Origin of the sequence: Acinetobacter sp. YH12049 (assembly GCF_013419875.1) — a bacterium.
Taxonomy (GTDB): Bacteria; Pseudomonadota; Gammaproteobacteria; order Pseudomonadales; family Moraxellaceae; genus Acinetobacter; species Acinetobacter amyesii.
Genome location: NZ_VOZH01000003.1, coordinates 57,672 through 115,342, shown reverse-complemented (window position 1 = coordinate 115,342; position 57,671 = coordinate 57,672). Strand labels below are relative to the sequence as shown.

Below are 57,671 nucleotides of genomic sequence, written 5' to 3'. Positions count from 1 at the left end.
GCTTTGATCAATGGATAAGCATTGTTCAGCAAAATTGTTTGCGCTTTGGCATTCGGGTGGATCTGATCTTGTTGCATTAAGTTTTTATGTCCCGCAACCCCTTGCATAAAGAAAGGCAATAATTTGACTTTGTACTGTTGGCTCAACACTTGATAGTTATTTTCAAAAGCTTGGCTATATGCCTTGCCATAATTCGGTGGAATTTTCATTCCAAATAAAATGACTTTCGATTTGGCCTGTTGGCTTTTTTGAATCAGCTGCGCTAAATTTTTTTTAATTTGTGCAGGGGGCTGTCCGCGTAAACCATCATTACCACCTAACTCAATCACCACAAGGTCTGGACGATGAGTTTGCAACAGTTTAGGCAGTCGTGCCAAAGCACCACTGGTGGTTTCACCGCTGACACTTGCATTGACCACTTTATGTTGTTTCGGATACTGTTGGTCTAGACGTTTTTGTAATAAGTGGACCCAACCTTGCTGCACTGAAACACCATAACCTGCACTTAAGCTATCGCCCAAAATCATGATGGTTTTGGCAGAGAGCAGCATCGGGCAGAACATCAGTGCAATAGCCAGCAAGTAACTCAATAGACGATTATTTTGAATGCGATTTTGCATATAGGGAAGATATGACCCAACTCACGACAGATGTTGACATCATGCCACAGGCGATTATTTCTGCACAGCAATTGACACAAAAGATACAACTTCCACAAAAACAGTTATCGATCTTCGAACAACTCGATCTTGAAATCTTTGCAGGGGAACAAGTTGCGATTACTGGTCGTTCTGGTTCAGGTAAATCCACCTTGTTGGGTATTTTGGCGACCTTAGATCAGGCCAGTTCGGGACAATTACGGGTCTGTGGTCAAGACATTCATCTATTAAATGAAGAACAGCGTGCTCAAGTCCGTTTGGCTCATATTGGATTTGTCTTTCAGTCTTTCCAGTTGTTGCCACATTTAACGGCTCTGGAAAATGTCATGCTGCCGCTACGGCTACAAGCAAATTTTCAGGTCAAAGCCGCAGAAGAAAAAGCATTAAAACTGTTAGCAAAGGTCGGACTAGAACGCCAAGCGCATCAAGCTCCTAAAGTTTTATCCGGTGGTGAGCAGCAACGGGTTGCGATTGCCCGTGCTTTGGTGAGTGAACCCGATCTGATCTTTGCAGATGAACCGACAGGTAATTTAGACAGTGCAACGGCACAGGAAATTGAACAACTGTTATTTCAGTTAAATCGTGAAATGGGAACCACTTTGGTATTGGTGACGCATGATGCCGATTTGGCCCGTCAATGTCAGCGCCATTTTGAATTGGTCAATGGTCAATTGATTGAGCATCGAACAGGAGATGCTGCATGAATCTTTTGGCATTGTTTCGACCACTCTTACAACTGAGTTTTAAAACCACGGGTGTGTATTTATTATTGATCGCACTAACCTTGGCGATCAGTGCCACCACGGCTTTAAAGTTTAGTAATGTACAAATTCAAAATGCTGTAGCGCTACAAGCTGCTGAAATGTTGGCAGCAGATTTGGTGCTGACAGCCAATGAACCAATTCCACAAGAGTGGCAACAACAAGCCAAAGCACAGCAATTAAAACAATCGAATGTCACGCTATTTAGCAGTATGGCGCACACCGATCAGCAATTTGTCATGGTCAATGTCAAAGCCGTTGATGCTGCATTTCCATTAAGAGGTGAACTTGAAACAGAACCGAAACTAAACCGTTCCATACAAGCAGGTGAGGTTTGGTTAAGTCCGCGTGCCATGGATTTGTTGGGCGTAAAGGTTGGAGATCAGATCAATATTGCTGATGCTGCTTTTCAAGTCAGTGCCAAAATCATTCATGACACCAATCAGGAACTCGGTTTCAGTGGCTTTTCACCGACGGTTATGATTGCGCAGTCTGAAGTGGCGAGAACCAATGCCATCCAAGTCGGGAGTCGGATTGAATATCGTCTGTTAATGGCAGGAGATGCACAAAATACACAGCGATTTGAAAAACTGTATAAGCAGAAATTTGGCGATCAAAGCGAAGGCCGTTCCGCTAACTCAGATCATGCGCAGGTTCAAGATGCAGCTCAAAGCAGTTTAAAACTGAGAAATGCCAGTGAAGGCAATACCCGCTTGATGAAGCCGATTGCCAATCTTGAAACGTTTTTACAAATGGCCAATATTTTAACCATTTTACTTTGTGGCATCGCCATCGCATTAACCAGCCAGCGCTATGTACAACAAAATCAAGATGCTATTGCACTGATGCGCTGTATTGGATCGACCAAACAGCAAATATTAAGTGCTTATCTGGCTTTACTGTTGGTTGTACTCGGGCTTTCAATCCTGTTTGGAAGTTTGATTGGTCTGGGATTGGGCTATGGCTTATTGCAACTGATGCTACAGCTGATTCCAAATTTACAATTAGAGTTTTCAGCCCTGTCTATGCTGCTTGGCCCGCTTCCAATTGCAATATTCACCAGTACGATTGTGTTATTAGGATTTGTTCTTCCAAGTCTTTGGCAATTATTAGGGACACCGCCGGCACGAGTGATACGACAACAAGAGCGTTCTGTACGTTCCATGCTTTGGATGCTCAGTTTCGGCACACTCAGTTTGGTGGTGTTTTGTGTGGTTTTAACTGAAAATTTACAACTCACCCTGTGGCTGATTTGCGCAATCATCTTCCTGTGTATCGGCTTATATATGATGGTCTGGCTCAGTTTAAAGGCCTTGAAAAGTTGGGGGACGAAAATCTCAGCGTATATACGCACACCGTATCAAACGGCATTTCAAATTACCGCATTGGCATTGGGGCTAAGTTTGATCACGGTTTTAGCGGTATTGCGTACAGATTTACTGGAACGTTGGCAACAACAATTGCCACTAGGGACACCTAACCAATTTGTCTATGGATTACCGCCATTTGAGTTGCAGGATTTTAACCAACAACTCAAGCTGCATGGTTGGCAAGGGACGCCGATGTACCCGAATATTCGTGGGCGTTTAGTTGCCAAAAATGATCTCCCTTTTTCTGATGCCTTAATTAAAAGCAATAATTCATTACGCCGTGAATTGAATCTTACGCAGGCTGCAACTTTTCCGAAAGATAATCAAATTATCGCGGGCAGTCAGCACTTTCAACAGGTCAATGAAGTATCGGTAGAAGTGAAAACCGCACAAGAGCTGGGTATTCAAATTGGAGATCGACTGAGTTTTAGCCTACCTGAAGGGATTTTACAAGCCAAGGTAATTAACCTTCGCAGTGTGGAGTGGGAAAGCTTTAGTCCAAACTTCTTCTTTATTTTTTCTCCCCAAACCATGGATGAAAATGCTGGCAGTTACTTGGGGAGTTTCTATGTTCCACCGCAAGATAAAAATCAGTTAATTGGTCTGATTCAGCAGTTTTCGAATACCGTGTTTATTGATGTTAGTCTGATTTTGGATGAGATCAAACGCATCGTTAGTGTATTGGTTCAGATTATTACCATCTTGGCGCTGTTGGTGAGTATTTCAGGCATTTTAGTTTTGGTTGCATGTTTGAACTTATTTATGGATGAACGCAAAAAAGAAGTGGCATTACTGCGTTCCTTCGGCAGTTCCAAGCAAAAACTAAAGTCGATGCTCAGTTTGGAAGTAGGGCTAATGGGACTAATTTCAGGTGTTGTAGCATGTATTTTTGCCGAAGTGATCAGTGCGATTGTCAGTTATAAAATGGAACTGGTCATCCAGCTACATGCAGAAATTTGGTTGATCCTCCCACTGGTCATGACCTTAGTCTGTACATTGATCGGACGTTATCGCTTAAGTTATCTTTGCGACATCCCACCCTTAGAAAGCTTACGTGAACTAAATAGTTAAGGGGGGAGATGGTTAACAGCCGAGCAAGTTAAGAGTGGAGCAGGAACCCAGTGCGCAGTCCAGGTTTAGACATGATTTGATGTGTTTTCAACATATCTGTGTTGATAGCCACAGGGTTCATTCCACTGTTTAACGTGCTGCGAGAGATTGCTTCATCAGCAGGATAAAGTGTTCCCAAAGCGGTAAAATCGGTTGGATTAATTGTTGGCAATGCAGATAAAACAGGTAGCATCCGACAGCTGCGGCGATTAGACCGATCATTTGAATGATTAGGGATTGATGTAATTTTTGTCCCACATACCAAATGAAAGCCAAGGCAGCGCCCATCAACATGCCGCCAATATGCGCGGCATTATTAATCCCACTAATCATAAAGCCCATCGCGAGGTTAATCCCCATCACCATTAATAAGGTTTTTTTATCCAGATAAAATTGCTGTTTAGGTAACATAGGGAGCAGAGAAATAATCGTCAGCGCGGCACCCAGTCCCATCACTGCACCCGATGCACCTGCACCAATACTCGGGAAAAGCTGCTGATTGGCTGCACCTTCGGCCAATAATGCATAGCTGTCTTGAATGGTTAGATAACCACTCAATAAACTTCCCATCAGTCCTGCTAAAACATACAGGCCGAGGAAATAGAAACGACCTAACATTTGCTCGGCAACACTGCCAAAAATATACAAAGCCCACATATTCAACATCAGGTGAATCAGGCCAAAATGAAAAAACATACTGCTGAATAAGCGGATGGGTTCCTCTAAAAAGGTTAAAGGTGCATAATCAGCACCCCAACGCAAAGCATTCAGTGTGTCGGGTTGGCTAACGTTCATTCCATGCAACACTTGCCAGCCAAAGAGTCCAACATTGATGGTAATTAAGAGTGCCGTGATCCACCACAGTTGGATTTGCAGCTTACGGGTTGATACAGCAGGAGGGCTGAGTTCAGACATGCTATTCTTGTACTGTGTCAAAATATTTAAAAATAAGCTTAACATGAAAAAACAGAATTTCTGGAGTAACACACTGACATGAAAGCCTTTATTGTTCGTACATTGTTAATTCTTGTCAGTCTTGTGCTTTTGGTGCAGCTTTGGATCTTTGGTAGTCTAGTGTGGTGGCGTACGCATCCTGTGGAATCGACGATGATGATGCGTTTAGATTATTGGTCTGAGCCATCCAAACCGATTAAACACGAATGGCGTGATTACGACCAAATCAGTGATTATGTCAAACATGCTGTTGTTGCCGCTGAAGATGGCAAGTTTTTACAACATAAAGGTTTTGATTGGGAAGGCATGCAAAATGCTTTAGAACGCAATAAAGATAAAGGCAAAGTGGTTGCAGGCGGATCCACCATTTCTCAGCAATTGGCAAAGAACTTATTTTTATATAATAAGCGTTCATTTATCCGCAAAGGACAGGAAGCCGTTGCAACATGGATGATGGAGCGCATGTGGACGAAGCAACGCATTTTAGAGGTATATCTCAACTCGGTTGAGTTTGGGGACAACATCTATGGCGTAGAAGCTGCAACACAGCACTATTTTGGTAAAAGTTCACGGAGTTTAAGCCGAGAGCAAGCGGCATTTATTGCGGCTATTTTACCCAATCCAAAATATTATGATGAAAATCGACAAGATCGTAAGCTAAATTATCGTAAGCGCATGATCCAAAAATATATGCGTTATAGCCATATCCCAGATTAAGAACAATCGACACACCCGTCAAATGGCATGGCAGCGATTTGAATTACAACAAAAAGCTCATCTTTATGGGCTTTTTTTATGAAATTGTCACAAATTTGAAGCATACTAAACTGAGTACAGCACACATTTTTTAATATGGGTTTGAAATGAATACCGCAGCTGAAGTCGCGCAAGTACCAACTGAATATACTTATAATGATCGTTATATCAATCGAGAGTTATCGATTCTCGACTTTCATCTGCGTGTGCTCGAACAAGCGGTTGATCCGATACATCCATTACTTGAACGCATGAATTTCTTGCTGATCTTTTCACGTAACTTAGACGAATTTTTTGAAATTCGTGTTGCGGGAATGATGGAACAGTTAGACTTAGGTAATGAAAGCCGCAGTCCAGATGGCTTAACACCAAAACAAGTATTAGATGAAATTTCTGCGACAGCGCATGCGGCAATTGAGCGCCAGTATCGTATTTTAAATCAAGAAATTTTACCCAAACTGCGTGAAGAAGATATTTGCTTCTTACGCCGTGGGGAATTAACGCCTGCACAATCGGCTTGGGTAAAAAAGTATTTCCAAGAGCAAGTTGCTCCAGTCTTAACGCCAATTAGCTTAGATCCCGCACATCCATTCCCTCGCTTGGTCAACAAGTCGTTGAATTTTATTGTGACTTTAGAAGGGAAGGATGCGTTTGGCCGTCAGATTGACTTAGCCGTTGTACCTGCACCACGTTCGCTGCCACGTGTCGTTCGACTCCCTGATGAGTTAACCGGTGGCAAAGAGCATCATGTGATGCTATCGGCAATTATTCATGAACATGTCTCTGATTTGTTCCCCGGCATGACGGCGACGGGTTGCTACCAATTTCGCGTGACGCGTAATGCCGATTTGGCTTTAAATGAAGATGTTGAAGATTTGGCTAAAGCCCTCAAAGGTGAGTTGAATTCACGTCGTTTTGGTCGCGCCGTTCGCTTGGAAGTGACAGAAAATTGTCCGCAGCATATTTATGAATATTTGCTTGATGAATTCGATTTAGAAGAAGAGCAACTCTATAAAGTGGATGGGCCGGTTAACCTTGCACGTTTACTGTCAAACTTTAAACGTCCACATCTACGTTATGACGCGCATATTCCAGTTATTCCGAAAGTACTCAAAAAATCTGAAAACATTTTTAGTGCGATGCAAAAACAAGATATTTTGCTGCACCATCCCTTTGAATCATTCGCACCGGTAATTAATTTACTGCGTGAAGCTGCACGTGATCCACAAGTTTTGGCCATTAAACAAACGCTTTATCGAAGTGGCGCAGATTCGGAGATTGTGCAAGTTTTAGCGGAAGCAGCACGTAATGGCAAAGAAGTCACCGCTGTAATTGAGCTTCGAGCACGATTTGATGAAGAATCAAACATTGCTGTGGCTAATGTATTACAAGAAGCAGGCGCAGTTGTCGTGTATGGCATCGTGGGCTATAAAACTCATGCCAAAATGATTTTGGTGGTACGCCGCGAAAACAATAAATTGGTGCGATATGTGCATTTAGGTACGGGCAACTATCATGCGGGAAATGCGCGTATCTACACGGATTACGGTCTATTAACCACAGATAAAGAACTCTGTGAAGATGTACATCGTATTTTCCAAGAATTGACCGGTATGGGTAAAATGGCGAAGCTAAAAAAACTGCTGCATGCGCCATTTACCTTACATGCTCAACTGATTAATTATATTGATAATGAAATTAGCAATGCTAAAGCGGGTAAGTCTGCGCAAATTATAGTCAAGGTTAATGCATTAACAGAAGTTCAGTTGATCAATAAACTGTACGAAGCGTCACAAGCAGGTGTACAGATTGATTTAATTATTCGTTCTATTTGTTGTTTGCGTCCAGGTTTACCGGGGCTGTCTGAAAATATTCGCGTGCGCTCTATTGTTGGGCGCTTTTTAGAGCATACTCGAGTGTATTATTTCAGTAATAATGGTGATTCACGTATTTTTTGTTCAAGTGCAGACTGGATGGATCGTAATTTATTTAATCGCGTGGAAGCCTGTTTCCCAATTGAAGATCCAGCCTTGAAAAAGCGTATTTATCAATTAGGTTTAGTGAATTACCTAAAAGATAATCAGCAAGCTTGGTTGCTCCAAAGTGATGGGCGTTGGATTCGTACGCATGTTCAAGAGGGTGAGGAAGCACACAATTCACAGCATGTGCTTATAGAAGCATTTAAATAAATGCGTTAGAAAAGTAAAAGGGAGCAATACTCCCTTTTACTTTTTTAATTTATAAGTTTTTTGAATCATTTATCTGAACTAAATTTAGCTGTAGCTACTAATTTTTCGGTAGATATTTTTAACAAAACCATCAATTTGATACGTTGAAAGTTTTAACTCACGGACCATCTGCTCTTGAGTCGCACTATGGCTGACCATATCTAAAATTTGGTATTCAGCTGGATTTAGACTGAGCTGTTTCGGCGCTGCATTTTGCGGACTAAAAGTTTCACTCAATAAAAATTTTGCAAAACTTGGGTGCAGGGCAGCGCCACCTCTTAAAATGGTTTTCAGCTGGTTATAAGTGTCTTCAATTGGCTGTTGAATCAACATATAGGCAGTTGCACCTAACTGAATCGCATGTAAAGTTAAATCGGCAGACTGTTCATTGACTAAAATGATGAGATTACTCGAAGGATAGATTTTCTTAATTTTATGGATGAAAGAGATATCAGACTGTTGAGTGACCACTAAAAAGATTAAATTGGGCAATTGATTGAAAATTTGCTGTTCCGCATCTGCTAAATTTTCTGAAAATGTAATGAGGTCTTCAGGATAACCGAGGTCTCCTAAGATGTTAAACAGCACTGTTTTTGAAGTCATCGATTGATGATCAATAATCAAAACGGGTACTGGTAATAAAAATTCACTCATCATACATTTCGCTCATTTATTATTTTAATCAAATTGCATTTCCATAATTTGCACGAATGCGAATCATAAAAATATACCTAGAAGTTGGGATTTATACATCAAAATATAATTAAGTTATTGTGATTTAATAGAATTTAAATAGCGTATATTTTTGGTGTTTTTCATTATTTTGAATGAAAAGATTTATGGTTTTTTGTTTTTAATTTTAGATTTATTGGTTAAATAACAATTAAATTTGTATTCGGATTGAAAAAAATAATCGAAATGTGAATATCGTATTTTGACAACGGATAAATTGGACTGTTTCCGATATGAATTTATTTCTATCTATTGCTTAGTTATTTTAAATATAAAGCGTAGTAAATATTTAAAATAATGTGATTGATTTTTAGTCAACATTTATTCTATAGGACCTTATTTTCAATTCGCCTACTTTATCTAAAATACCTGAAACTAGTGATTTTAACGAAGGTTATATTTTAATAAGATGTATTTATCTTCTTACTTATCTGGCTAGTGTGAAGATATTATCGAGGCGATGAATTGAGATATACATCAAGTCATATATTACCTTATCAGGCTACCTATTTGGGTTAGCCTTTTCTTTTTTCTAGATGCTGTATTTCATTTTTTAACTGATGTTATATAGTAACATCAGAAGCGCGATTTGATTTAAATAAAAACCGATATGCGTAAGGCCATCCGCAAGTGTTTGAGACAGGATGACTTCTAATCAAAAATGTTTTTGCGATACTTTGAATAAGTAGACGCTAGTGAACGAGTTTTGCGGTGAGGAGCATTGCTCTGCAAGATGGTTTTCTTACGAAGCGCACTTCTCATTTTGCCGAATGAAGAAACAACGTTTCGTAAGAGTACCTCCAGCCGAAAACTAATCTCTTTATTCAATCCCTAGATGTAAGATTCCATCGAATAGATTTAAAAATGCGAAATTACTTTTACGTGAGTAACATCAGTTTTTAAATTAATATTAACTTCTGCCAAATAAAAAAAGAGAGCACAGGGCTCTCTTTAATTTTCACACTGATTAGTTAGTGCAGATTGTTAGTGATTTTCTGCAAGATTTGAAGCAATACATCAAATTCACTTTGAAGCGGCGTACTTTTACGCGTCACCAATGCTAATGTGCGTGTAGGGCTTGCTTCAATTTCTTTCACAGCCAAATCTTCATTGGCTTTGATCATATTGGTATGAACTGCAATTTCAGGCAATAAGGTAAAGCCTAAATCTGCGGAAACCATTTCAACCAAAGTTGGCAATGAGCTTGCTTTTAAACGATGGTCGTTTTTACGTTCACCAATCGGGCAAGCACTCAAAGCATGATCACGTAAGCAATGGCCTTCTTCAAGCAACATTAAACGAGATAAATCTAGGTCGTCTAAAGATTTCGCTTGAGCTGCATTTTGGTCAGCTTTGTTGTACACCAAGAACAATTTTTCTTTGTTTACTTCTGCAACTTTCAAGCTACGTGTATCGAAAGGAAGAGCAAGTAATACGATATCTAGATTACCGTGCTCGAGTTTCTCAACAATTTTTTCACTTTGTGCTTCATGTAAATGCAATTGAATTTTTGGTAGTTGCTTATGCACTTCTTCTAATAATGGTGCAAGTAAAAATGGCGCAATAGTAGGAATGACCCCTAGATGTAAATCACCCGTTAGAGGTTCGCTCATTTCACGACTTAAACGCATTAGGTCTTGCGCATCTGCCAATAGAACTCGAGCTCTTCCGACAACTTGTTCACCAAGAGGAGTTAAACGCACGTTTTGACGGTCGCGTTCTACCAATACGCCACCTAGTAAACGCTCAAGTTCCATGATCCCGCCAGACAAAGTAGACTGGGTGACAAAAGAACGACGCGCAGCTTCAGTAAAGTGTAGCGTTTCTGACAGTGTTACTAGATATGACAGCTGTCTTAAGGATGGTAATGCAGCCATAGTGTCCTAATTTATGATTTAAAGTGATCAGCAAACAAACCGCTAAGATATGGAATAAAATGCGGTGGGATATCATGCCCCATTCCATCAATTAATTCAAATTTAGCACCTGAAATAGCCTTTGCAACGGCCTTACCATGGCTTGGCGGCAGCAAACGGTCACGAGCTCCATGAACCACAATGGTTTTATGCTGAATTTGTTTATCCAACTGCAGCAGGGAACCTGTACATAATATTGCTAAAAACTGTTGAAGTACACCCGCTGGGTAATAACTCCGCTTATAGAGTTTACGTGCAGTTTGTATCACTTCAAGCTGATTAATATAGCCTGGAGAGCCTATAATATTAAAAACTTTCAGGCTATGGTTAATAATGCCATCTTCATCGTTAGATTCAGGTTTTTCAATTAGACTAAATAACTGCTTTGGAAATGGCGGTGGAAGTAAGGGTTGGATGTTACTGGTAAAAAGTAAGCTTAAGTTGTGAACTTTGTCTGGATAGCGTGCTGCCACGATTTGAGCAATCATGCCGCCCATCGAAGCGCCTAAAATATGGACTTTATCAAGTCCCATACGATCAATTAACAGTGCAACATCGTCTGCCATATCGTATAGATCATAGGGCGCACCTTGGTTTTCTAAACCTAAGACAAAACGTCCCATCAGTTTAAAGGTGTTGAGGCGTGGACCTGGGTTACGAATTTTACTCGATAGACCAATATCGCGATTATCAAAGCGAATAACTCGGTAACCTTGGTCTATTAGGGACTTACAAAAGAAATCGGGCCAATACAACATTTGTGCGCCGAGTCCCATAATCAGTAAGATTGCAGGATCTTCAGGATGACCACCCACCTCGACATGAAGTTCAATGCCATTGCCTAACTCTACGCGAGTTTCATACATAAAAGAGGCATAAGGTGAAATATTAAACTGAAGGGCACTATTCATTTTTATTTTCCTTTAAAAAGGACGTCTATTATTATCAGGACGTCCTTGTATTTAAACCTTAAACTGAAGCGGGAATCAAGTCCGGAACCTGCTTAGTCAAAGTTAAGCGTTGCTTCCCAGCAGTTGCACCGAGCAGTACAAATCCACGTAATACGCCATCTTGATCGATCGCACGGGCAATCATGCCATCTTCAAGCTCTTCTGTTTCCCATTGGGTTTCTACATCAATTGGCGCAGGAAGGACAGTTAAAGGTGCTGCAGGTGTTTTAACGGCTACAGGCATAGCTGGATAATGCACTGCGGTATGTTCGCCATTGAGGGTTTTTGCCAAAGCACGTGCTTGTTGCATGATCGGCATGACGTATGGAAGAAGGGTACCATTGACTTCAGCACAGTCACCGACAGCATAGATATCTGCCAAGTTGGTTTCTAAGCCTTTATTGGTTAATACGCCTCGACTGGTGTGAATGCCGGCTTGTTTTGCCAAGTTAATTTCAGGCTGTAGACCAATCGCAGACAACACAACATCTGCCACTAAACTTTGACCATTGGCAAGGCTCACTTGATAGTCACCATTTTCAATACGTGACACTTTGTCGACTGTCGTACCTAAAACGAATTGAATACCCGTTTCTTCTAAATTGCTTTGGAATTTAGCTGCAACATGAGACGGCAGTAGGCGACCCAAAGGTTGCGGAGCTAAATCGACCACCGATACTTTCGCCCCAGTATTTTGGAGGTCGTTGGCAAATTCACAGCCAATCAAGCCTGCCCCTAAAATCACCACACGTTTATCTTCACGTGCTGCAAGCTGTTTACGGAAAGCTTTGTAGTGATCTAAATTGTTGACGACGTGAATGTCTTCACTGCCATCACCCGAAATAGCTAAGCGAATTGGATTTGCGCCGACGGCTAAAACGAGTTTTGAATATAGTTGTGTTTGAGTTCCATTTTGGCTTTCAATAGTAAGCTCATGTTTTGCTGCATCAATGGATTTAACCCAACTCTTATTGATGATTTGCATATTGAGTTGAGCCGACATTTTTTCGGCATCCCCTAGAGGGATTTGCTCAGGAGCTTTATTACCAACGAGCGCATTGGATAATGTCGGTTTAGCGTAGTTAATGGCATCATCCGCACAGATCATAATAAGTTCTAGTTCAGTATTTAACTTTCGAAATTCACGTGCAACGGCATATCCCGCCATACCAGAACCAATAATGACAATAGGGTGCATACTCAACTCCAAACACATTTCATATTTTTTAAAGACAAAAAAAAGACCATAACGATGATGGCCTTAGATTCTATTTATTAGATTTCAACCATTTCAAAATCTACTTTTGAGACGCCACAGTCTGGGCAAGTCCAATCATCTGGGATATCTTCCCATTTCGTTCCTGCCACGATACCGTCTTGTGGCCAGCCTTCTGCTTCGTCATAAATCCATCCACAAACGATGCACTGATACTTTTTCATTCCATTCTCCAAAAACTGACATAAAATTAAGTCAGTAAATACTTCATAACTGTATAAGTTTATACCTTAAGGTTAATTAGCCTTATACAGTAGACTCTTATGTTAAATTTTTACGCAGTTCTGACTATAAAGTAAAGTGGCTAAGAGTTTAATGAGTGAAATTAAAAGCAGAATGGCAGTGAGGGACAATAAATATCATCAAAACCCCAGATCTGGGAAAAATTGTCTGACAATATTTATGCCTATTGAAAAGTATATTTGAATTCATTTCCGTGAATTGGGTTCTAAATACCGCTTTTTCTATATTCATAGACTAAAGTCTTGCAGAAAAAAACTCTAAAATCTTTTATTTTATGATTAGGAAAATATATATTTGATATTTTTTAAATAAATACAATATTAATAATCAGTAACTTATGTAAATTTGCTGTATCTTAAATATGCATTTTAGTCGGGGGTTAGCTGTTCTTTTCTCTCAAATCGCGTTAAAATTCACACATTCCTTCCTTAATTTATTTTCTCCTATTATGAGTAATTCTACTGCTGCGGCATTGTGGTCTAACATTCGTACTGTCCAAGATTTCCCAAAACCAGGAATTTGCTTCTTTGACCTTACGCCGTTATTTATGAATAACATCGAATCGTTAACTGATGCCCTAATTGCAAGTATTCCAGCTGAGCAATTGGCAGAAGTAGATAGCTTTATTGCAGTTGAAGCGCGTGGTTTTGTTTTGGCAAGCTTACTTGCTCAGCGTACAGGCAAAGGTTTGGTGTTGGTACGTAAAGCCGGAAAATTACCACCACCTGTTGTCGGTGTTGGTTATAGCCTTGAATACGGTTTAGATCGTCTTGAAATGTCAGCTGAAATCGAATCACAAAAAGTAATTATTGTGGATGACGTATTGGCGACGGGCGGTACGCTTCGTGCAGTGAAACAATTGGCTGAAAAATGTAAACACCAAGTTTTAGGCGCAAGCATTTTCTTAGATTTGCCTGACTTGCATAAAGATTTAGGACTAAATATTTGGTCTGTTTTAGATGATAAAACACGTCCTGAAGCAGATGCTGCCTAAGCGTCAGTTTTAAAATGTAAAAAGCCTTGTCTATGACAGGGCTTTTTTATGTCTGATAAAAAAGACGTTGCTACTTATGATTAATCTTATGATTTATTTTTTTAAATAGTTTAATTCGAGATGTTGGATTAAATCATTAATATTTTCAGGGCATTGTAGACGATGGTGTCCGCCATCCATCACTTGAACTTGCATATAGTCTTCGAGTTGTTGTTCTGCTTCATACATATCCAAGATTTCATCGCCACGTTCGATATAGGCAATTTGTGGAATATCGTGATCCAAATCCATTTCATTAATTGCAGGGTAGTCGTCACGAAAGTCTGGATGCAGACTCGGGTTAGCAATCACACAAGGAATGCGATGAAACAGCGACATTTTCAAAGCCCAGTATGCCCCGAGACTATGACCGACGATGATATCGGGCTTAATGGTTTCAATACTCTCGTGGTAAAAGTCCGCAACAGTTTGAAAATTTAAGTTGCGATAGTCCACTTCAATACAGAATTTTTGTTTTGCATTGATGGCATGGAACTTCGTAGATTCACGGGAAGAATCCAATCCATGTAAAAACAGAATTTTCGATAAGCAGGAAGTCATTGTTTTTCTACACACTGTTTTCAGACATTTTGGATGTGTTGAATATTTTATTTTTCAACAATTTTATGATTTCATTGTAGAGAGAATTGTCAAAAAGAGAATTTAGCTTTTGGTCTAATTTGTAGGCATTTAAAAGACTTTAGTCTTAAAGAAAATAGATTAAAAGGTTGAATTAAGCTATTAATATTTATTTTAATGTATTGATAGTTATAAGTATTTTTTAAAGCTTTTAGTTATCATTTGATATCGTTAAAATGTAGGTTTTCGAGCTTGAGTATTTAATTTTTTATCTACTGCACATCTGTAAGGTATGTTCTATGTCTACCTGAAGGTATAACGATTAAAACATCTTACTTCGATAAATTTCTACTTATTAAAAAAATGCGCGCATTGCTTACTGCTCAATTCAAAGGAAATCTGCTATGCTATGCAACTTCCGTTTTTTAACTATTTGAGACAGAGATGACGCAACATAACGCTCAATCGACTTCTGAACAAGCCATTTCCGAAAACGATTTAATTGCACAGCGTCATGCCAAGTTAGAGCACATCAAAGAGCACGCCAAGGAAACAGGTGTTAGCCCGTGGCCTAACACATTTAAGCGTGAACACTATGCACAAGACCTACAAGATCAATTCGCTGAAAAATCAAAAGAAGAAATTGAAGCAGGCGAAAAGGTTTATGTAAAAGTTGCTGGTCGTGTGATGTTGAACCGCGGTTCATTCATCGTAATCCAAGATATGACTGGTCGTATCCAGCTTTATGTACCACGTAAAGAGTTAGATGCTGACGTTCTTGCGACCATTAAAGCACTCGATTTGGGCGATATTATTGCCATTGAAGGTTATATTGGTCGTTCTGGTAAAGGTGACCTTTATGTTCATATTGAACATTTTGAGCTTTTAACCAAATCACTTCGTCCTCTTCCAGACAAATTCCATGGTTTGACAGATACTGAAGTTAAATACCGTAAACGTTATTTAGACCTCATCATGAACGAAGAAACACGTAAAACTTTTGAAATTCGTGCAAAAGTGGTGTCAGGTATTCGTTCATATTTGAGCAATGAGCGTTTCATGGAAGTTGAAACACCAATGATGCATGTGATTCCGGGTGGTGCGTCTGCGCGTCCATTCGAAACTCATCACAACGCTTTGGATATGCCTTTATTCTTACGTATTGCACCTGAGCTTTACTTAAAACGTTTGGTCGTTGGTGGTTTTGAGCGCGTGTTCGAAATTAACCGTAACTTCCGTAACGAGGGTGTATCAACACGTCATAATCCAGAATTCACCATGATTGAATTCTACCAAGCATATGCAGACTACAAAGACCTGATGGCTTTGACAGAAAATATGCTTGAAAAATTGGCCATTGACATCTTAGGTTCGACTGATGTGCCTTATGGTGATGAAGTGTATAGCTTCAAAGGTCCATTCAAGAAAATTTCGATGTTTGATGCGATTCTTGAACACAACCCAACGTTCACTGCTGAAAATGTATCTGATCGTGAGTTCCTTGCAAACTTTGTTAAAAATGAACTGAAAGAGCAAGTAAAACCTGGTTTTGGTTTAGGCAAACTTCAAACCATCGTCTTTGAAGAAACAGTTGAAACAGAACTTCGTCAACCGACATTCATCACAGAATACCCAGCGGAAACTTCACCATTGGCACGTCGTAATGATGAAAATCCACATATTACGGACCGTTTTGAATTCTTCATCGGTGGTCGTGAGTTGGCAAATGGTTTCTCAGAGTTAAATGATCCGATTGACCAAGCTGAACGTTTCCAAGCCCAAGTTGCCGAAAAAGATGCAGGTGATGATGAAGCAATGCATTACGATGCAGACTTCATTGAAGCATTGGAATACGGCTTACCTCCTACAGCGGGTGAGGGTATCGGTATTGACCGTTTGGTGATGTTGTTTGCGAATGCAGCAAGTATCCGTGAAGTGATCTTGTTCCCTCATATGCGTCATAAAAACTAATTTAGTTTTTGAAATAAAAAACCCGCTTAATGCGGGTTTTTTTATTGTTTCAATAGAGGATATTTAATTCTTCTTAGCCAATTTTCAGACAAAAAAATACGCAATGATTGGGGTGTTCATTGCGTATAACAACGAATCTGTTTCCACAGGTTCGGTAAAGGAGAAATGTTATGAATTTAGGTATTCCTAAAACATAAATAGATAATAGAGTGAACGGTCAGTCATTTCATTGGTGTTCACGTTAAGTGATGTTACCTAACGTTAAAACTAAGGAGATTTTGTGAATACTTTCACAAAAAGTGCCTATAAAAAAGCCTTTCACATTGGAAAGGCTTAATTTTATGGAATTTTTTAAATTTAGAAGTGGAATACACCCAGTCCAGATTTAATCTCATCCAACGTTTGTTGGGTAATATCACGGCATTTATCGGTACCGGTTTTTAAAATATCCATGATGTAGTCAGGATCTTTTTGCAATTCTAAACGGCGTTCACGGATCGGGCCGATGAGCTCTTTTAGCACACCTTCAAGACGCTTTTTCACCGTACCATCGCCTAGGCCACCACGACGATAGTGTTCTTTCAGTTCCGCAACAGCATCTTTATCTGGGTCGAATGCATCAAGGTAAGTAAATACCACGTTACCTTCCACTTGACCTGGATCTTCAATACGTAAATGATTTGGATCGGTATACATTGCGTTTACGGCTTTTTTGATATCTTTATCAGTCGCGTCAAGCACAATGGTATTGCCCAAAGATTTAGACATTTTTGCTTTACCATCAAAACCTGGTAAGCGGCCTACATTAGAGAGTAAAGCTTTACATTCAGGAAGTACGTCACGACCAATTTGACGGTTTAAACGACGAACAATTTCGTTGGTTTGTTCAATCATTGGAATTTGGTCTTCGCCCACTGGAACGACAGATGCTTTAAACGCTGTAATATCGGCAGCTTGAGCCACTGGATAGCATAAGAAACCTGCAGGAATATCACGCTCAAATCCACGCATTTGAATCTCAGATTTGATGGTGGGATTACGCTCTAAGCGAGAAACCGTCACAAAGTTCAAATACAACATGGTCAATTCATTCAATGCTGGTAAGCATGATTGAACGCAAATCGTGGTTTTGGTTGGGTCAATTCCTACAGCAAGATAATCGGTTGCGACTTCAATAATATTGCGACGAACTTTTTCGAAGTTATCGGCATTATCAGTTAAGGCTTGAGCATCAGCTAAAAGGAGATGTTGATGATGCGAATCTTGTAAACCTACACGTGAACGTAAAGAACCTACAAAATGACCTAAATGTAATTGTCCAGTCGGACGGTCGCCAGTCAAAATCACTGGACGATTATCTTGAGTACTCATTATCTGTTCCAAAGTGGTAGTCAAAGCTACGGCTGATTTTCAAAGAATGTCCCATTGTACGGCATTCTATTTTTGATTGTTACTGACACAGCACAATTGACTGAAAAATGGGTGAATATTTTGTTAATTATTAAAAAACTAAATACAATTTTAGCGTTAAATAGAATTAGAATATTAAAAAATGCCTAAAGGATAAAAATAATGGCGAGTAGCTTATTAATCTTACTTGATGATATTGCAACTGTGTTGGATGACGTTGCTGTCATGAGTAAGATGGCAGCCAAAAAAACAGCAGGTGTCCTTGGAGATGATTTAGCACTGAATGCGCAACAAGTCAGTGGTGTACGTTCGGATCGTGAACTTCCAGTTGTTTGGTCTGTGGCCAAAGGTTCTTTTGTTAATAAATTAATTTTGGTTCCGGCTGCTTTATTGATCAGTGTGGTTGCACCTTGGCTGATTACACCGCTTTTGATGATTGGTGGTTTGTTTTTGTGCTATGAGGGTGTGGAAAAAGTCCTGCATAGTTTGCATCATAAAAAATCCAAAACAGAAGAAGTTGCTCGTGAAGAGATGATCCATATTGAAACGGATTTGGTGACTTTTGAGAAAGAAAAAGTTAAAGGAGCCATCCGTACCGATTTTATTTTATCTGCTGAAATTGTGGTGATTTCATTGGGTACGGTTGCGACTGCGGCATTTGGGACCAAGGTCATGGTGCTTTCGGTGATTGCAATTATAATGACCGTTGGTGTTTATGGTTTTGTCGCGATGATTGTCAAAATTGATGACTTAGGACTTTATCTCACTCAACAAGCATCACAATTTAAAAAGACCGTTGGACAAGGTTTGTTAGCATTTGCACCTAAGTTGATGAAGACATTGACCATTGTTGGTACGATTGCCATGTTTTTAGTGGGTGGTGGCATCATTACCCATGGTGTGCCTTTGCTACACCATTTTATTGAAGGCTCTGTAGATTATGCAGAACATATTCCTACAGTTGGCAGTATTGTGGGTGCATTAACACCGACTTTAATTAATTTAGCGACAGGTTTTATTGCAGGTTTAATCGTGCTGTGCGTCGTATTTTTAGTTCAAAAAGTATGGCCAAAGTCGCAAAAGGATTAATCTGTAAACACACGGATATAAACTATTTTATATAAGGAAGATCACTATGCGCTGGAAAGGTCGAAGAGTTAGTTCAAACGTAGAAGACCGTCGCGGTGGTGGAGGTGCAAAAGCGGGTGGGATCAGTATTCTCGGTTTGGTTGTGGCATTTGTTGCGTGGAAATTTTTTGGTGTAGATCCGCAGCAAGCTTATCAGGCGACCAAACAAGTGACTTCACAGGGTCAAACGGCTGAAGTCAAAGGTCTGGATAATCCAACACCGGAACAACAAGAAGCGATGGATTTTGTTGGCACTGTTTTGGCCGATACGGAAGATACGTGGAATAAAGTCTTTCAAGAACAGTTAAATGCTCAGTATAAAGCGCCTAAGTTGGTTATGTTTAATGGTGTGGTCAACTCGGGTTGTGGTACAGCACAAGCTGCAATGGGGCCGTTTTATTGCCCAGCAGATCAGAAGGTCTATATTGATACCGCATTCTTTAAAGATATGCGTACGCAAATGGGCATTACGGGTGAACAAAATCAAACAGAATTGAGTCGCCAAGATCAGGCGGGTGATTTTGCGCAAGCCTATGTGGTTGCCCATGAAGTTGGACATCATATCCAAACGATTTTAGGCATTTCTGAGCAAGTCCAGCAGGCCCGTGCGCAAGCATCTAAAGCTGAGGGTAATCGTTATTCGGTCATGCAAGAACTACAAGCAGACTGCTTTGCGGGTATTTGGGCGCATCATAATCAACAGCGTACCCAATTTTTAGAGCAGGGTGATGTAGAAGAAGCGATGGACGCTGCACATAAGATTGGTGATGACTATTTACAGAAAAGTGCAACTGGGCAAGTGGTCCCAGATAGCTTCACGCACGGCACCAGTGAACAACGTATGAAATGGTTCCAGACAGGGTTGAAATCAGGCAATATCAATAGCTGTGATACCTTTAACCAAGCCATTTAAAACAAAAAAAGGAGGATGCAAACATCCTCTTTTTTTCATTGAAAAATAGATTGAAGCTTATTTGTTGAGAAATGATTTGAAGTTTCGAACAATACGATAGCTGACATACAATGCGGCAAATGCAAATAAAGCCACGCCAAAAACAGTATATTTAAGGCCTGAAATATCGTTTTGATAGAACTGTTTTAATTGGGCATCGCTATAGCGTAATTGTTTTTTTTGTCCAGTGCGGCTATTGGTGAAACTCACATTTTGGATATATTGAAATTGTCCGATTTTGAGTAAATCGAGGTGTTGAATTTGTCGGGTGTGTTGCTGATTAAATTCATCGAGACAAATATCTTGTGCATAGTTTTCACAATTCAGTTTGGCAAGATAACCATTATTCGCCAGCATGATAAAAATCGCACGATCGGGTGATTCATTATTGGAGACCAAAACCAATTGTTCTTTGGGTGTTGAATCCAGTGAAACCTTTTTTACCTGACTAAAATAGTGCTCAGCACGTAAAATTTCCTGTGTCTTGCTAAAACAAGTCAGGATCAGCGCTGCAGTAATGATAAAGATCACAGCAGCAAAAAAGAGTCGAAAAATAGTTTTAATGGTCTGATGCATAGGAGAAATAAATTAGAGGATAAAAATGCATAAAATCGATGCAGGCTTGCTATGTTAAATGATCTTGATAAAAGATGTGAAAAAAACTGAATTGATACACGTAATTTAGATAAAATTCGTTAGAATATTTTATTTCCAAATACTAAAAAATTTAGTATTTATTTTCAAAATACCTATATCTCACTCTGTAGGCGACACAGCACCAAAATTGGGAACGAAATGGGAAATTATTTTTTTCTACAGGTTTTTACCGTTATTTTTGCACTTTCGATTGCAACCACGATTTTTAATAAACGTATCTTGGGCTTTCCACAAGCCATAGGTGTTCCCATTGTTTCTGCAATTTTTGTCTTTATTTTGCAATGGGGCGCAAGTCTACTCAATGGCAATCAATTTGTGACGATTAATTTACACAATATTGAAGAGGCCGTTCGTCATATCGACTTTTATGACTTTTTAATTAATGGCGTGATTTGTTTCATTTTGACTTCATCAGCCTTGAAATTTAAAGTTTCAGATTTACGTCTGCATTGGAAGCCGATCAGTATTTTGGCCAGTATTGCCTTGGTACTTTGTGCGGTGTTTTTTGGTGTTGCCTTATATGGTTATCAGTTCTTAATTGGTCATCATGTTGATTTATTGGTGTTGTTGTTATTAGGTGCGGCTTTGGGCGCAACCGACCCGATTGGGGTGAAAGGTGTACTAAGTTCGGTGCGTGCGCCACATCACTTAATAGTCAAACTAGAAGGCGAATCCCTCTTTAATGATGCCATGTGTATTGCCGTATTTATGACCTTACTAAATGTCTTACAAGGTGAGCATTTTACCGTTATTGGCACGCTTGAAACGCTGTTGTATGAAATTGTTGTCGCCGTCATCATTGGCTGGGCATTCGGTTTAGGGATTTTACGATTACTCCGCGGTAAACATGAAATGGAATCCTTGATTTTAACGACAGCATTATTGGCATGTGGATCTTATCTCGTGGCACTCTTCGCACATGCATCAGCACCTATTGCATGTGTCATTGGCGGTTTGATTGTTGGGAATAAATGGAAAGAAATTTTACAAGATCGTGAAATTCGTGAAGTCAATCATTTTTGGCATACGGTGGAAGGGATCATCAACTCCTTCTTATTTACCCTGATCGGACTTGAGTTATTTATCTTAGATTTAAGTATCAGTTTGATTTTAGGTGGTATGGTGGCGTTTATCATTTTGCATGCATCGCGCTTTGCAGCAAACTATTTATCTTTTGCATTCTTCCCAAGTTTCCGCAAAAAAAGTTACAACGGTAGCCTTGCCATCTTATCGTGGGGTGGGGTTCGTGGCGGTATTTCATTGGCCTTAATCCTTGCTGTTGCCAATATTCCTGAACTCAGTGAATACAGCAGTATTTTGATTGGATATACATTTATTGCAGTCTTAATGTCGGGCCTCGTGTGTGGCCTCGGTTTACCCGCTGTGATGAATGCTTTTTATTACAACCCGAATGAAGAAACCAAAGGTTTCAAAGGTTGGTATCAAAGAATGTGCCATAAAATGAATAAAAAGGGTTTCCAATATATCGTGGGCGAAGATATACATGGTAATGAAACCATCACGGTATATAACCCAGAAGCATTAATAGATACCAAAGCGGATGATGGTGTTGCTGCTGTACATAATCCAGAGAAAGTGCAAGAAGTTCGTCGATTAGAAAATCCCGAAAACTTCTAAATTGCTTTGTTCGATTTAAAAAAAGGAAATGCTTGAGCATTTCCTTTTTTTATTTCTAGCTGTGTTCCATCATGAAACAGCAAAATGTGGGAAATTATGACTGGTCATTCAGCAGGAGATAAAAACATATTGATATTGCGATTAGCTATCAAAAAAGTTCTGATGGACTACATCTACTTGTTGTCTCTATAGGTTTGAAGTTATTAGCTGAAGGTGAATCGAAACCTAATAAACATCAGTCTGAAGGTCGACGACAATGGCGTAAACTTCGTATTGGTATAGATGCTGAAAACATTGCAAACATGGACAATTCAGCTCATGACAACAATGTCAGCAGTTCATAAGTACTAGAAAACTTACTTGCATAAATTTCACCTAGTGAGCCAATGAATTCTAGCTATACCGATGGCGCATATGACACAAAATGCTGTAGGCATATCATTTCAGATTTATAAGCACTCTAGTCATTCCTCAAAGAAAAAATGCGAAACCATGAAAAGACAAAAAACTGTGGCTTTGGGAAGAAATGAATTCTTAAAGACAGTCCGACGTGTAAGGTGTGCCGTCATGAAGCTTTTAGTCACATCATGATAAAGTTTATTTGAAGTTCTGCTTTAAATGACGCTGTCTTTTTGCATAAGAAATACGATATCTCGCCATGTTTTTAATTGCATAAATGCGCTCTCTACCAAGGGGCGATATTTATACAAATGGTTGTCATAGCCCAAATGTGTCGATAAAGTTGAATTACTCACTTTGAAAAATACCGATGTGACTTTACAAGATCTAATCGATCACAACCAATTACTGTACTAATCTGTCAAAATTAAGTATTAATCAAAGAGAACCTTCGGGTTCTCTTTTTTATGCGGCTCAAAGGAGATCAGATGAAGCAGAGTGATGAATTGGCAACGCAAATTTTGTCGGTCATTCAATTGATACCGCAGGCGAAGATTGCCACTTACGGACAAATTGCCAAATTAGCGGGTTTACCGAAACATGCACGACTGGTTGGCTATGTACTAAAGCATCTAGATACAACATCAACGATCCCATGGCATCGGGTGGTGAATGCTCAGGGAAAAATCAGCACGCAGCGTTGCAATGAAAAAGGTGAAAATATCCAGCAATTGAAATTGGCAGCTGAAAATGTCTTTGTGGTGAATGGACGCATCTCATTGAAACAATATCAATGGTTACCCTAAAAAATCCTTGCCTTAAACATAGAATTATAATTTTATAATTGATGAAGTAGTCAATAAAAAGCCCTCTAGGATCAGAAGGCTTTTTATTTCACGCTATAAATCTAATGGCTTATTTGCGTACAACCAAAACAGGAATGTCTGAAGCACCTAGTACGCTTTGAGCTACGCTGCCCAAGAAGAATTTTTTGATCCCTGTACGGCCATGTGAACCAATAATAATCAAGTCCGCATGTGTTTCTTCTGCAGCTTTAACCAGTTCAGTATGCACCACTTGACCTTCAAGTAAGCGAGTTTCAACAGTGACACCTTCAGTTGAAAATTTCGCTTTTGCTTCTTCAAGTGTATTTAAAATCGATGCACGAGCACGTTCAATTAAATCATTGGTTTGTGCTGCTGAAATATACTCTGCAGCAATATACGGATCGAGCGTCAGTACTTGAACCACAGTAATTTTACTGCCAAAAGTTTTTGCAAACTCGACAGCTTTAGCCACCGCAGCATAAGAAGTTTCTGAACCGTCCACTGGAACTAAAATATTATTTAAAGCCATCTTATTTCTCCTTATCTGATCAATTGAATTTGGATGGAAAAACCTGAAAAAAAGCGCTATTTACATTGATCATAGTTTCATCATACGCTTTTTTATTTAGGAATAAAACCAAGTAAATTCATAAGGATATTGCAAAATTCGCAATAAAAATATTGCAAAAATATGGACTTGTTTTCACCATGCTTAGCGATAGCAAAAATGCTCAATAATGTAAGCAGCTATGTCTAGATTGTAAGACAATTTGGTGCTGAAAAAATTGAGTCTAGATGCATGAACCCAACGGTGTGAATTGATTAATCACACTGTTTCTCTTGCTCTGTAAGGGTAATATGCAAAGCCTGTTGCTCAAGCAAGTTTAATTTATGTAAAGCGTCTTCTGGGAAGATCTGTTTTTGCAGTCGTTGAATTTGTCGCGCTGATAAATGCTGATTGGCACAATACATCGCAGCTTCATTGGTGCGGGCAACGCTGACTAATTTCTCCTGATCATTGAAGTCGAGACGAATGATTGGTTGCTGTGCTCGGCTAAGTTGAGCCATGCTGCGTTTTTGTTGCATGCTTAATAAGGGCTGTTTATTAATCCAAGTCGCCACATCACGTCGCACGCCATTGTAGTCAACAAAAATAGGCGAGACGATTTGGCAGCCCGTTAATGTCATGACAGCAAGGCTGAGGGTCAGACAGGCTTTTTTTATCGGATTGAATTGCATGATAAAACTCTAATTTTTAATCAAAAAATATAGTAATTAGGGCTAAAAATAGCATGATTTGCTTAAATAGTAACATCTTGAACTTTGCTTGTTTAAACTCTGAACAATTGCATACAAAAATGCTTGACGATAATGTGTGAAATCTAGATAATGCCACCACAGTTTACGGCTATGTAGCTCAGTTGGTTAGAGCACCGCACTCATAATGCGGGGGTCACAAGTTCAAGTCTCGTCATAGCCACCATTTTTATAGACCAAGCTCTCAGCTTGGTCTCTTTTTTTGTGCCTAGAAAAAGTCAAATAGATTGAAAATAATTACAGCACTAATAAAATGATCTGTTCACGATGTTTATGTGGAAATAAAAGAGAACTCAAATCCTTAACTGCATTATTTGATGACCTAACTTTTGAAATACACATCTCAATTACTTTTTATATTTACTGCTGTGTTTTTTGCGCCTATAAAAAAGCCCAGTTATAGAACTGGGCTTTTTGATTTGAATCGAGTAATTAGATACCCGGTTTCCAACCATTCACGATCGGATAGCGACGTTCACGGCTAAATGCACGTGAGCTGATACGTGGACCGATTGCGCCTTGGCGACGTTTGTATTCGTTTAGATCAACCAAACGGATGACTTTTTTCACAATTTCAGCATCAAAACCTTTAGCAATGATGTCATCTTGGCTCATGTCTTCTTCGATATACGCATACAAGATGGCATCCAATACTTCGTATTCAGGTAGAGAGTCTTGGTCTTTCTGATCTGGACGAAGTTCCGCAGAAGGTGGACGAGTAATTACACGTTCAGGGATCACTGGTGTTTCTGAAATGCTGTTACGGTATTTTGCTAGTTCAAATACAATCGTTTTATAAACGTCTTTAAGAACCGCAAAGCCACCGACCATGTCACCGTACAATGTGCAGTAGCCAACAGATAATTCAGACTTGTTCCCTGTAGAAAGGACTAAATTGCCGAACTTGTTCGATAAGGCCATTAACAATGTACCGCGAGAACGCGCTTGTAAGTTTTCTTCAGTCGCATCAGTCGGTGCATCGCCAAAGAAAGGGAACAAGGTTTGCATAAAGCCATTCACAATCGGGTTGATTTCGGCAATACCAAAAGTTACGCCCATATTCTTGGCTTGTTCAGCAGCATCTTCAACGCTGATTTGCGCGGTATAGGTATATGGCATCATGACCGCTTGAACTTTATCGGCGCCAATCGCATCGGCAGCAATCGCTAAAGTTAATGCTGAGTCAATACCACCAGATAGACCTAAAATCACGCCAGGGAAGCCTGAACGTTGTACGTAGTCACGGGTTGCGATTACAAGGCTTTGGTAGATTTCAGCCATGGTATTTAATACAGGCGTGATTGCACCTGTTTTAAAGGCTTTTTGTTCAGCATCGTATTCTGCGATATATAGATCTTCAACAAAACTCGGTGCTTGCAATGCAACTTCACCTGAATTGTTCATCACAAAGCTTGTGCCATCAAAGACAAGGTCATCTTGACCGCCCACTTGGTTACAGTAAACCAAATTGATGTTCAATTGTTTGGTCAATGCAGCCATGGTTTCAATGCGATGCTGTGGTTTACCAACTTCATAAGGTGAAGCATTTAAAACCAAAGCGGTTTCAACATTTAACTGAGCAAGCTGTTGAACAGTTGGTAATGCCCAAACATCTTCGCAAATCAACACACCAAACTTATGACCTAAATATTCAAAGACTAGGTGTTGATGACCTTCACTGAAATAACGTTTTTCATCAAAAACGCTATAGTTTGGAAGATTTTGTTTATTGTAAATCCCGAGAACTTGACCATTTTTCATGACAGCAGCAGAGTTATAGCGCTGACCATCTTCAGTTTGATTTACAAAACCAAAGACTAAAACGATGTCCTTAATGCTCGCTAATTGTTCAAAAGCTTGCTGTGTACGTTTATTTAAACTTGGACGTAATAATAAATCTTCAGCAGGATAACCAACTGTAGAAAGTTCCGGAAAAACAATAATATCTGCGTTCTGTTCTTTTGCAGCATTGACTTGTTTAAGCATTTTTGCTGCGTTAGATTCTAGGTTACCAATATGCGGAGAGAACTGAGCAAGTGCAATTTTAAAACTATTCATTCCAACTAAATCCTATTCCTATAGGTGAATACACTTAACACACTGATTTGTATTATTGTGATTATTCAGCGAGTGTATTTAGATACGAAAAATACTGCCGAAAGGCGAAAACAAAACACCATCATCGTATGATAATTCACTTGTTTTGATGCAAAGCAAAAAAATAAGGTGAGCCTATTTTATCTGAATTTAAGCGAGATACTAGAGGTATTCATAGCTTTTAAAAGCCTAGCTGAGATTATGTGCCATAAAGTAAATATTAATGCTGTTTTTTTGTACTTAAAATAGCGTCAATGGTCGAGCAATAGTGTGAAATAGAATGATCAGGCGATATTCAATTTTATCTAAAAATATTCGCTATAGAGCATGGAAGCTTTATAGCTCAATTTGATGAACAAGTTCTGGATATAAAATAATATTTTTAATTCGCTTTAAATAGATGTCACGAGCAATGTCGCCTTGTTGCTCAATGTTGTAGTCAAAAAATGCTTTGTGTGGTTTGAGGGTATAGCGGTAAGGGTTATATTTTTTAAAACTGAAGAAATACGCCATCTGTAAAATAGCACCCCGACCCAAAACATTGATCTGCTGCTGGTATTGATAAACATGGGCCATCTCATGAATAAACAGGGCACGATATCCTAAAGACGCTTTGGCATAGTCCGCTTTAAACAGTAAATTTCGTGCATGAATATACCCCTGCGGCGCCATGACCACATGTGCCGATTGCCAAGGCAAAAAAGGGTGATTCATCACTTTCACTTGTTCATATTGAATCAAATCCCCAAACACACTGCGACACATGGATATTTCACCTGCCGTAAGTGATCGATATTTAAAACCTTCAAGTTTTAGCAGCCGAATGAGTGTGTGAAAGAAAGGCAACATGATGAAAAGTGTTTATTGTTCCAAAGGGATGTGTAGTTTTACTATAACCTGAAAATACAATATCACGCTGTTGCGCTGTATTTAAAGAGCGATATTTTTGCATCTGCTACAGCGAAAAATCGGTTAGGGCGTTACAATTTAGTTTTCGGTCAAACAGATAGTCAGATGCAAGCACGGATCAATACTTTAATTTCTGAAATCAGCAAAAATATGTATGAACGTGAGCAGATTATTGCTTTGAGTTTATTGGCAGGTGTTGCGGGCATGAATACCTTTTTATATGGTTTGCCCGGTACAGCAAAAAGTTTGATTTCGCGTCGAATCGCCTCGGCTTTTGAAGTCCATGACTACTTTGAATATTTGATGAATCGTTTCAGTACGCCGGAAGAAATTTTTGGACCGGTATCAATTAAAGCCTTAAAAGAAGATCAATATATTCGTAAAACAGAACATTATTTACCACGGGCAGATTTTGCATTTTTAGATGAAATTTGGAAAGCCAGCCCTGCGATTTTAAATACTTTACTGACCTTGGTGAATGAGCGGAGTTTTAAAAATGGTGACATTGTCCAAAAAGTTCCATTGAATGTTTTGGTCAGTGCATCGAATGAAATTCCCGAACCAAATCAAGGTCTAGATGCCTTGTATGATCGTTTTATTTTGCGCTTAGAAGTGCCGCCGATTGCTGTTGCAGAAAACTTTCATGCACTATTACAGGCCAAGCCGAGTCAAGTCAGTGTTGAAGTCGATGCGACCTTAAAAATAAAAAAAGCCGAGTTGCAAGATTGGCGGGAACAGATTTATCAGGTAGATTTACCCGAATCGATTTTAAATCTATTTGATCAACTTAAAACACGACTCAATCATAACTTTGAAGATCACGTGGTCTATGTCTCTGACCGTCGTTGGCAACGTGTGGCTTATTTAGTCAAAGCCTGTGCATTTTTAAATGATCGTCCATCAGTGATTTTGAGTGATCTATTAATTTTAAAACATTGCTTATGGAATCAGCCTGAAGACATTGCTTTTGTTTCGCAGCAGATAGATGAAGTATTGGCTGAAAATGGCTTAAATTACGGTTTGCAATTCGAACAACATGTGGCAGAGAAGGATACACTTGAACAGCGGGTGCTCAATCATTTTTATTATACCGATGATGTGTATGAGAGTTATTTAATTCATGGCACTGACTACTTGCGTGCAGTGACCAATCTAGATCGACACTATAAAGATAAAGTGTTGTATCTCGAACTGGATAAAATGGATACGAAAAAGGACTTCTTTGCCTTAGATGATACCGGTGAAGAAGTGCGTGGCATCGTATGTAATTTTAATGGTTCAAGAGTGTGTACGTTAAAAGGTGGCTATTATGGCCTAGAAGAAGTGGTGACGCCGTATATAAAACATACCAAAGGCAGTCCACGTAGCGCACTTTCAGCACAAAGCCAATATGAGCTATTACACGAAGTTCAACAGATCAAAGCACATTTTCAAACAGAATTGGATCTGTTGACGGAACGCTTTAATAGCCAGAAGCATCAGTTCAATTCTGTCTTTGTCACTGAACAGGATATTCAACATTTATTTCAATCTATTGAGCAGCAATTGGCAAGATATCGATTGCAGTTGCAAGATTGTGAGCGCTTGGAACAGTTATGTCGCAATTAAAACCGACACGACAACAAACCCAATCGGCGCTCGATGAATTAAGTTCGCAGCTTTTGATGAATTAAAACAATCCAGCTTAAAACATTGGTTGAAAGATCATAAAGTTGCAAAAAAGCTCGATCAAAAAATTCAGGAATGGGCCTTTCAGGCAAAGTCGAGTTTAGATCAGCAGCATCCCTATGCAACGGCCCAGCAGCAATTGGAATATTGGCTTGCGTTAAAGCATTGGGAACAGGGTGATTTTGTTCAATTCCGTGCTGAATATGCCGCCTTTATGCAAACCTTAGGGATTCCAGAATTCACTGAAATGTGGCAACAGAGCCAACAGCCATTGCTGACCAAGCAGCAGCGTCAATTACAAATAGAGCTATTCAAAGGCAAATGGCAGCGCAAATTGACCGAAGCCATTGCACATTGGGAGTTTGAGCAGCTCCGTTTACAACGAGATGCCTTTTTAGATGAAATCAAAGATTTTCTCGCGACATTGTCGAAAATGGTCAAGCACCATGACAGTGTCGGGTTTGAAACTGGGATTTTTCTAGACTATTCCAAAGGACAATTAACAGAGCACGATGTACAGAACTTTGAGCAATGGGCGAATTATCTCGAGCAAGATCGGGCGCTTAAACGTCTATGTCAAATGATCGGAAGCGCACAGCCGAATATGCCACGTAAGCGGATTTCTGCTCAGTTAGAACAAGAACCACAGCAGCTTATTCACACCCCGATGGCGCAAGAGGAAATTACTGGAATTAAATTGGCACAAGAAATCAGTATGGCTTTACCTAGCGAGTTGGCGCTATTAGCCGATCCAGACTTGCAGGTTTTATTTGATTTGAAATATTTAGAATCTAACCTGATGAGTTTTAATCGAGAAGGGCAGCAACAGGGAAGGGTGATCGAAGACCCACGCCATACGCAGCGTCGAGTCGGACAAAAAGGCCCGATGATTGTCTGCTTAGATACCAGTGGCTCAATGAATGGGCAACCTGAACTGATTTCCAAAGCGATTTGTCTATATTTATCGATTCGAGCGCTAAAAGAAAAGCGAGCGATGTATTTGGTAAATTTCTCGACCAATTTAACCGCGCTGAATTTACAACATAATAGTGCTTTGGATGATGTCATTCACTTTTTAGGGCAGTCATTTCATGGGGGAACAGATATTATCCCTGCGATGAATCATGCCGTGGACATGCTGAAACAACCGAATTTTGTACATGCCGATGTGGTGGTGATTTCCGACTTTATAATGGGTCAACTGACTGAAGAACTCATGCAAGAGATCACACATTTGAAGCAGCAGGGCAATGGATTCTATGCTGTGGCTATCGGTAATTTTAAACTGGATCATTTAGACGAAAGCCTGTTTGATCATCAATGGGTGTATCAATCTGCGACTGGTGAAATGCAAAAAATCCAATAATCGTCCCTCACAAAAAATACGCCATGACCTTTAATGACAAGCTTTTGAGCCATGCAGCATTGATGTTTTAAAGATTGTCTGACAAAGAAAATATTTGAGCATTTTTGCAAATCGAGAGGTCGGTTTTGCTAATGGTCTAGTGATCTATCTCACTTAATTTGATCCTCAATCTATGTGTTTTTCCTTCAATCGACATGAAGTCAATGAAGGGGAAACACCCAAATTGAGAGCAAAATCATGAGCGCTTTTCAACCGATAAAAAAAACTTTAGCACGCGTATTTGCAGGCCCTGTCTTTAACCCAACAAAACAGTCTGCCGTTGTTCCTATTCGTCATATGAAATTTGATTTCGAACCAGAAAAAATTGATCCAAAATTTTATATGAATGCAGAATTGGCCAGTGCCTATTTTGCATCTTTATCTATTTTCTTAACCCGTGGCGAAGATTTGGTGATTGATACTGCTCGATATCATCGCGACTTTATTCAAGATCCTGTATTAAGACAACGTGTCACGTCGTTGATTGGGCAAGAGGCCATTCATTCACGTATGCATGAAGAAATGAATGAAGCGTATCGCGCAAGAAATCTGCCTGTGCAATTTTTTAGAAAGTTAGAACACTACGTCTTTGCCTATGGTTTTGAACGTATGCCACAGCCAATGAAGTTATCCTTAATGGCAGCAATTGAGCATTTCACCGCAGTGCTTGCGGAATACATGATGAATCATGAAGAAATCTTTTTTAATTCAATAGATGAAAAGCAGCGCGCTATTTGGATGTGGCATATGTTGGAAGAGTCTGAACACAAAGACATTGCCTATGATGTTTATCAAGAATTATCAGGTAATTATGCTTTACGTATTGCTGGCTTTTTCCCTGCATTAATTACCATTTTGGGTTTGATTTCAATTGGTGCATCGATTGTCCCTTTCTACAGAAAGCCATCAAATTTGATTAGCCTAAGCTACTGGAAAGATGTTCCGCGCAGTTTCCAACTGATTTTTGGGCTAAGAGATGGTGTTTATGGCAGCAGCCTCGGGCATATTTTTGACTATCTACGACCAAGTTTTCATCCGAATGATCATGACACTTCTGCATTTCTTGAATATTACAAAAAGCGTTTGCTGAACCCTGTTGATGGCGTGTTAACACCTTATTTTGTCAAAGAATTTACCCCAGCATTAAAACGATAAAAGGACACAACCATGGGTCTATTTGGAAAAAAGAATAAGCCAAGTGAAAACGCCTACGCGGTGGTTACTGGTGCAGGCAGTGGTATAGGAAGAAGCTTTGCTTTGGAGTTGGCACGTCGTGGTGGGACAGTGGTCTGTGCCGATATTCATCTAGAAGCAGCGCAAGAAACGGTGGATCAAATTCATTCTATGACCTCATCAAATGCTTATGCAGTGCAGTGTGATGTAGGTAAGGCTGAAGAAGTAAAAGCACTGTCAGAGCAAGCTGAGCAGTTGATGGGGCATGCTGTGACATTGGTGATCAACAATGCAGGCGTCGGGCTGGGTGGTAAATTTGATGAACTGAGTTTAGACGACTGGCAGTGGTGTATGCATGTCAATTTGTGGGGTGTGGTGCATGGCTGCCATTATTTTGTACCCAAGTTGAAACAAAATAAGCAGGGTGGCGCGATTATTAATGTTGCTTCTGCTGCGGCATATACTGCTGCACCAGAAATGACAGCATATAACGTGACGAAGTCGAGTGTGTTGGCTTTGTCTGAAACTTTATCGGCTGAGCTCAGATCGGCAAATATCCGTGTGAATGTGCTGTGCCCAACCTTGGTGCCAACCAATATTATGAAAAATGGTCGCTTGCCCAATCGATATTCAGGCTTGGCTGATCAACTGCTGATGAATCATGCATTTACGACGAGCCACGATGTCGTCGATTTGACATTGAATAATTTAGATGCAGGAAAGTTGTATACCATTCCGCAACCTGATGCCAAATTATTTTGGTGGTTAAAGCGTCTATCCCCGCAAACCTATACCCGCTTATTGGGGGTGGGTTATCCCTTATTTAACAACTATATTAAAAAGTCGGGAGCAAAAGCATGAACATGCCGACACAATTACATGACGAAGATGTAAAAGCATTACATCAAGAGAAAACTCAAACTAAAAAGGCAACAACGCAAACTAATGCACGTCGTCCTGTAACGTCTTCTGCCAAAGCAAAAAAAGCAGTACGAGATCAATCAGAGTCAGAACCTAGCCTAGAAAAACCTAGCGTAGAAAATCAAGTGCGTGTCTACGATACCATTGTGATTGGTGCGGGGATATCAGGTTTAGCTGCAGCTCATCAAATGAATGAACGAGGTTATACCGATTATGTGGTTTTGGAAAAAGCCAATCGCGTGGGAGGTACATGGCGCGACAACACCTATCCAGGCTGTGGATGTGATGTTCCTTCGGCTTTGTATTCTTTTTCATTTGCACCGAGTCATAAATGGAGTCATTTATTTGCCAAGCAACCTGAGATTCTGAACTATTTAGAAGATGTTGCGGAGCAGCATGCGCTGTATCGCAACATTCAGTTCAACTGTGAATTAATGGCAGCGGAATGGAATGAGGAATTAAAGCAATGGCAATTGGAGACGAGCAAAGGTAAGTATGCGGCGAGAACAGTGATCTTTTCCACTGGGCCGATTACTGAACCTCAAATTCCAAAAATTAAAGGTATTGAAAGCTTTGAAGGTGAAATGTTCCATTCTGCGCGATGGAACCATGCCTATGACTTAAAAGATAAACGTATTGCAGTGATTGGTACGGGGGCATCTACGATTCAGTTTATTCCTCAGATTCAACCTATTGCCAAAAATGTGGTGGTGTTTCAACGGACTGCGCCATGGGTATTACCAAAAGCAGATTTACCACTGAATGACCGTGCGAAAGGCATCATTACCCGTTTTCCGACTGTTCAAGAAACTTGGCGCAAAAGTGTGGCCGGTATATTAAATGGTATTAATTTAGGACTACGTAATCCTTCGCTTTTAGAGCCTGTGAATTATTTGGGTCGTCAGTTGTTAAAAACACAAATTCAAGATCCTGAATTACGTGAAAAAGTTACACCAAACTTTTCTATTGGTTGTAAGCGTCTTTTATTTGCCAATAACTATTATCCTGCTTTGCAGCAAGCCAATGTCGAACTTGTACCACATGGTTTAGTTGAAATAGAAGGTAATACTGTTATTGCTGCGAATGGTGAACGTCATGAAGTCGATGTCATTATTTGGGGCACAGGTTTTGAAGTTTCTCATCCGCCGATTGGGCAACGTGTAAAAAATGCCAAAGGGGAGTTATTGTCAGAACTTTGGAAAAACAGTTCTCCTGAAGCGTTTTTGGGTACCAGTATCGCGCAAGTACCTAATGCCTTCTTGGTGCTTGGGCCAAATATTTTGGTTTATGACTCATTTATTGGGATTGCAGAAGCACAGGTTGGGTATATCGTCGATGCCTTGGTAAAAATGAAACAAGAGAAGATACAGCGGCTTGAAATTAAGCCAAATGTATTGGCCTATCACAATGCAAAAGTACAGACACATTTACAGACTACAGTCTTTAATAGTGGCGGCTGTAAGAGCTATTACTTAGATGCCAATGGACGCAATTTTGCAGCTTGGCCGTGGTCACTGAAACAGTTAAAGCAGCGTCTTAAACAGGTGGACTTGACAGACTATGAGTCGGTTGCTTGGAGAAGGTTGCTTAATAAAAGTTACTTAACTTTATAAGCTAAAATAAAGCATCATCAATATTTAAACCTTTTGTTTACAGCCTAATTTCTACGTGGAATTAGGCTTTTTTATGACGATATCTGATGAAGCAGTGTGAGATTTTCTAGAAAATGGCGATTTAAAATACATTCAGCAATAAACAGCATACTTTATAACTTGTGAGGCATCGTTTTATCTAATGATTGAGTTGAAAAATCAGTCAGATGGGTCTGTTTTAAAGTGCAAAATAAATCTAGCTGCATAAAAAAACCGCCCCAAAGGGACGGTTTTTAGATTCGCACAATTCTTTCGAATTAACGACCTTGGATATCGCGTTGAGTTTCGCCAGTGTAAAGCTGACGAGGACGACCGATTTTGTAAGGTGCGCTGTGCATTTCTAACCAGTGGCTGATCCAACCAACAGTACGTGCAAGAGCGAAGATTACTGTAAACATTTCTGTTGGGATACCAATCGCTTTAAGGATGATACCTGAGTAGAAGTCTACGTTAGGGTATAGGTTACGTTTGATGAAGTATTCGTCAGAAAGCGCAATACGTTCAAGTTCCATAGCCAAAGCAAGTTGTGGATCGTTGATACCAAGTGCAGTTAACACTTCGTCACAAGTCTCTTTCATTACTTTCGCACGTGGATCGAAGTTTTTGTAAACTCGGTGACCAAAGCCCATAAGTTTAACTTCTTTAGTTTTCACTTTTTCCATGAACGGAGCAACGTTTTCTACAGTGCCGATTTCATCAAGCATCTTAAGAACAGCTTCGTTCGCGCCGCCGTGAGCAGGTCCCCATAGAGCCGCGATACCCGCAGCGATACATGCGTATGGGTTAGCGCCAGTAGAACCAGCAAGACGTACTGTAGAAGTAGACGCGTTTTGTTCGTGGTCAGCATGAAGCGTGAAGATACGGTCCATTGCTTTAGCAAGAATAGGGTCAACTTTGTAATCACGGTCTGCAGGAGTAGCAAACATCATGTACAAGAAGTTTTCTGCGTAGCTTAAATCGTTACGTGGGTAAACGAATGGTTGGCCTACAGTATATTTGTAAGTCCAAGCAGCTAAAGTAGGAACTTTAGCGATTAAGCGAATAGCAGTGATTTCGCGGTGGTCAATGTTTTCAACATCGAAACCGTTGTGATAGAACGCAGAAAGCGCACCAACAACACCACACATGATCGCCATAGGGTGAGCGTCACGACGGAAACCATTGAAGAAACGGCCAACTTGATCGTGAACCATAGTGTGGTTACGAACTTTAGCATCGAATTCTTGTTTTTGTTCAGCAGTAGGAAGCTCGCCGTTCAAAAGAAGGTAGCAAGTTTCTAAGTAGTCTGCTTTAGTAGCAAGCTGGTCGATTGGGTAGCCACGGTGTAGAAGAACACCTTTACCGCCGTCAATGAAAGTGATTTTAGATTCACAAGCAGCCGTTGAGACAAAACCAGGATCAAAAGTAAAGTGACCTGCGGCCAACACATCTTTAACGTCAATTACATCTGGGCCTAGAGTGCCACTGTAAATTGGTAAGTCAATTTCTTTGCCATCAAGCTGTAAAACGGCTTTTTTGCCAGTTGCTTCAGACATTCAATAGATCTCCTGTCCTGGTGAATGTTTTATCTGACTCAGTACTAATCTTTTAATGCGAGAATCAGACGGATCAAAAATTTGCTCTAAGATTAGAGGGAACTGAAATTTTGTCAATTATACTTATGGATATAAATTGAGGATCATTCATTGAAATGAAGCACAATTCATCCGCTTAAAAAATGAGTAAAATCACAGTGCCGACGCAGTATAATAAGTCAATTTGCAGGGGAGGTGCAGATTAAAAAAAGCCTATTGCCTTAATTGTAAGCAATTTTTAATTCTTAAAAACTCTGAAACAAATATGAATTACAAGACCGCTATTTCATTAAATTATTATAATTTTCGTAACTTACATACATCTGTGGCTCTAAATTGCTTTTTTCTTATTCATAATTAAAACGACTTAATCGTACTTAAAAAAAAGTTCGTTTGGTTAAAAAATAGTTAATTAAACGCCTTTAAAGGATCAATAAATGAGCATTTTTGTCATTGGAAAGGTAAAAAATGGCGTTTTATTAAACAGATTTGCTGTTGCTAAGATTTTTATGCACAGACTAAGTACTTATTTCGTTTCATGATCTTTGAATTTTATTATTTGAGAAAATGATGCACATTTATTTTTATGATTATGGCTTGGCGAATGTGCTGGAAGATTTTAAAATGTAGTGGGAAAAGAAAGATTTAGATTTGTTCATCTTTAGTCTAAAAGTTTAAATCGCCATATACACACAAAAACAATAAGTGAAATTTACATTTAACTGATTAAAACCAACAACATAGTATGATTTTCTTAGATAAATAAGGTATTTGTTTTTAGAAAAGTTATTGTTAATGATTCTTATTTAAGGATATTTTGCAAAATTCCTAATTGTCTTCGTTTGTGTTTTGAAAGTTCACGTTTTATAATTCCCTGTCGTTTATAAGATCAGACAGCTGCAGAGTTTATTATATTGTAATGTCTGACTATGCTAGCTTTCCTACGAATTAATTCCAACAAACTCCGGATGGAGTTTTTACTTACAGGATGCCCGCTGTGAAAAGCAACAGACCTGTCAATTTGTCCATGGGTCAAGTTTTAGACGTAAACTTAAAATCCCCTGTGGCTATTGCATCAATTTTACACCGTCTATCAGGTGTTATCGTATTTTTACTCGTACCGGTCCTTCTTTGGATTTTAGACAAATCTTTATCTTCACCTGAAGGTTTTGCGCAAGTTCAGGCTGTATTTGACAGCTTTATTGTGCGTTTTGTCGTATGGGTATTTGTAGCCGGCTTAATTTATCACCTTATCGGTGGTATCAAGCATCTATTTGCAGATCTTGGCGTTGCTGAAGAACTTCAAAGTGGTCGTATCGCAGCTACTATTTCATTGATCTTGTCTGCAATCGGTATTGTTGCAGCATTTGTATGGATTGTTCTCTAATGAAAAGTGCTACAGGTTTAACAGGATCAGGTTCGCGCGATTGGTTTATCCAACGTGTAAGTGCCGTTGTATTGGCTGTTTATACTATTGTTGTGCTGGGCTGGATCCTTTGCAATAGCGGATTCACTTTTGAGCAATGGTATGGCTTTATGATGACAACACCAATGAAGATTTTATCTTTATTGTCTGTCTTATCTCTTGTTGCGCATGCTTGGATTGGTATGTGGCAAGTATTCACTGACTATGTGACTACTCGTCAAATGGGTCCTTCAGCAAACGGTCTGCGTTTAGTGCTGACTTCTGCAGTGATTGTTGCAGTATTTGCATACGCGATCTGGGCGATCCAGATTTTTTGGGCAAATTGATAGGAAAATATCATGGGCGCTATAACCCCTAAAGAAGATTACACAAATATTCCACACCAAACTTTCGATGCAGTCATCGTTGGTGGTGGTGGTTCAGGTATGCGTGCTTCTTACCAACTTGCTCAAGCTGGTTTGAAAGTTGCTGTACTGACTAAAGTATTCCCAACTCGTTCGCACACTGTTGCAGCGCAGGGTGGTATTGGTGCATCTCTTGGTAATATGCAAGAAGATAACTGGCACTACCACTTCTACGACACAGTTAAAGGTTCTGACTGGTTAGGTGACCAAGACGCAATTGAGTTCATGACTCGTGAAGCGCCTCAAGTTGTATATGAACTTGAACACCTAGGTATGCCATTTGACCGTAATGCTGACGGTACAATTTACCAACGTCCGTTTGGTGGTCATGCTGCGAACTATGGTGAAAAACCAGTTCCACGTGCATGTGCTGCTGCCGATCGTACAGGTCACGCACTTCTTCACACGCTTTATCAAAGCAACGTGAAAATGGGTACTCAATTCTTCGTTGAATGGATCGCACTTGATTTGATCCGTAATGAAGAGGGTGATGTGCTTGGTGTGACAGCAATTGACCAAGAAACAGGTAAAATTGCAGTATTCCAAGGTAAAGCAACATTGTTCGCTACTGGTGGTGCTGGTCGTGTTTACCGTGCATCTACTAACGCTTATATCAATACTGGTGACGGTCTTGGTATGGCAGCTCGTGCAGGTATTCCATTGCAAGATATGGAATTCTGGCAATTCCACCCAACAGGTGTTGCGGGCGCAGGCGTATTGTTGACAGAAGGTTGTCGTGGTGAAGGTGCGATCCTTCGTAACGATGCTGGTGAGCCGTTCATGGAACGTTATGCTCCGACACTTAAAGACTTGGCACCTCGTGACTTCGTATCACGTTCAATGGACCAAGAAATTAAAGAAGGTCGTGGCTGTGGTCCTAAGAAAGACTACATCTTGCTTGATATGACGCATCTTGGTGCTGAAACAATCATGAAACGTCTTCCATCTGTATTTGAGATTGGTAAGAAATTCGCGAACGTTGACATCACTAAAGAGCCAATTCCTGTAGTACCTACAATCCATTACCAAATGGGTGGTATTCCTACAAATATTCATGGTCAAGTGGTTGTTCCTGTATCTCGTGAAACTGAAGCTTTGGTTGCGAACTACAATAAAGAAACTGGTGTGTACTCACACAATGCGGGTGACCGTGATTTCACTAAACCAGTGAAAGGTTTCTATGCAATTGGTGAATGTTCATGTGTATCTGTACACGGTGCTAACCGTCTAGGTACAAACTCATTGCTTGACTTGGTTGTATTTGGTAAAGCTGCTGGTGAACATATTGTTGACTATGTAACTAAACACCACGGTGATGAATATGCACCGCTTCCTACAACTGTTCTTGAAAAAACTTTGAATCGTGTTCGTCATCTTGATGAATCAACTTCTGGTGAAAATGCTCAAGAAGTTGCAGATGCAATCCGTGACATCGTTCAAGATCACGCTGGTGTATTCCGTACATCTGCACTTCTTGAAGAGGGTGTGAAACAGATTCTTGCGATCGAACCACGTGTACGTAACATTCACTTGAAAGACAAATCTAAAGTATTTAACACAGCGCGTGTTGAAGCTCTAGAAGTTGAAAACCTGTATGAAGTTGCGAAAGCGACACTGATTTCTGCGGCTGCACGTAAAGAATGTCGTGGTGCGCATACAGTGGTAGATTTTGAATTACCACCTGATCATGCTGACTACCCATACGGTCGTCGTGATGATGAGTGGATGAAACACACTTTATGGTTCTCTGTAGATAACCGTCTTGAGTACAAGCCAGTACGTTACAAGCCTTTATCTGTAGATGCTATTCCGCCTAAACCACGTACATTCTAATTGGGAGAAGTAAGATGAGTAGAGGTACTCGTACATTTAATATCTACCGCTACGATCCTGATAAGGATGCAGCTCCGTACATGCAAACTTTTAAACTAGAGTTGACTGACAAGCACCGTATGTTGCTTGATGCGCTTCTAGCATTAAAAGTACAAGACGAATCATTAACATTCCGTCGTTCATGTCGTGAAGGTATTTGTGGTTCTGATGGTGTAAACATCAATGGTAAAAATGGTTTAGCGTGTCTTTGGAACCTAAACGACTTACCAGAAGTGATTACAATTCGTCCACTTCCAGGTCTTCCAGTTATTAAAGACTTGGTTGTAGATATGAATCAGTTCTACGATCAGTACAATAAAATCCATCCGTTCCTAATCAACAATCAGCCTGCGCCTCCTAAAGAGCGTTTGCAGTCTCCTGAAGAGCGTGAACACTTAGATGGTTTGTACGAATGTATTCTTTGTGCATGTTGTTCAACTTCATGCCCATCATTCTGGTGGAACCCAGACAAGTTCTTGGGTCCATCAGCATTGTTGAACGCATATCGCTTCATCATTGACTCTCGTGATACAGCAACTCAAGAGCGTTTGGCTCGTCTTGACGACCCATTCTCATTGTTCCGTTGTAAAGGTATCATGAACTGTGTATCTGTATGTCCTAAGGGTCTTAACCCAACTAAAGCAATCGGTCACATCCGTAATATGCTTTTAGATCTAGGTTAATAGATTTAGCAGTTAAAAGAAGCGCACCATTGGGTGCGCTTTTTTTGTCATATATAAAAGTGATGATAGTGAAAGTTATTCACTGTCATTGCTGACTGCTTTAAATGGATTTAATAGAAACGTAGTGAATTAAAGGTATAAAGCGATAGATAAATGGTTATTTATTGATGAAACGCTCGTTCAAGTCTGTCAAAAGGATTAGAAGATGTTATTATGTAACGTAGTAAAAAGAGAGAGGATAGGAATGTCAGCTCTCTTTTGTTTTTGTATATGAGATGAGGGAAAAATCGAACGTAGACTTTTGTCTTAATTGAAAGATCATTTTATATGTAGCACCATATCATAGATGAAAATACAAACAGTGTATTTCGCTAATTTATGAGAGGTATGTGTCAAAAAAATCAATTGAAAATGCTCGAACGTGTTAGCATTTAAAGCATCACTATATGTAAAAAATGACTTTGAATTAGGTACATTTTTTCTACAATTTAAGCGCTGTAGACGGTATATAAATGTTAATAAAGTCGCTTTAGAAAAGATAATGGTGCAAATTTTATTTTTTCTAAGACGATTTGCAAAAATTGCCCGATTTATGTCGGGTATTTCTCAATGAGTAATGATGCCGCTGAGGGCGTTATTGTTCATTAATCACATTGGGTAATCCTAATGTAGTGATAACGCCTCAAGGCTTAAGCCTAATGGGGACTAATGTCATATTACCAATTTGACATTACTAATCATGGGTTCGCTTAAAAAGCATCCTGAAATGTTTTGCAATAGGAAATGGGTCCACAAATGCAAGAAGTTGCTGACGCACTGCGTCTTGACACTGAACTTAGCGCTGACAGTGCAGCGTATATTGAAGAACTTTATGAGCAGTATCTAACGGCTCCAGACTCAGTAGAGGCTGATTGGCGTGAATACTTCGATAAATTCCCGAAAGGTGATCAACCACACAGCAATGTACGTGAGCAATTCCTATTATTAGGCCGTAATTCAAGCCGTGTTCAGCCAGTAGTGCAAAGTGCAGTAAGTTCTGAGCATGAACGCCGTCAAATCGGTGTATTACAGTTGATCGCTGCATACCGTAACCGTGGTCATCAAAACGCAAAATTAGATCCACTAGGTCTTGCAAAACGTGAAATCGTACCTGATCTAGATCTTGCTGCGCACGGTTTAACTCAGTCTGACTTAGACACTGTATTTAATACAGGTAACCTTGCAATCGGTAAATCTGAAGCAACTCTTGGTGAAATGGTTCAAGCAATGGAAGCAACTTATACTGCTTCGATTGGTGTTGAATACATGCACATTGTTGATACCAAAGAAAAACGTTGGATTCAACAACGCCTTGAAGGTACTCGTGGTCAATTCGGCTACACTGCAGACCAAAAGAAACACGTCCTTGAACGTCTAACTGCAGCTGAAGGCCTAGAAAAATACCTTGGTAACAAATTCGTTGGTGCGAAACGTTTCGGTGTTGAAGGTGGTGAATCTTTCATTCCTATGGTGAATGAACTTATTCAACGCGCGGGTTCAGTAGGTTGTAAAGAAGTGGTTATCGGTATGCCTCACCGTGGCCGTTTAAACCTTCTTGTAAACATCATGGGTAAAAACCCAGCTGACCTATTTGGTGAGTTCGAAGGTAAATCTCTGCATAAAAAAGGCTCTGGTGACGTTAAATACCACCAAGGTTTCTCTTCAAACGTCATGACTCCGGGTGGCGAAGTTCACTTGGCATTAGCGTTTAACCCATCACACTTAGAAATCGTTGGACCTGTAGTAGAAGGTTCTGTACGCGCACGTCAAGTACGTCGTAAAGATATCGGTGGTGATGATGTATTACCAATCATTGTTCACGGTGATGCTGCATTTGCAGGTCAAGGTGTAAACCAAGAAACTTTCCAAATGTCACAAACTCGCGGTTATACCGTGGGTGGTACAGTTCATATCGTCGTGAACAACCAAGTTGGTTTTACAACGTCTGACCCACGTGATGCGCGTTCTACAGAATACTGTACTGACATCGCGAAAATGATCCAAGCACCGATCTTCCATGTGAACGGTGATGATCCTGAATCTGTATTATTTGTTTCTCAATTGGCACACGATTTCCGTCATACATTCCGTAAAGACGTTGTAATCGATATGTTCTGCTACCGTCGTCGTGGTCATAACGAAGCCGACGAGCCAGCTGCAACTCAGCCAATGATGTATCAAATCATCAATAAAAAAGCGACTACTCGTACGCTTTATGCTGACAAACTTGTACAAGAAGGCGTTCTTGATCGTGCTTCTGCTGATGCAATGGTTGAACAGTATCGTTCTGACCTTGAAGCAGGAAAACACGTTGCAAATGCGTTGGTACTTGAGCCAAATACAAAAATGTTTGTGGACTGGAAACCTTACCTAGGCCACGAATACACAGACAAATGGGATACGACTTTCCCAATCGAACGTCTAAAAGAGCTTGGTGCGAAAATGCGCGAGCTTCCTGAAGGCTTCGTGATGCAACGTCAGGTTGCTAAAGTGATTGATGACCGTCTGAAAATGCAGACTGGTGAAATGCCATTGAACTGGGGTGCTGCTGAAACATTAGCTTACGCGTCTCTTCTAGATGAAGGTTTCCTTGTTCGTTTAACAGGTGAAGACGTTGGTCGTGGTACATTCTCACACCGTCATGCAAAACTTCATAACCAAGTAGATGGTTCAACTTACATTCCATTATGTAACTTGAAAGAAAACCAACCGCGTACTGCAATTTATGACTCTTTATTGTCAGAAATGGCGGTTCTTGCATTCGAATACGGTTATGCAACGACTCTTCCGAAGAGCCTTGTCATTTGGGAAGCGCAATTTGGTGACTTCGCAAACTGTGCACAGGTTGTAATCGATCAGTTCATCGCGTCTGGCGAAACGAAATGGGAACGTGTATGCGGTCTGACTATGCTTCTTCCACACGGCTTTGAAGGTCAAGGTCCTGAGCATTCATCAGCTCGTTTAGAGCGTTTCTTACAGCTATGTGCTGAAGAAAACATGCAAGTGATCACACCGACTACACCAGCGCAGATTTACCATGCGATGCGTCGTCAAGCACTTCGTCCAATCCGTAAACCAATGATCGTGACTTCACCGAAGTCTCTTCTTCGTCACAAACTTGCAACCTCTACATTAGAAGAACTTGCAAATGGTTCATTCCAAACTGTGATTGATGAAATCGACAACATCAACAAATCAGACGTAACTCGTCTAGTGCTTTGTGGTGGTAAGGTTTACTACGACTTACTTGAAAAACGTCGTGAAAAAGAATTGAACAACACAGCAATCGTTCGTATTGAACAATTGTATCCGTACCCAGAAGCACGTCTTGCTGAAGTTCTTGCACAATATCCAAACGTTAAAGAATTGGTTTGGGCTCAAGAAGAACCGAAGAACCAAGGTGCATGGTTATTCATCGCTCCGCGTCTGTATGACGACGTGATGAAAGCGGGCAAACAAGTTCGTATTAGTTATGCAGGTCGTGAAGCTTCTGCTGCACCGGCTTGTGGTTCACCATATTTGCACGCAAAACAACAAGCTCAGCTCGTAAATGATGCTTTAGCTATCGTAGCTGAATAACAGGAGATTCTTAATAATGGCAACCGAAATTAAAGCACCGGTATTCCCAGAGTCAGTTGCTGACGGTACAGTTGCAACTTGGCACAAACAACCAGGTGAAGCAGTATCACGTGACGAAGTGATTTGTGATATTGAAACAGATAAAGTTGTTTTAGAAGTTGTAGCTCCTGCTGACGGTACGATTTCTGCAATCGTTAAAAACGAAGGCGATACAGTTTTATCGAACGAAGTGATTGCGACTTTTGAAGAAGGTGCTGCTTCTGGCGCTGCTCAAACTCAAGCTGTTCAATCAGAAGAGAAAGTAGAACAAGCTGCTGCGCAAACTCAAGCGGGCGCTGCTCCTGTTGTTGAACGTGCTCAACCTGTTGCTGATCAAGCTCCTGCAGTGCGTAAAGCATTGACTGAGTCTGGCATTGCTGCTGCTGACGTTGCTGGCACTGGCCGTGGCGGTCGCATCACTAAAGAAGATGTTGCAAACCATCAAGCTAAACCAGCTGCTCCTGCTGCTGCGCCATTAAGCGTTGCTGTTGGTGAACGTATCGAAAAACGTGTTCCTATGACTCGTCTTCGTAAGCGTGTTGCTGAACGTTTACTTGCTGCAACTCAAGAAACTGCAATGTTGACTACGTTCAACGAAGTAAACATGAAACCAATCATGGAAATGCGTGCGCAATACAAAGATGCTTTTGAAAAGCGTCATGGTGCACGTCTTGGCTTCATGTCATTCTTCGTTAAAGCGGCAACTGAAGCACTTAAACGCTACCCAGCTGTAAACGCTTCGATTGATGGCAATGACATCGTTTACCACGGTTTCTACGACATCGGTGTTGCTGTATCAAGCGACCGTGGTCTAGTGGTTCCAGTTCTTCGTGATACTGACCGCATGAACTATGCTGAAGTTGAAAACGGTATCCGTGCATACGCTGGTAAAGCGCGTGATGGTAAATTGGGTATTGAAGATATGACTGGCGGTACTTTCACTATTACTAATGGTGGTACTTTTGGTTCATTGCTTTCTACACCTATCCTAAATACGCCGCAAACTGCGATTTTGGGTATGCATAAAATCCAAGAACGTCCTATGGCTGTAAATGGTCAAGTTGAAATCTTGCCAATGATGTACTTAGCGCTTTCTTATGACCACCGTCTAATCGATGGTAAAGAAGCAGTCGGCTTCCTTGTAACAATCAAAGAATTGTTAGAAGAACCAGCTAAGCTAATCCTTGATCTTTAATACTTCAGAATAATGCAATGGGCTTAGAGCGATCCTCTAAGCCCATTTTTGGAGATACACATGTCTCAATTTGATTTAGTTGTTATTGGTGGCGGTCCTGGTGGTTATGAGGCTGCTATCCGCGCTGCTCAATTAGGCTTTAAAGTAGCTTGTATTGAAAAACGTATTCATAAAGGTAAACCATCTTTAGGTGGTACTTGCTTAAACGTGGGTTGTATCCCATCTAAAGCATTACTTGATTCATCGCACCGTTATGAAGATACCGTTCATCACTTAGATGACCACGGTATTACAACAGGTGAAGTGAAATTTGATCTTGCAAAACTGCTTGATCGTAAAGACAAAATTGTTAACCAATTGACGATGGGTATTGATGGCCTACTTAAAGGCAATGGTATCGAATGGTTAAAAGGTACAGGTAAATTACTTGCAGGTAAGAAAGTTGAGTTTGTATCTCACGAAGGTGAAACTCAAATTTTAGAACCTAAATATGTAATCCTTGCATCGGGTTCTGTACCGGTAAATATTCCTGTTGCTCCTGTAGACCAAGACATTATTGTTGACTCTACTGGTGCGCTTGAGTTCCCAGAAGTGCCTAAACGTCTTGGCGTAATTGGCGCGGGTGTCATTGGTCTAGAGCTTGGTTCTGTTTGGCGTCGTCTAGGTGCTGAAGTTGTTGTATTTGAAGCAATGGATGCATTCTTACCAATGGCTGATAAAGCTTTGGCAAAAGACTACCAAAAAGTATTGACTAAACAAGGTCTTGATATCCGTGTTGGCGCTAAAGTTGCTGGTACAGAAGTAAATGGCCGTGAAGTTACTGTTAAGTATACGCAAGGTGGCGAAGACAAAACTCAAACTTTCGATAAATTGATCGTTTGTGTTGGCCGTAAAGCATATGCAGAAGGTTTATTGGCTGAAGATTCAGGCATTAAACTCACTGAACGCGGTCTAGTTGAAGTAAACGATTGGTGTGCAACTTCGGTTGAAGGCGTATACGCAATTGGTGACTTGGTACGTGGTCCAATGCTTGCACATAAAGCAATGGAAGAAGGCGTAATGGCTGTTGAACGTATGCACGGTCACGCTGCTCAAGTGAACTACGACACAATCATCTCTGTAATCTACACACACCCAGAAGCGGCGTGGGTTGGTTTAACAGAAGAGCAAGCGAAAGAAAAAGGCCATGAAGTGAAGACTGGTCAATTTGGCTTTGCTGCGAATGGTCGTGCAATGGCTGCTGGTGAAAACGCAGGCTTTGTTAAGTTTGTTGCTGATGCGAAGACAGATCGTCTACTCGGTATGCACGTGATTGGACCTGCAGCGTCTGACATCGTACACCAAGGCATGATCGCACTTGAGTTCGTATCAAGTGTTGAAGACCTACAGTTAATGACTTTCGGTCACCCGACATTCTCTGAAGTCGTTCACGAAGCTGCACTTGCAGTCGATGGACGTGCAATTCACGCGATTCAGCGTAAACGTAAATAAGATGTAAAAAGAGCGGCTTAGGCCGCTCTTTTTTGTTTCAGATGGTTGTTTTAATTTGAATAATCATCTAAAAATAAAGATAAGAAATATTTTAAGATTTAAAAAGGTTAAAGCTGCTTTGACGGACGTCTGGGCTTTAATGGGTCATAACAAAGCGAAGAAAGAGTAAAAGGTTGTTCAATGAATCTACACGAATATCAAGCTAAAGCGTTATTAAAAAAATATGGTATGCCGGTGCAAGAAGGCGTATTTGTAACCACTACAGAAGAAGCAGTCAAAGCTTTTGAGCAGCTGGGCGGTAAATTTGCAGTGTTGAAAGCGCAAGTCCATGCTGGGGGCCGCGGTAAGGCAGGCGGTGTAAAAGTTGTTAAATCTGCGCAAGAAGCGACAGATTATGTGAATCAAATGGTCGGTTCACGCTTGGTGACTTATCAAACAGATGCATTAGGTCAACCCGTCAGCGGTATTTTGGTATCTGAAGATGTTTATCCAGTAGAGCGTGAATTGTACCTAAGTGCTGTCGTTGACCGTTCTAGCCGCCGTGTGACCTTTATGGCATCGACTGAAGGTGGTGTGGAAATTGAAAAAGTTGCAGAAGAAACCCCTGAAAAAATTATTAAAGTTGAAGTAGATCCTCTAGTAGGTTTATTACCATTTCAAGCGCGTGAAGTGGCATTTGCTTTAAACCTAAAAGATGGTCAAGTGAATCAATTTGTCAAAATCATGTCTGCTGCGTATCAAGCATTCATTGAAAATGACTTTGCCTTATTTGAAATTAACCCGTTATCCGTACGTGAAAATGGCGAGATTTTATGTGTGGATGCAAAAATTGGTATCGACTCAAATGCTTTATATCGCTTACCAGAAATCGCAGCACTACGCGATAAAACGCAAGAAAATGAGCGTGAGCTGAAAGCCTCTGAGTTTGATCTGAACTATGTTGCCTTAGAAGGCAATATTGGCTGTATGGTGAATGGTGCTGGTCTAGCGATGGCAACCATGGACATCATCAAGCTATATGGTGGTCAACCTGCAAACTTCCTAGATGTCGGCGGTGGCGCGACCAAAGAACGCGTAATTGAAGCCTTTAAAATCATTTTGGCGGATAGTTCTGTGCAGGGTGTATTAATTAATATTTTTGGTGGGATTGTACGTTGTGACATGATTGCTGAAGCAATTATTGCAGCGGTTCAAGAAGTAAATGTGACTGTACCTGTGGTTGTTCGTTTAGAAGGGAACAATGCAGAGTTGGGTGCAAAATTACTTGATGAATCAGGTTTGAAATTGATTTCTGCAAATGGCTTGGCTGATGCTGCAGAAAAAATTGTTGCTGCGGTAAAAGGCTAAGGGAGTAGAGATCATGAGCGTATTAGTTAATAAAGACACTAAAGTATTGGTACAAGGTTTTACCGGTAAAAACGGCACATTTCATTCAGAACAATCTATTGCTTACGGCACAAAAGTGGTCGGTGGTGTGACGCCGGGTAAAGGCGGTACACAACATTTGAATCTGCCCGTATTCAATACCATGAAAGAAGCGGTACGTGAAACGGGTGCAACGGCAACCTCGATTTATGTACCGGCACCATTTGTCCTAGATTCAATTATTGAATCGATTGATTCAGGTGTTGAGCTGATCGTTGTGATTACGGAAGGTGTGCCTACACTCGATATGCTAAAAGCTAAACGTTACCTAGAAACCTATGGTAATAATGCACGTCTAATTGGTCCGAACTGTCCAGGGATTATTACTCCGGGTGAATGTAAGATCGGTATTATGCCGGGGCATATTCATCAGCCGGGTAAAATCGGCATTATCTCGCGATCAGGGACTCTGACCTATGAAGCTGTAGCGCAAACCACCAAGCTGGGTCTAGGTCAGTCGACGTGTATCGGTATTGGGGGAGATCCAATTCCGGGTATGAACCAAATTGATTGCTTAAAGCTGTTCCAAGACGACCCGCAAACTGAAGCGATCATCATGATTGGTGAGATTGGTGGTACAGCAGAAGAAGAAGCAGCTGAATATATCCAGTCGAATGTTACAAAGCCTGTTGTTGGTTATATCGCGGGTGTAACTGCACCTAAAGGTAAACGTATGGGGCATGCAGGGGCAATCATTTCGGGCGGTAAAGGCACAGCTGAAGAGAAATTCGCTGCCTTTGAAAAAGCGGGTATGGCTTATACCCGTAGTCCTGCTGAATTAGGTTCGACCATGTACGAAGTGCTGAAAGGCAAAGGTTTGGTTTAATCGCCATACTTAAACATCAAAAGAGAATCTTCGGATTCTCTTTTTTTTACGCAAAAAAAAGCGTATTTCAGCCGCTATGCAAAAGCCATAAGGGCATGGCTATGTGTTCTGCTTTGGGGTGCAGTGACGCTGCATAAACGGATGGAATATTGGTTGTTCAATAACTATGAAATGTAAAGAACACATAATAATCCGAATATGTGATGATTGCGGGGATGGTCATAGGTTTATGATTTTTAAAAATAATTTCGTATAGCGTGCAGTATATTGATTTTAGGGAAAATAACTAATTTAATTGAGATTTTTAATGGATCTTTATCATTAAAGAGCTTTTTTACTTGGATGAAGCCTAATATTTTCAATAGAAATTATTTTATTTGTAATTTTCTCAAGCCTTATACAAAGGATGGTAGATCAGGAATATGAGAAGGGGGAGCTTTAAAATTGGTGAAATTTGCTATCTCAGTGATGAAATTTTTTTAAGAAAATCTACATGAGCATATACATCTATAGTCAGCTATTATTTTTTAGTTGATGGTTTGAAGTGCAAATACCTTGTTAGGCCCTATTTTCAATTTAATAAGCAATTTCCAAGTTTTATAAAAACAATAGATAGAACAAAATGTTATCGAGCTGAATATATAGAAGTAAATATCTTATTCTGTAAGATGAGAAGGATATATCAATTAATTGATTTTAAATATTTTGTTTCATAATTTTATGCTGTTTGCTCTATAGCTTCTAAATGAGTATTTTTATGAAATACGCCATTTGTTCATTGATTTAACATCAGGCTGTGATGCGAAATATAAATGTCAGAAACCATTAAAAGCGCTCTGATAAGACAGAAAATGTTGTTCATTTCTTTGGGAGATTGTATGCCCATAAGTACAAGTATCTAAGCCATAAAAAAAGCAGTGCGGACACTGCTTTTTTAATTCATTTAGAATGTGTTGCTCAAGCAATCACTTCTGAATAAAGAGATTTGATGGAGCCCTATCTCAATCAAAAACTTAGTTTTTGCTGGTTTTTAAGCTCTGAGTTAAACCGTTAATATCGCCACCTTGGATACCAAGCTCACTCATCAAGCTATCAATCAGTGGGGCCTGGCTGCGGTAGCGTAGGGCACTATTCACCACTTGGTCTGACAAGGCAACATTGCCACTGCCTTCGTGGTGAGCATCACCTTGGCAAGAACCTGCATGACCACCATTTAGACCATTTACTTGCAAAATCTTAATGTCATCAATGTTTTCCATTGGTTTCACACTTTCGCGAATGATTTCAGGTAAGTATTTCAGCATCGCTAAACGAATTTGCATTTCAACCTGTTCAGATGACAATACGTTGTTTGCTTCGTTCACTGCACGTGTACCTTCAGCATCAACTTGGTATTGTTTTTCCATCGCCTGAGCCAACAGAACTTTTGCGTCAGCTTCACCTTTGGCTTTTAAGCGAACTTTTTCAGCTTCGGCTTCAGCTGCAATACGGATAGCTTCTGCATCATCTGCTGCTGCTTGTTTACCTGCTTCTGCCGCGACAGTAATGGCAATCGCATCTTTCTCCGCTTTTTCTTTCGCAGAGACCAATTCAACAGCTTTTTGACGTTCAGCTTGTTGGATTTGACGAACGGTAATGACTTCTTCTTCGGCTTTTACCGCTTGAGCACGGGCTTGATCGGCATGCGCTTTAGCTTCAGATTCAGCACGAGATTTTTCTGCAATAGCAATGGCACGGTCTTGCTCAGCCAACTCAATGGTTTTCTTTTGTTCCACTTGGGCTTGCTGAATAATTTGTGACTTTTGAATATTTTGATTTTCAACGTCACGTGCAGCAGTAATACGCTTTAAGTCAACTTCACGTTCAGCAGCAATACGCGCTTCTTCGGCTTCACGTTTTTTCGAAGCTTCTTGTGATGCAATTTCTGCAAGCTGTTCTGCACGACGAACTGAAATTTCACGTTCTTGTTGCAGTTTTGCATATTCTTCTTCACGCAAAATTTGTAGACGTGCTTGTTCTGCTTCTAAGTTCTTGGTCTTGATTGCAAGATCTGCATCTTGCTCAATCGCATTACGTTTACGACGACGGTCTTCAATGGTTTCTGTCAGTTTAGTTAAACCTTCAGCATCGAACGCATTTTGTGGGTTGAAGTATTTAAAGCCTGTTTGGTCTAAGCCAGTTAATGAAACGGTTTCAAGTTCCAAACCGTTTTTATGTAAATCTTCAGACACCACTTGCTGAACTTTTTGAACGAAGTCGACACGTTTTTCATGCAATTCTTCCATCGCCATTTCTGCGGCAACTGCACGTAGAGAGTCAACGAATTTACCTTCGACCAAATTTTTAAGCTCATTTGGTGACATGGTCTTTTGACCTAACGTTTGTGCTGCGGTAGCAATCGAATCTGCGGTTGGTTTCACACGGACATAGAACTCCGCCATCACATCGACACGCATACGGTCACGTGTAATCAGCGCTTGGTCATCTGCACGGCGTACTTCAAGACGTAGGGTGTTCATATTGACTGGAATAATTTCATGCAGCACAGGAAGCACAATAGCACCGCCACCTAAAATTACGATAATGTCATATTGAATTGTTAATAAATTTGTTAATATATTGAATATGAATGTTTTTTTATATATTTCTATTATTAACAATTTTCTTAACACTTTTTAGAAAAAAATGTCTATTTATATTTTTTACAAATATTAAAAAATTGCGTGAAATAACATGACCTTTGAGAACTACCCACAAATGAATGGTAGCTAATACTATTTTAAGTAAAAATTTGTTTTAATTAGGGGGTTAATTTGAGGAATGTATTCAGTGGCTAAAAAACCTACCAAATCAAAAGTCAAAAGTTTTGAAGAATCTTTATGGGATAGTGCCAATAAATTACGTGGTAGTGTTGAACCTTCGGAATATAAACATATTGTTTTATCACTTATTTTCTTGAAATTCGTGAGTGATACCTTTGAAGCTCAACGTAAAAAAATTGCTGAAAAGCATGGTGCTAATGCTGAAAAATTCTTAGAAATTGAAGCTTTTTATCATCAAGATAATGTCTTTTATCTAACGGAAGAGTCTCGTTGGAGCTACCTCATTGCAAATGCTAAGCAAGAAGATATTGCTCTGAAGATTGATACAGCCCTTCATAACATTGAGAAGAAAAATAAAGCACTTCAAGGCGCACTTCCAGATAACTACTTCTCTCGTATTGATTTAGAAGTAAGTAAACTTGCTGCATTACTTGACGAGATTAATAACATTCAAACAATCTCTAATCAGCATGAAGATGTTGTTGGTCGAGTTTATGAATATTTCTTAGGTAACTTTGCTTTAGCAGAAGGTAAAGGTAAAGGAGAATTCTATACACCTAAAAGTATTGTTAAGCTGATTGCATCACTGATTGAGCCATACAAAGGTCGTGTTTATGACCCTGCGTGCGGTTCTGGTGGTATGTTTGTTCAATCTATGAAATTTGTGGAAAACCATAAAGGGAATAGAAAAGACATTTCGATTTTTGGGCAAGAACAAACGACTGCTACTTATAAGCTTGCTAAGATGAACTTGGCAATTCGTGGTATTAGTGCAGATCTTGGTGCAGCAGCCAGAGATACTTTTGCGAAGGATCAACATCCTGATCAAAAGTTTGACTTCATTATGGCGAATCCGCCCTTTAACCAAAAGGATTGGCGTGGAGCAGATGAGTTAACTAAAGATTCTCGTTGGGATGGGTATGAAGTTCCTCCTACAGGGAATGCTAACTATGGTTGGATTCTCCACATGGTTTCGAAACTTTCTCAAAATGGTGTTGCAGGCTTCATTCTAGCGAATGGTGCTTTATCAGGTGATGGTACAGAAAAAGAGATTCGGAAGAAGCTGATTGACAACAAATTGGTTGAAGCTATTCTTATTTTGCCTCGCAATATGTTTTATACCACTGATATTAGTGTAACGCTATGGATTTTAAATAGAAATAAAAAATCTAGAGTTGTTAAAAATGCAGATGTAACAAGAAAATATCGTGATAGAGAAAATGAAATTCTCTTTATGGATTTACGTCAAGTAGGCGAACCTTTTGAAAAAAAATTCATTCAATTTTCTGACTTAGATATTGAAAAAATAAGTTCTTTATTTCATGTTTGGCAAGAAGAGGCGCACTCTACTGAATATAAAAACATTCCTGAATTTTGTTATTCAGCTACTATCGAGGAAATCGAAAATAAGGATTATTCACTCATACCAAGTAAATACATAGAATTTGTTAATAGAGATGAAAAAATAGATTTTGATAAGAAAATGCTTATTTTTAGCAAGGAAATTCAATCATTATTAATTAATGAGAAGAAATCAAATGAAGCTTTAGTAACTTTATTTAAGGAACTTGGTTATGAAATTAAATTATAAAAAACTAGGTCCTTATATCAGAGAAGTAGTTAAAAAAAATACTAATCTTCAAGTTGAAAAGCTATTAGGAGTAAGTATTTCTAAGAGGTTTATTCCATCAATTGCCAATATTATTGGTACAGATATGTCTAATTATAAAATAGTACAGACTAATCAATTTGCATATGGACCTGTTACTTCAAGAAATGGCGATAAAATATCAATTGCACTTTTAAATGAAGATGATTGTATTGTTTCTACAAGCTACACAGTATTTGAAATTATTGATACAAATTTTTTAAATCCTGAATATTTAATGATGTGGTTTGGCCGACCAGAATTTGATAGATATGCACGATATATGTCACATGGAAGTGTCCGTGAAATTTTTGGATGGGAAGAACTTTGTAATACAGAGTTACCTATCCCAAGCATTTCAAAACAGTTAGAAATTGTAGCTTCCTATAATTTATTAAAAAATAAGATTAGCCAAAAGAAAGCTTTAATTGATAATTTGGAAAATTTGCAAAGAATGATCTATAAACAATGGTTTATAGAAAACAATCCTCAACCTTTAAATTGTAAGATTAGTGAATTTCCTGAATTTGTTGATTTGAGACATTTTGTTAAAGGTTCTTTAGGTGGTGATTGGGGTAAAGATGAAGCAATTGGAAATTATAATGAAAAAGTTTTATGCATAAGAGGAACTGATATTCCTTTTGCTAAATTAGGTATGAAAAAAAATATTCCAACACGATTTATTTTAAATAAAAACTTATCTAGTAGAAAATTAAAACAAGGTGATATTGTTCTTGAAATATCAGGTGGAAGTCCTGTACAGAGTACCGGACGTCCTTTGTTGATTACGGATAAATTACTATCAATTTTTGAAAGTGATTGTATATGTTCTAACTTTTGTCGCGCAATCAGCTTAAAAGATTCTCAATATTTTTACTACTTTTATAGTCACTTAGTATACCTTTATGACATCGGAAAAATGTTTAGTCATGAAAATAGTACAACTGGTGTGAAAAATTTTGATTTAGAAGGTTTTCTCGATCAAGAAAAAATTATGTTACCTAGCTTGGATGTTTTGGTTAAATATAATGAGTATTATGAAAGCATTTATCAAAAAGTTTATCATTTAGGTGTTTTTGTTGAAGCTATGGAAAATTATTTAGACATATTTGTTTCTAAGCTTGTTTTAGGTGGGGAAAAATGAGTTTTAATGAGTCTAGTCTAGAAATTTCAATTAGAAATTTATTAGAGAAGCAAGGGTATTCTCATTATGATTGGAAACATAATTTTCCGAATGATGATTTATTGATTTTTGAGGATTTTTCAAATTTTTTAATAAATAAATATAGGGATTATAGTTTAGAACCTGAAGAAATAAGCTTTCTATTTAATCAATTTGATAAATTGAGTTCTGTAGATCTTTATTCTTCTAATAGATCTGTTTTAGGTTTGATTTCAAATGGATTTCTATTAAAAAGAAAAAATAAAGATAAAAAGGATATTTATTTAAATTTTGTAGACTATTTAACTATTGATAATAATATTGTCAAATTTATTACTCAAAAGCAAATTAAAGGTAATGAATTAAGAATTCCAGATGGTATTCTTTATATTAATGGTATCCCATTAGTTATTTTCGAGTTTAAAAGTGCCATACGAGATGATGCTACCATTTATGATGCCTATCAGCAGTTAACTGTACGCTATAAGCGTGACATCCCTGAACTCATGAAGTATAACGCTCTATGCGTTATCAGTGATGGTGTAAATACAAAGATGGGATCTTTGTTTGCACCTTATGAGTTTTTTTATGCATGGCGCAAAATTACAGGTGATGAAACACTAGAAAAAAATGGTATTGACTCATTACATACGATGATCGAAGGCTTATTTGACCCTAAACGGTTAGTAGATGTCATTCGTAACTTTATTTATTTTCCTGACACGACTAAGCGAGATGACAAGATCGTTTGTCGTTACCCTCAGTATTATGCAGCCAACAAGCTATTTGAAAATATCAAAAAGCATCGTAAACCATTAGGTGATGGTAAAGGCGGTACATATTTTGGAGCAACGGGATGTGGCAAAAGCTTCACGATGCTCTTTTTATCACGCTTAATCATGAAAAGTGTGGAGTTTGAAAGTCCAACGATTGTTGTTATCACAGACCGAACGGATTTGGATGATCAGCTTTCTGCTCAATTTACCAATGCGAAAGGCTTTATTGGTGATGAAACGATTATAAGTGTTGAAAGCAGACAGCATCTTAGAGAGTTACTCCAAGGTCGAAAAAGTGGTGGTGTGTTCTTAACCACAATTCATAAATTTACCGAAGATATTGAAGTATTAACAGATCGCACAAACGTCATCTGTATCTCAGATGAAGCTCACCGTAGTCAAATCAATTTAGATCAGAAAATCCGTGTCACAGAAAATGGTGTTAAGAAAACCTACGGATTTGCCAAATACCTCCATGATTCCTTGCCCAATGCAACCTACGTTGGTTTTACTGGTACACCAGTTGATGCGACATTAGATGTATTCGGTGACGTAGTTGATTCTTATACGATGAATGAATCAGTACAAGATGAGATTACAGTTCGACTCGTATATGAAGGTCGTGCTGCGAAAGTATTGCTAGACAATAAAAAGCTTCAAGAAATTGAAGACTACTATAAAAAGTGTCAAGAAAATGATGGTGCTTCAACTTATGCCGTTGAAGAAAGCAAAAAGGCTATGGCAAATATGCGGTTAATTTTGGGCAATCCTGACCGAATTAAAGCGATAGCTGAAGACTTTATAAACCATTATGAAACCCGTGTGAGTGAAGGTTCTACAATCATGGGGAAAGCAATGTTTGTCTGTGCATCGAGACAAATTGCTTTTAGCCTCTATCAAGAAATCATTGCACTTCGACCTGAATGGGCTGAAGTCAAAGAAGCTGACGATGGTATTGCTTTAACTGAGCAAGAAAGAAAAGAAATCAAACCAAATGCGAAAATCAAGCTAATTGCTACAAGACATAAAGATGATGAGAAAGAACTTTATGATCTGTGTGGTACTAAAGATGATCGTAAAGAACATGACAGACAATTTAAAAATCCGAAATCCAACTTCAAAATTGCGATTGTTGTCGATATGTGGCTGACAGGTTTTGATGTTCCATTCCTAGACACGATTTATATTGATAAACCAATTCAACAACATAACTTAATTCAAACGATTTCTCGTGTGAATCGAAAATTTGAGGGAAAAGAGAAAGGATTAGTCGTCGATTACATTGGTATTAAAAACCAAATGAAATTGGCTTTAGCTCATTACAATAAATCTGATGCAAAAAACTTTGAAGATGTTGAGCAATCCATCATCGTTGTCAAAGATCATTTAGAATTATTGAAGGATCTATTTAATAAATTCGATACCTCGCCTTATTTCTCAGGAGAGCCGTTAAAACAGCTTCAGTGCTTAAATAAGGCATCTGAGTATGTTCAGCTTACCAAGGAGCTAGAGCATCGTTTTATGCAGCTTGTGAAGCGTTTAAAAGCCGCTTATGACGTTTGCAATGGCTCAGAAAAGATTAATCAAGATGAACGAGATCTTATTCATTTCTATCTAGCTGTACGCTCTATCGTCTTCAAGCTAACAAGAGGTGATGCTCCTGATACTGCTCAAATGAATCTTCAAGTCCAGAAGATGATTGCTGATGCATTAGAAGCTGATGGAGTTGATGATATTCTGAAGATTGGTGAGGAAGAATCTAACGAGGTAGATATCTTTGGAGATGAGTACTTAGCCCAACTTGAAAAAATTAAACTACCAAATACTAAAATTAAGCTTTTACAAAAACTTTTAGCAAAAGCTATTGGCAAGTTTAAACAAGTGAATAGAACGAAATCCATTGATTTCTCTAAACGCTTTAAGGCTTTGGTTGATAGTTATAATGAACGCAAAGAAGACAGTATTTTAGTCAGTGGTGTTCTTGAAGACTTCTCAAATGAAATTATGAAGTTATTGCAA

The 57,671-nt window shown here is 39.5% G+C and carries 44 protein-coding genes, 1 tRNA gene and 1 pseudogene (2 of these 46 cut by a window edge); 29 read left to right on the top strand and 17 right to left on the bottom strand.

What is annotated here, in order from left to right; genetic code table 11:
- Positions 1-620: the 5' portion of an arylesterase gene (locus FTU05_RS02195; RefSeq protein WP_180164100.1), read on the bottom strand. Its footprint begins 10 nt before the window's first position; 620 of the gene's 630 nt are visible here — the first part of the coding sequence; its start codon is at positions 618-620; its stop codon lies beyond the left edge, outside the window.
- Positions 621-631: 11 nt separating this feature from the next.
- Here FTU05_RS02195 and FTU05_RS02190 point away from each other — a divergent pair, with 11 nt between their 5' ends.
- Positions 632-1,363: an ABC transporter ATP-binding protein gene (locus FTU05_RS02190; protein ID WP_111884437.1), complete on the top strand. Its 732-nt coding sequence runs from the start codon at positions 632-634 to the stop codon at positions 1,361-1,363.
- Complete coding sequence (locus FTU05_RS02185) at positions 1,360-3,861, top strand: ABC transporter permease (RefSeq protein ID WP_180164098.1); 2,502 nt, start codon at positions 1,360-1,362, stop codon at positions 3,859-3,861. The genes FTU05_RS02190 and FTU05_RS02185 overlap by 4 nt, the downstream gene beginning before the upstream one ends.
- Positions 3,862-3,990: 129 nt before the next feature.
- Here FTU05_RS02185 and FTU05_RS02180 read toward each other — a convergent pair whose 3' ends face one another.
- Entirely contained in the window at positions 3,991-4,815 is an 825-nt protein-coding gene (locus FTU05_RS02180) for a rhomboid family intramembrane serine protease (RefSeq protein WP_180164096.1), read from the bottom strand.
- 78 nt (positions 4,816-4,893) lie between these two features.
- On the opposite strand from FTU05_RS02180, the gene mtgA reads away from it, so the two are divergent.
- Positions 4,894-5,571 carry a monofunctional biosynthetic peptidoglycan transglycosylase gene (mtgA, locus tag FTU05_RS02175; RefSeq protein ID WP_078193019.1) on the top strand — a complete coding sequence of 226 codons (678 nt, stop codon included), beginning with the start codon at positions 4,894-4,896 and terminating at the stop codon, positions 5,569-5,571.
- Positions 5,572-5,717: 146 nt separating this feature from the next.
- Positions 5,718-7,799 (top strand): polyphosphate kinase 1, encoded by a 2,082-nt coding sequence (gene ppk1, locus FTU05_RS02170; protein WP_180164095.1) that lies wholly within the window; start codon positions 5,718-5,720, stop codon positions 7,797-7,799.
- Positions 7,800-7,883: 84 nt separating this feature from the next.
- Here the strand turns inward: ppk1 and FTU05_RS02165 are convergent, their stop codons facing one another.
- The 5 genes from FTU05_RS02165 to rubA form a co-directional block, all read right to left on the bottom strand.
- Entirely contained in the window at positions 7,884-8,495 is a 612-nt protein-coding gene (locus FTU05_RS02165; RefSeq protein ID WP_180113885.1) for a response regulator transcription factor, read from the bottom strand.
- Between the two features lie 1,046 nt (positions 8,496-9,541).
- The gene (oxyR, locus tag FTU05_RS02160) at positions 9,542-10,447 is read right to left on the bottom strand and encodes a LysR family transcriptional regulator OxyR (RefSeq protein WP_180007453.1); all 906 of its coding nucleotides are present in this window, start codon (positions 10,445-10,447) and stop codon (positions 9,542-9,544) included.
- 11 nt (positions 10,448-10,458) lie between these two features.
- Positions 10,459-11,397 (bottom strand): alpha/beta fold hydrolase, encoded by a 939-nt coding sequence (locus FTU05_RS02155; RefSeq protein WP_218950222.1) that lies wholly within the window; start codon positions 11,395-11,397, stop codon positions 10,459-10,461.
- 58 nt (positions 11,398-11,455) lie between these two features.
- The gene (locus FTU05_RS02150; RefSeq protein WP_180092197.1) at positions 11,456-12,634 is read right to left on the bottom strand and encodes an NAD(P)/FAD-dependent oxidoreductase; all 1,179 of its coding nucleotides are present in this window, start codon (positions 12,632-12,634) and stop codon (positions 11,456-11,458) included.
- Positions 12,635-12,711: 77 nt separating this feature from the next.
- On the bottom strand, positions 12,712-12,876 hold the full coding sequence (rubA, locus tag FTU05_RS02145) for a rubredoxin RubA (protein WP_005179369.1): 165 nt from the start codon (positions 12,874-12,876) through the stop codon (positions 12,712-12,714).
- Between the two features lie 527 nt (positions 12,877-13,403).
- Here rubA and FTU05_RS02140 point away from each other — a divergent pair.
- Positions 13,404-13,949, top strand: coding sequence for an adenine phosphoribosyltransferase (locus tag FTU05_RS02140; RefSeq protein WP_078189930.1), 546 nt, complete (start codon positions 13,404-13,406; stop codon positions 13,947-13,949).
- A 93-nt stretch (positions 13,950-14,042) separates the two neighbouring features.
- On the opposite strand, the gene FTU05_RS02135 is transcribed toward FTU05_RS02140, so the two are convergent.
- On the bottom strand, positions 14,043-14,549 hold the full coding sequence (locus FTU05_RS02135) for a YqiA/YcfP family alpha/beta fold hydrolase (protein WP_078193013.1): 507 nt from the start codon (positions 14,547-14,549) through the stop codon (positions 14,043-14,045).
- Between the two features lie 462 nt (positions 14,550-15,011).
- Here FTU05_RS02135 and lysS point away from each other — a divergent pair, with 462 nt between their 5' ends.
- On the top strand, positions 15,012-16,538 hold the full coding sequence (lysS, locus tag FTU05_RS02130) for a lysine--tRNA ligase (protein WP_078193012.1): 1,527 nt from the start codon (positions 15,012-15,014) through the stop codon (positions 16,536-16,538).
- 357 nt (positions 16,539-16,895) lie between these two features.
- On the opposite strand, the gene trpS is transcribed toward lysS, so the two are convergent.
- Positions 16,896-17,909: a tryptophan--tRNA ligase gene (gene trpS / locus FTU05_RS02125; RefSeq protein WP_180007457.1), complete on the bottom strand. Its 1,014-nt coding sequence runs from the start codon at positions 17,907-17,909 to the stop codon at positions 16,896-16,898.
- Between the two features lie 201 nt (positions 17,910-18,110).
- On the opposite strand from trpS, the gene FTU05_RS02120 reads away from it, so the two are divergent.
- Together FTU05_RS02120 and FTU05_RS02115 are read left to right on the top strand one after the other, a co-directional pair.
- Positions 18,111-19,037, top strand: a complete 927-nt coding sequence (locus tag FTU05_RS02120) for a DUF808 domain-containing protein (RefSeq protein WP_180164093.1) — start codon at positions 18,111-18,113, stop codon at positions 19,035-19,037.
- A gap of 46 nt (positions 19,038-19,083) precedes the next feature.
- Positions 19,084-19,989 (top strand): neutral zinc metallopeptidase, encoded by a 906-nt coding sequence (locus FTU05_RS02115; RefSeq protein ID WP_078193008.1) that lies wholly within the window; start codon positions 19,084-19,086, stop codon positions 19,987-19,989.
- A 57-nt stretch (positions 19,990-20,046) separates the two neighbouring features.
- On the opposite strand, the gene FTU05_RS02110 is transcribed toward FTU05_RS02115, so the two are convergent.
- On the bottom strand, positions 20,047-20,604 hold the full coding sequence (locus tag FTU05_RS02110) for a hypothetical protein (protein WP_180164091.1): 558 nt from the start codon (positions 20,602-20,604) through the stop codon (positions 20,047-20,049).
- 219 nt (positions 20,605-20,823) lie between these two features.
- On the opposite strand from FTU05_RS02110, the gene FTU05_RS02105 reads away from it, so the two are divergent.
- Positions 20,824-22,323, top strand: coding sequence for a sodium:proton antiporter (locus FTU05_RS02105; protein ID WP_180020652.1), 1,500 nt, complete (start codon positions 20,824-20,826; stop codon positions 22,321-22,323).
- A 122-nt stretch (positions 22,324-22,445) separates the two neighbouring features.
- Positions 22,446-22,878 (top strand): annotated as a pseudogene (locus FTU05_RS17825) (transposase); the annotation flags it as partial.
- Positions 22,879-22,937: 59 nt separating this feature from the next.
- On the opposite strand, the gene FTU05_RS02095 reads toward FTU05_RS17825, so the two are convergent.
- Entirely contained in the window at positions 22,938-23,078 is a 141-nt protein-coding gene (locus tag FTU05_RS02095; RefSeq protein WP_180026472.1) for a hypothetical protein, read from the bottom strand.
- Between the two features lie 132 nt (positions 23,079-23,210).
- On the opposite strand from FTU05_RS02095, the gene FTU05_RS02090 reads away from it, so the two are divergent.
- Positions 23,211-23,528 (top strand): MGMT family protein, encoded by a 318-nt coding sequence (locus FTU05_RS02090; protein WP_180011029.1) that lies wholly within the window; start codon positions 23,211-23,213, stop codon positions 23,526-23,528.
- 109 nt (positions 23,529-23,637) lie between these two features.
- Here FTU05_RS02090 and FTU05_RS02085 read toward each other — a convergent pair whose 3' ends face one another.
- Entirely contained in the window at positions 23,638-24,078 is a 441-nt protein-coding gene (locus FTU05_RS02085) for a universal stress protein (protein WP_078189919.1), read from the bottom strand.
- Positions 24,079-24,371: 293 nt separating this feature from the next.
- Complete coding sequence (locus tag FTU05_RS02080) at positions 24,372-24,788, bottom strand: hypothetical protein (RefSeq protein ID WP_180164089.1); 417 nt, start codon at positions 24,786-24,788, stop codon at positions 24,372-24,374.
- Positions 24,789-24,955: 167 nt separating this feature from the next.
- Here FTU05_RS02080 and FTU05_RS02075 point away from each other — a divergent pair.
- A tRNA-Met gene (locus FTU05_RS02075) sits at positions 24,956-25,032 on the top strand.
- Positions 25,033-25,298: 266 nt separating this feature from the next.
- Here the strand turns inward: FTU05_RS02075 and FTU05_RS02070 are convergent.
- Together FTU05_RS02070 and FTU05_RS02065 are read right to left on the bottom strand one after the other, a co-directional pair.
- Positions 25,299-26,924: an NAD+ synthase gene (locus FTU05_RS02070; protein ID WP_180164087.1), complete on the bottom strand. Its 1,626-nt coding sequence runs from the start codon at positions 26,922-26,924 to the stop codon at positions 25,299-25,301.
- A 375-nt stretch (positions 26,925-27,299) separates the two neighbouring features.
- The gene (locus tag FTU05_RS02065) at positions 27,300-27,812 is read right to left on the bottom strand and encodes a hypothetical protein (protein ID WP_180164085.1); all 513 of its coding nucleotides are present in this window, start codon (positions 27,810-27,812) and stop codon (positions 27,300-27,302) included.
- Positions 27,813-27,977: 165 nt separating this feature from the next.
- Here FTU05_RS02065 and FTU05_RS02060 point away from each other — a divergent pair, with 165 nt between their 5' ends.
- The 5 genes from FTU05_RS02060 (at position 27,978) to FTU05_RS02040 (ending at position 34,652) form a co-directional block, all read left to right on the top strand.
- Positions 27,978-29,480, top strand: a complete 1,503-nt coding sequence (locus tag FTU05_RS02060; protein ID WP_180164083.1) for an AAA family ATPase — start codon at positions 27,978-27,980, stop codon at positions 29,478-29,480.
- 88 nt (positions 29,481-29,568) lie between these two features.
- Positions 29,569-30,906 carry a VWA domain-containing protein gene (locus tag FTU05_RS02055; RefSeq protein WP_257230074.1) on the top strand — a complete coding sequence of 446 codons (1,338 nt, stop codon included), beginning with the start codon at positions 29,569-29,571 and terminating at the stop codon, positions 30,904-30,906.
- Between the two features lie 237 nt (positions 30,907-31,143).
- Positions 31,144-32,100 carry a metal-dependent hydrolase gene (locus FTU05_RS02050; RefSeq protein ID WP_180113036.1) on the top strand — a complete coding sequence of 319 codons (957 nt, stop codon included), beginning with the start codon at positions 31,144-31,146 and terminating at the stop codon, positions 32,098-32,100.
- Positions 32,101-32,112: 12 nt separating this feature from the next.
- Positions 32,113-32,979: an SDR family NAD(P)-dependent oxidoreductase gene (locus FTU05_RS02045; protein WP_180164081.1), complete on the top strand. Its 867-nt coding sequence runs from the start codon at positions 32,113-32,115 to the stop codon at positions 32,977-32,979.
- Complete coding sequence (locus tag FTU05_RS02040; RefSeq protein WP_180164079.1) at positions 32,976-34,652, top strand: NAD(P)/FAD-dependent oxidoreductase; 1,677 nt, start codon at positions 32,976-32,978, stop codon at positions 34,650-34,652. The genes FTU05_RS02045 and FTU05_RS02040 overlap by 4 nt, the downstream gene beginning before the upstream one ends.
- A 296-nt stretch (positions 34,653-34,948) precedes the next feature.
- On the opposite strand, the gene gltA is transcribed toward FTU05_RS02040, so the two are convergent.
- A complete protein-coding gene (gene gltA, locus FTU05_RS02035; protein ID WP_078189909.1) occupies positions 34,949-36,226 on the bottom strand; it encodes a citrate synthase in 1,278 nt (425 codons plus the stop codon).
- 1,027 nt (positions 36,227-37,253) lie between these two features.
- Between gltA and sdhC the strand changes: the two genes are divergently transcribed.
- The 9 genes from sdhC (at position 37,254) to sucD (ending at position 49,244) form a co-directional block, all read left to right on the top strand.
- Positions 37,254-37,652 (top strand): succinate dehydrogenase, cytochrome b556 subunit, encoded by a 399-nt coding sequence (gene sdhC, locus FTU05_RS02030; protein WP_078192993.1) that lies wholly within the window; start codon positions 37,254-37,256, stop codon positions 37,650-37,652.
- On the top strand, positions 37,652-38,017 hold the full coding sequence (sdhD, locus tag FTU05_RS02025; RefSeq protein ID WP_078189907.1) for a succinate dehydrogenase, hydrophobic membrane anchor protein: 366 nt from the start codon (positions 37,652-37,654) through the stop codon (positions 38,015-38,017). The genes sdhC and sdhD overlap by 1 nt, the downstream gene beginning before the upstream one ends.
- Positions 38,018-38,029: 12 nt before the next feature.
- Positions 38,030-39,928, top strand: a complete 1,899-nt coding sequence (gene sdhA, locus FTU05_RS02020) for a succinate dehydrogenase flavoprotein subunit (RefSeq protein WP_180007470.1) — start codon at positions 38,030-38,032, stop codon at positions 39,926-39,928.
- Between the two features lie 14 nt (positions 39,929-39,942).
- Positions 39,943-40,650 (top strand): succinate dehydrogenase iron-sulfur subunit, encoded by a 708-nt coding sequence (locus FTU05_RS02015; protein WP_078189905.1) that lies wholly within the window; start codon positions 39,943-39,945, stop codon positions 40,648-40,650.
- 795 nt (positions 40,651-41,445) lie between these two features.
- Positions 41,446-44,268, top strand: a complete 2,823-nt coding sequence (locus tag FTU05_RS02010) for a 2-oxoglutarate dehydrogenase E1 component (protein WP_180089273.1) — start codon at positions 41,446-41,448, stop codon at positions 44,266-44,268.
- 16 nt (positions 44,269-44,284) lie between these two features.
- The gene (gene odhB, locus FTU05_RS02005; protein ID WP_078192990.1) at positions 44,285-45,502 is read left to right on the top strand and encodes a 2-oxoglutarate dehydrogenase complex dihydrolipoyllysine-residue succinyltransferase; all 1,218 of its coding nucleotides are present in this window, start codon (positions 44,285-44,287) and stop codon (positions 45,500-45,502) included.
- A gap of 60 nt (positions 45,503-45,562) precedes the next feature.
- The gene (gene lpdA, locus FTU05_RS02000) at positions 45,563-46,993 is read left to right on the top strand and encodes a dihydrolipoyl dehydrogenase (RefSeq protein WP_078189903.1); all 1,431 of its coding nucleotides are present in this window, start codon (positions 45,563-45,565) and stop codon (positions 46,991-46,993) included.
- A gap of 180 nt (positions 46,994-47,173) precedes the next feature.
- Positions 47,174-48,340: an ADP-forming succinate--CoA ligase subunit beta gene (gene sucC / locus FTU05_RS01995; protein WP_180164077.1), complete on the top strand. Its 1,167-nt coding sequence runs from the start codon at positions 47,174-47,176 to the stop codon at positions 48,338-48,340.
- A gap of 13 nt (positions 48,341-48,353) precedes the next feature.
- Positions 48,354-49,244, top strand: a complete 891-nt coding sequence (gene sucD, locus FTU05_RS01990) for a succinate--CoA ligase subunit alpha (RefSeq protein WP_168379215.1) — start codon at positions 48,354-48,356, stop codon at positions 49,242-49,244.
- Between the two features lie 1,013 nt (positions 49,245-50,257).
- Here sucD and FTU05_RS01985 read toward each other — a convergent pair.
- On the bottom strand, positions 50,258-51,871 hold the full coding sequence (locus FTU05_RS01985; protein ID WP_373685253.1) for a flotillin family protein: 1,614 nt from the start codon (positions 51,869-51,871) through the stop codon (positions 50,258-50,260).
- A 193-nt stretch (positions 51,872-52,064) separates the two neighbouring features.
- Here FTU05_RS01985 and FTU05_RS01980 point away from each other — a divergent pair, with 193 nt between their 5' ends.
- The 3 genes in view from FTU05_RS01980 to FTU05_RS01970 are tightly spaced (each overlapping or abutting the next) and all read left to right on the top strand, a layout consistent with a single transcriptional unit that may run on beyond the window.
- Complete coding sequence (locus tag FTU05_RS01980; protein WP_100240912.1) at positions 52,065-53,657, top strand: class I SAM-dependent DNA methyltransferase; 1,593 nt, start codon at positions 52,065-52,067, stop codon at positions 53,655-53,657.
- A complete protein-coding gene (locus FTU05_RS17765; RefSeq protein ID WP_213064526.1) occupies positions 53,641-54,858 on the top strand; it encodes a hypothetical protein in 1,218 nt (405 codons plus the stop codon). Before FTU05_RS01980 ends, FTU05_RS17765 begins: the two co-directional genes overlap by 17 nt.
- Positions 54,855-57,671: the 5' portion of a type I restriction endonuclease subunit R gene (locus tag FTU05_RS01970; protein ID WP_100240913.1), read on the top strand. Its footprint extends 330 nt past the window's final position; 2,817 of the gene's 3,147 nt are visible here — the first part of the coding sequence; it begins with the start codon at positions 54,855-54,857; its stop codon lies off the right edge, out of view. Before FTU05_RS17765 ends, FTU05_RS01970 begins: the two co-directional genes overlap by 4 nt.

What these genes read in the sequence shown, in the direction of transcription:
- FTU05_RS02190 (WP_111884437.1), top strand. Translation starts at nt 632, where the DNA reads ATGACCCAACTCACGACAGATGTTGACATCATGCCACAGGCGATTATT.
- FTU05_RS02185 (WP_180164098.1), top strand. Translation starts at nt 1,360, where the DNA reads ATGAATCTTTTGGCATTGTTTCGACCACTCTTACAACTGAGTTTTAAA.
- FTU05_RS02180 (WP_180164096.1), bottom strand. Translation starts at nt 4,815, where the DNA reads ATGTCTGAACTCAGCCCTCCTGCTGTATCAACCCGTAAGCTGCAAATC.
- mtgA (WP_078193019.1), top strand. Translation starts at nt 4,894, where the DNA reads ATGAAAGCCTTTATTGTTCGTACATTGTTAATTCTTGTCAGTCTTGTG.
- ppk1 (WP_180164095.1), top strand. Translation starts at nt 5,718, where the DNA reads ATGAATACCGCAGCTGAAGTCGCGCAAGTACCAACTGAATATACTTAT.
- FTU05_RS02165 (WP_180113885.1), bottom strand. Translation starts at nt 8,495, where the DNA reads ATGATGAGTGAATTTTTATTACCAGTACCCGTTTTGATTATTGATCAT.
- oxyR (WP_180007453.1), bottom strand. Translation starts at nt 10,447, where the DNA reads ATGGCTGCATTACCATCCTTAAGACAGCTGTCATATCTAGTAACACTG.
- FTU05_RS02155 (WP_218950222.1), bottom strand. Translation starts at nt 11,397, where the DNA reads ATGAATAGTGCCCTTCAGTTTAATATTTCACCTTATGCCTCTTTTATG.
- FTU05_RS02150 (WP_180092197.1), bottom strand. Translation starts at nt 12,634, where the DNA reads ATGCACCCTATTGTCATTATTGGTTCTGGTATGGCGGGATATGCCGTT.
- rubA (WP_005179369.1), bottom strand. Translation starts at nt 12,876, where the DNA reads ATGAAAAAGTATCAGTGCATCGTTTGTGGATGGATTTATGACGAAGCA.
- FTU05_RS02140 (WP_078189930.1), top strand. Translation starts at nt 13,404, where the DNA reads ATGAGTAATTCTACTGCTGCGGCATTGTGGTCTAACATTCGTACTGTC.
- FTU05_RS02135 (WP_078193013.1), bottom strand. Translation starts at nt 14,549, where the DNA reads ATGACTTCCTGCTTATCGAAAATTCTGTTTTTACATGGATTGGATTCT.
- lysS (WP_078193012.1), top strand. Translation starts at nt 15,012, where the DNA reads ATGACGCAACATAACGCTCAATCGACTTCTGAACAAGCCATTTCCGAA.
- trpS (WP_180007457.1), bottom strand. Translation starts at nt 17,909, where the DNA reads ATGAGTACTCAAGATAATCGTCCAGTGATTTTGACTGGCGACCGTCCG.
- FTU05_RS02120 (WP_180164093.1), top strand. Translation starts at nt 18,111, where the DNA reads ATGGCGAGTAGCTTATTAATCTTACTTGATGATATTGCAACTGTGTTG.
- FTU05_RS02115 (WP_078193008.1), top strand. Translation starts at nt 19,084, where the DNA reads ATGCGCTGGAAAGGTCGAAGAGTTAGTTCAAACGTAGAAGACCGTCGC.
- FTU05_RS02110 (WP_180164091.1), bottom strand. Translation starts at nt 20,604, where the DNA reads ATGCATCAGACCATTAAAACTATTTTTCGACTCTTTTTTGCTGCTGTG.
- FTU05_RS02105 (WP_180020652.1), top strand. Translation starts at nt 20,824, where the DNA reads ATGGGAAATTATTTTTTTCTACAGGTTTTTACCGTTATTTTTGCACTT.
- FTU05_RS02090 (WP_180011029.1), top strand. Translation starts at nt 23,211, where the DNA reads ATGAAGCAGAGTGATGAATTGGCAACGCAAATTTTGTCGGTCATTCAA.
- FTU05_RS02085 (WP_078189919.1), bottom strand. Translation starts at nt 24,078, where the DNA reads ATGGCTTTAAATAATATTTTAGTTCCAGTGGACGGTTCAGAAACTTCT.
- FTU05_RS02080 (WP_180164089.1), bottom strand. Translation starts at nt 24,788, where the DNA reads ATGCAATTCAATCCGATAAAAAAAGCCTGTCTGACCCTCAGCCTTGCT.
- FTU05_RS02070 (WP_180164087.1), bottom strand. Translation starts at nt 26,924, where the DNA reads ATGAATAGTTTTAAAATTGCACTTGCTCAGTTCTCTCCGCATATTGGT.
- FTU05_RS02065 (WP_180164085.1), bottom strand. Translation starts at nt 27,812, where the DNA reads ATGTTGCCTTTCTTTCACACACTCATTCGGCTGCTAAAACTTGAAGGT.
- FTU05_RS02060 (WP_180164083.1), top strand. Translation starts at nt 27,978, where the DNA reads ATGCAAGCACGGATCAATACTTTAATTTCTGAAATCAGCAAAAATATG.
- FTU05_RS02050 (WP_180113036.1), top strand. Translation starts at nt 31,144, where the DNA reads ATGAGCGCTTTTCAACCGATAAAAAAAACTTTAGCACGCGTATTTGCA.
- FTU05_RS02045 (WP_180164081.1), top strand. Translation starts at nt 32,113, where the DNA reads ATGGGTCTATTTGGAAAAAAGAATAAGCCAAGTGAAAACGCCTACGCG.
- FTU05_RS02040 (WP_180164079.1), top strand. Translation starts at nt 32,976, where the DNA reads ATGAACATGCCGACACAATTACATGACGAAGATGTAAAAGCATTACAT.
- gltA (WP_078189909.1), bottom strand. Translation starts at nt 36,226, where the DNA reads ATGTCTGAAGCAACTGGCAAAAAAGCCGTTTTACAGCTTGATGGCAAA.
- sdhC (WP_078192993.1), top strand. Translation starts at nt 37,254, where the DNA reads ATGCCCGCTGTGAAAAGCAACAGACCTGTCAATTTGTCCATGGGTCAA.
- sdhD (WP_078189907.1), top strand. Translation starts at nt 37,652, where the DNA reads ATGAAAAGTGCTACAGGTTTAACAGGATCAGGTTCGCGCGATTGGTTT.
- sdhA (WP_180007470.1), top strand. Translation starts at nt 38,030, where the DNA reads ATGGGCGCTATAACCCCTAAAGAAGATTACACAAATATTCCACACCAA.
- FTU05_RS02015 (WP_078189905.1), top strand. Translation starts at nt 39,943, where the DNA reads ATGAGTAGAGGTACTCGTACATTTAATATCTACCGCTACGATCCTGAT.
- FTU05_RS02010 (WP_180089273.1), top strand. Translation starts at nt 41,446, where the DNA reads ATGCAAGAAGTTGCTGACGCACTGCGTCTTGACACTGAACTTAGCGCT.
- odhB (WP_078192990.1), top strand. Translation starts at nt 44,285, where the DNA reads ATGGCAACCGAAATTAAAGCACCGGTATTCCCAGAGTCAGTTGCTGAC.
- lpdA (WP_078189903.1), top strand. Translation starts at nt 45,563, where the DNA reads ATGTCTCAATTTGATTTAGTTGTTATTGGTGGCGGTCCTGGTGGTTAT.
- sucC (WP_180164077.1), top strand. Translation starts at nt 47,174, where the DNA reads ATGAATCTACACGAATATCAAGCTAAAGCGTTATTAAAAAAATATGGT.
- sucD (WP_168379215.1), top strand. Translation starts at nt 48,354, where the DNA reads ATGAGCGTATTAGTTAATAAAGACACTAAAGTATTGGTACAAGGTTTT.
- FTU05_RS01980 (WP_100240912.1), top strand. Translation starts at nt 52,065, where the DNA reads ATGTATTCAGTGGCTAAAAAACCTACCAAATCAAAAGTCAAAAGTTTT.
- FTU05_RS17765 (WP_213064526.1), top strand. Translation starts at nt 53,641, where the DNA reads ATGAAATTAAATTATAAAAAACTAGGTCCTTATATCAGAGAAGTAGTT.